This window comes from Streptomyces sp. NPDC056361 (genome assembly GCF_042262805.1).
Classification (GTDB): Bacteria; Actinomycetota; Actinomycetes; order Streptomycetales; family Streptomycetaceae; genus Streptomyces.
This window is the reverse complement of the sequence record NZ_JBHJQI010000008.1, coordinates 1-57,671: the sequence shown is the minus strand read 5'-3', so window position 1 is coordinate 57,671 and position 57,671 is coordinate 1. Positions and strand designations below refer to the sequence as shown.

General features: G+C 72.0%; 46 protein-coding genes (1 of these 46 running past the window's edge). 13 read left to right on the top strand and 33 right to left on the bottom strand.

The window, feature by feature from the left end; all coding sequences use genetic code 11:
- Positions 1-589: the 3' portion of an alpha/beta fold hydrolase gene (locus ACFCY7_RS04400; RefSeq protein ID WP_376481208.1), read on the top strand. 272 nt of this gene lie to the left of the window's left edge; the window shows 589 of its 861 coding nt (coding positions 273-861); its start codon lies off the left edge, out of view; it ends in the stop codon at positions 587-589.
- A 6-nt stretch (positions 590-595) separates the two neighbouring features.
- On the opposite strand, the gene ACFCY7_RS04395 is transcribed toward ACFCY7_RS04400, so the two are convergent.
- The 4 genes from ACFCY7_RS04395 to ACFCY7_RS04380 all read right to left on the bottom strand — a co-directional run bounded on the left by ACFCY7_RS04395 (position 596) and on the right by ACFCY7_RS04380 (position 4,244).
- Positions 596-1,738, bottom strand: a complete 1,143-nt coding sequence (locus tag ACFCY7_RS04395) for an aminopeptidase P family protein (protein WP_376481206.1) — start codon at positions 1,736-1,738, stop codon at positions 596-598.
- Positions 1,739-1,815: 77 nt separating this feature from the next.
- Complete coding sequence (locus ACFCY7_RS04390; RefSeq protein ID WP_376481205.1) at positions 1,816-2,775, bottom strand: hypothetical protein; 960 nt, start codon at positions 2,773-2,775, stop codon at positions 1,816-1,818.
- 49 nt (positions 2,776-2,824) lie between these two features.
- The gene (locus ACFCY7_RS04385) at positions 2,825-3,706 is read right to left on the bottom strand and encodes a LysR family transcriptional regulator (RefSeq protein ID WP_376481203.1); all 882 of its coding nucleotides are present in this window, start codon (positions 3,704-3,706) and stop codon (positions 2,825-2,827) included.
- A 13-nt stretch (positions 3,707-3,719) separates the two neighbouring features.
- Positions 3,720-4,244 (bottom strand): tetratricopeptide repeat protein, encoded by a 525-nt coding sequence (locus ACFCY7_RS04380; RefSeq protein ID WP_376481201.1) that lies wholly within the window; start codon positions 4,242-4,244, stop codon positions 3,720-3,722.
- Positions 4,245-4,340: 96 nt separating this feature from the next.
- On the opposite strand from ACFCY7_RS04380, the gene ACFCY7_RS04375 reads away from it, so the two are divergent.
- The gene (locus ACFCY7_RS04375) at positions 4,341-5,078 is read left to right on the top strand and encodes a hypothetical protein (RefSeq protein WP_376481200.1); all 738 of its coding nucleotides are present in this window, start codon (positions 4,341-4,343) and stop codon (positions 5,076-5,078) included.
- A gap of 20 nt (positions 5,079-5,098) precedes the next feature.
- Here ACFCY7_RS04375 and ACFCY7_RS04370 read toward each other — a convergent pair whose 3' ends face one another.
- Complete coding sequence (locus ACFCY7_RS04370) at positions 5,099-5,464, bottom strand: peptidoglycan-binding protein (protein ID WP_376481199.1); 366 nt, start codon at positions 5,462-5,464, stop codon at positions 5,099-5,101.
- A gap of 167 nt (positions 5,465-5,631) precedes the next feature.
- Positions 5,632-6,258, bottom strand: coding sequence for a nucleoside/nucleotide kinase family protein (locus ACFCY7_RS04365; RefSeq protein ID WP_376481198.1), 627 nt, complete (start codon positions 6,256-6,258; stop codon positions 5,632-5,634).
- A 422-nt stretch (positions 6,259-6,680) separates the two neighbouring features.
- On the opposite strand from ACFCY7_RS04365, the gene ACFCY7_RS04360 reads away from it, so the two are divergent.
- Positions 6,681-7,088, top strand: coding sequence for a VOC family protein (locus tag ACFCY7_RS04360; protein ID WP_376481196.1), 408 nt, complete (start codon positions 6,681-6,683; stop codon positions 7,086-7,088).
- Positions 7,089-7,379: 291 nt separating this feature from the next.
- Complete coding sequence (gene fusA, locus ACFCY7_RS04355) at positions 7,380-9,386, top strand: elongation factor G (RefSeq protein ID WP_376481194.1); 2,007 nt, start codon at positions 7,380-7,382, stop codon at positions 9,384-9,386.
- 72 nt (positions 9,387-9,458) lie between these two features.
- On the opposite strand, the gene ACFCY7_RS04350 is transcribed toward fusA, so the two are convergent.
- Entirely contained in the window at positions 9,459-16,484 is a 7,026-nt protein-coding gene (locus ACFCY7_RS04350) for a ricin-type beta-trefoil lectin domain protein (RefSeq protein WP_376481192.1), read from the bottom strand.
- 315 nt (positions 16,485-16,799) lie between these two features.
- Here ACFCY7_RS04350 and ACFCY7_RS04345 point away from each other — a divergent pair, with 315 nt between their 5' ends.
- Complete coding sequence (locus ACFCY7_RS04345) at positions 16,800-21,143, top strand: ricin-type beta-trefoil lectin domain protein (protein WP_376481190.1); 4,344 nt, start codon at positions 16,800-16,802, stop codon at positions 21,141-21,143.
- Here the strand turns inward: ACFCY7_RS04345 and ACFCY7_RS04340 are convergent.
- Positions 21,133-21,639, bottom strand: a complete 507-nt coding sequence (locus tag ACFCY7_RS04340) for an ATP-binding protein (protein WP_376481188.1) — start codon at positions 21,637-21,639, stop codon at positions 21,133-21,135. The genes ACFCY7_RS04345 and ACFCY7_RS04340 overlap by 11 nt on opposite strands.
- A gap of 149 nt (positions 21,640-21,788) precedes the next feature.
- Here ACFCY7_RS04340 and ACFCY7_RS04335 point away from each other — a divergent pair, with 149 nt between their 5' ends.
- Both ACFCY7_RS04335 and ACFCY7_RS04330 read left to right on the top strand, forming a co-directional pair.
- A complete protein-coding gene (locus tag ACFCY7_RS04335; RefSeq protein ID WP_376481186.1) occupies positions 21,789-22,622 on the top strand; it encodes a helix-turn-helix domain-containing protein in 834 nt (277 codons plus the stop codon).
- Positions 22,619-22,858 carry a DUF397 domain-containing protein gene (locus ACFCY7_RS04330; RefSeq protein ID WP_376481184.1) on the top strand — a complete coding sequence of 80 codons (240 nt, stop codon included), beginning with the start codon at positions 22,619-22,621 and terminating at the stop codon, positions 22,856-22,858. The genes ACFCY7_RS04335 and ACFCY7_RS04330 overlap by 4 nt, the downstream gene beginning before the upstream one ends.
- Before the next feature lie 9 nt (positions 22,859-22,867).
- Here the strand turns inward: ACFCY7_RS04330 and ACFCY7_RS04325 are convergent, their stop codons facing one another.
- Complete coding sequence (locus ACFCY7_RS04325) at positions 22,868-23,821, bottom strand: cupin domain-containing protein (RefSeq protein ID WP_376481182.1); 954 nt, start codon at positions 23,819-23,821, stop codon at positions 22,868-22,870.
- Positions 23,822-23,918: 97 nt separating this feature from the next.
- Here ACFCY7_RS04325 and ACFCY7_RS04320 point away from each other — a divergent pair, with 97 nt between their 5' ends.
- The 3 genes from ACFCY7_RS04320 to ACFCY7_RS04310 all read left to right on the top strand — a co-directional run bounded on the left by ACFCY7_RS04320 (position 23,919) and on the right by ACFCY7_RS04310 (position 26,922).
- Positions 23,919-24,764: an NmrA family NAD(P)-binding protein gene (locus ACFCY7_RS04320; protein WP_376481180.1), complete on the top strand. Its 846-nt coding sequence runs from the start codon at positions 23,919-23,921 to the stop codon at positions 24,762-24,764.
- Between the two features lie 58 nt (positions 24,765-24,822).
- Positions 24,823-25,668 carry a MerR family transcriptional regulator gene (locus ACFCY7_RS04315; RefSeq protein ID WP_376481178.1) on the top strand — a complete coding sequence of 282 codons (846 nt, stop codon included), beginning with the start codon at positions 24,823-24,825 and terminating at the stop codon, positions 25,666-25,668.
- A 150-nt stretch (positions 25,669-25,818) separates the two neighbouring features.
- A complete protein-coding gene (locus tag ACFCY7_RS04310) occupies positions 25,819-26,922 on the top strand; it encodes an SGNH/GDSL hydrolase family protein (RefSeq protein WP_376481176.1) in 1,104 nt (367 codons plus the stop codon).
- A gap of 144 nt (positions 26,923-27,066) precedes the next feature.
- Here the strand turns inward: ACFCY7_RS04310 and ACFCY7_RS04305 are convergent, their stop codons facing one another.
- The 20 genes from ACFCY7_RS04305 to ACFCY7_RS04210 all read right to left on the bottom strand — a co-directional run bounded on the left by ACFCY7_RS04305 (position 27,067) and on the right by ACFCY7_RS04210 (position 50,376).
- Complete coding sequence (locus tag ACFCY7_RS04305; RefSeq protein WP_376481174.1) at positions 27,067-27,537, bottom strand: hypothetical protein; 471 nt, start codon at positions 27,535-27,537, stop codon at positions 27,067-27,069.
- A 140-nt stretch (positions 27,538-27,677) separates the two neighbouring features.
- Positions 27,678-29,063 (bottom strand): hypothetical protein, encoded by a 1,386-nt coding sequence (locus ACFCY7_RS04300; protein WP_376481172.1) that lies wholly within the window; start codon positions 29,061-29,063, stop codon positions 27,678-27,680.
- 175 nt (positions 29,064-29,238) lie between these two features.
- The gene (locus ACFCY7_RS04295; protein WP_376481170.1) at positions 29,239-30,465 is read right to left on the bottom strand and encodes an ATP-grasp domain-containing protein; all 1,227 of its coding nucleotides are present in this window, start codon (positions 30,463-30,465) and stop codon (positions 29,239-29,241) included.
- 131 nt (positions 30,466-30,596) lie between these two features.
- Positions 30,597-31,856 (bottom strand): MFS transporter, encoded by a 1,260-nt coding sequence (locus ACFCY7_RS04290; RefSeq protein ID WP_376481168.1) that lies wholly within the window; start codon positions 31,854-31,856, stop codon positions 30,597-30,599.
- Complete coding sequence (locus ACFCY7_RS04285; RefSeq protein WP_376481165.1) at positions 31,853-33,058, bottom strand: ATP-grasp domain-containing protein; 1,206 nt, start codon at positions 33,056-33,058, stop codon at positions 31,853-31,855. The genes ACFCY7_RS04290 and ACFCY7_RS04285 overlap by 4 nt, the downstream gene beginning before the upstream one ends.
- A gap of 50 nt (positions 33,059-33,108) precedes the next feature.
- Positions 33,109-34,065: a cupin-like domain-containing protein gene (locus ACFCY7_RS04280; RefSeq protein WP_376481163.1), complete on the bottom strand. Its 957-nt coding sequence runs from the start codon at positions 34,063-34,065 to the stop codon at positions 33,109-33,111.
- A 5-nt stretch (positions 34,066-34,070) separates the two neighbouring features.
- Positions 34,071-34,829, bottom strand: a complete 759-nt coding sequence (locus ACFCY7_RS04275; RefSeq protein WP_376481161.1) for an alpha/beta hydrolase — start codon at positions 34,827-34,829, stop codon at positions 34,071-34,073.
- Positions 34,830-34,882: 53 nt separating this feature from the next.
- Positions 34,883-35,482, bottom strand: a complete 600-nt coding sequence (locus ACFCY7_RS04270; RefSeq protein WP_376481159.1) for a GNAT family N-acetyltransferase — start codon at positions 35,480-35,482, stop codon at positions 34,883-34,885.
- Complete coding sequence (locus ACFCY7_RS04265; protein ID WP_376481157.1) at positions 35,479-37,125, bottom strand: AMP-binding protein; 1,647 nt, start codon at positions 37,123-37,125, stop codon at positions 35,479-35,481. The genes ACFCY7_RS04270 and ACFCY7_RS04265 overlap by 4 nt, the downstream gene beginning before the upstream one ends.
- Positions 37,126-37,173: 48 nt before the next feature.
- Positions 37,174-38,940 (bottom strand): hypothetical protein, encoded by a 1,767-nt coding sequence (locus tag ACFCY7_RS04260; RefSeq protein WP_376481155.1) that lies wholly within the window; start codon positions 38,938-38,940, stop codon positions 37,174-37,176.
- 81 nt (positions 38,941-39,021) lie between these two features.
- A complete protein-coding gene (locus ACFCY7_RS04255; protein WP_376481153.1) occupies positions 39,022-39,762 on the bottom strand; it encodes a hypothetical protein in 741 nt (246 codons plus the stop codon).
- Between the two features lie 43 nt (positions 39,763-39,805).
- Positions 39,806-41,119 carry a cation:proton antiporter gene (locus ACFCY7_RS04250; RefSeq protein WP_376481151.1) on the bottom strand — a complete coding sequence of 438 codons (1,314 nt, stop codon included), beginning with the start codon at positions 41,117-41,119 and terminating at the stop codon, positions 39,806-39,808.
- Positions 41,119-42,375: a hypothetical protein gene (locus tag ACFCY7_RS04245; protein ID WP_376481149.1), complete on the bottom strand. Its 1,257-nt coding sequence runs from the start codon at positions 42,373-42,375 to the stop codon at positions 41,119-41,121. Before ACFCY7_RS04245 ends, ACFCY7_RS04250 begins: the two co-directional genes overlap by 1 nt.
- The gene (locus ACFCY7_RS04240) at positions 42,372-43,814 is read right to left on the bottom strand and encodes a hypothetical protein (RefSeq protein WP_376481148.1); all 1,443 of its coding nucleotides are present in this window, start codon (positions 43,812-43,814) and stop codon (positions 42,372-42,374) included. The genes ACFCY7_RS04245 and ACFCY7_RS04240 overlap by 4 nt, the downstream gene beginning before the upstream one ends.
- Before the next feature lie 64 nt (positions 43,815-43,878).
- Positions 43,879-45,078, bottom strand: a complete 1,200-nt coding sequence (gene argE / locus ACFCY7_RS04235) for an acetylornithine deacetylase (RefSeq protein ID WP_376481146.1) — start codon at positions 45,076-45,078, stop codon at positions 43,879-43,881.
- A gap of 91 nt (positions 45,079-45,169) precedes the next feature.
- Complete coding sequence (locus ACFCY7_RS04230) at positions 45,170-46,099, bottom strand: TauD/TfdA dioxygenase family protein (RefSeq protein ID WP_376481145.1); 930 nt, start codon at positions 46,097-46,099, stop codon at positions 45,170-45,172.
- A gap of 17 nt (positions 46,100-46,116) precedes the next feature.
- Positions 46,117-46,602, bottom strand: a complete 486-nt coding sequence (locus ACFCY7_RS04225) for a GNAT family N-acetyltransferase (RefSeq protein ID WP_376481144.1) — start codon at positions 46,600-46,602, stop codon at positions 46,117-46,119.
- A gap of 134 nt (positions 46,603-46,736) precedes the next feature.
- Positions 46,737-47,645 (bottom strand): phytanoyl-CoA dioxygenase family protein, encoded by a 909-nt coding sequence (locus ACFCY7_RS04220; protein WP_376481143.1) that lies wholly within the window; start codon positions 47,643-47,645, stop codon positions 46,737-46,739.
- Between the two features lie 78 nt (positions 47,646-47,723).
- On the bottom strand, positions 47,724-48,863 hold the full coding sequence (locus ACFCY7_RS04215; RefSeq protein WP_376481141.1) for a ParB N-terminal domain-containing protein: 1,140 nt from the start codon (positions 48,861-48,863) through the stop codon (positions 47,724-47,726).
- 349 nt (positions 48,864-49,212) lie between these two features.
- Entirely contained in the window at positions 49,213-50,376 is a 1,164-nt protein-coding gene (locus ACFCY7_RS04210; RefSeq protein WP_376481140.1) for an ATP-grasp domain-containing protein, read from the bottom strand.
- Positions 50,377-50,791: 415 nt separating this feature from the next.
- Here ACFCY7_RS04210 and ACFCY7_RS04205 point away from each other — a divergent pair, with 415 nt between their 5' ends.
- The 3 genes from ACFCY7_RS04205 to ACFCY7_RS04195 all read left to right on the top strand — a co-directional run bounded on the left by ACFCY7_RS04205 (position 50,792) and on the right by ACFCY7_RS04195 (position 54,379).
- Positions 50,792-52,156: an ATP-grasp domain-containing protein gene (locus ACFCY7_RS04205; protein WP_376481139.1), complete on the top strand. Its 1,365-nt coding sequence runs from the start codon at positions 50,792-50,794 to the stop codon at positions 52,154-52,156.
- Positions 52,153-53,415 carry an MFS transporter gene (locus tag ACFCY7_RS04200; RefSeq protein ID WP_376481138.1) on the top strand — a complete coding sequence of 421 codons (1,263 nt, stop codon included), beginning with the start codon at positions 52,153-52,155 and terminating at the stop codon, positions 53,413-53,415. The genes ACFCY7_RS04205 and ACFCY7_RS04200 overlap by 4 nt, the downstream gene beginning before the upstream one ends.
- Before the next feature lie 178 nt (positions 53,416-53,593).
- Positions 53,594-54,379 (top strand): SDR family NAD(P)-dependent oxidoreductase, encoded by a 786-nt coding sequence (locus ACFCY7_RS04195; RefSeq protein WP_376481136.1) that lies wholly within the window; start codon positions 53,594-53,596, stop codon positions 54,377-54,379.
- Positions 54,380-54,405: 26 nt separating this feature from the next.
- Here the strand turns inward: ACFCY7_RS04195 and ACFCY7_RS04190 are convergent, their stop codons facing one another.
- From ACFCY7_RS04190 to murC, 4 genes are all read right to left on the bottom strand, one after another.
- Positions 54,406-55,053: a class I SAM-dependent methyltransferase gene (locus ACFCY7_RS04190; RefSeq protein WP_376481135.1), complete on the bottom strand. Its 648-nt coding sequence runs from the start codon at positions 55,051-55,053 to the stop codon at positions 54,406-54,408.
- A gap of 78 nt (positions 55,054-55,131) precedes the next feature.
- Complete coding sequence (locus ACFCY7_RS04185; protein WP_376481133.1) at positions 55,132-55,596, bottom strand: SUKH-3 domain-containing protein; 465 nt, start codon at positions 55,594-55,596, stop codon at positions 55,132-55,134.
- 107 nt (positions 55,597-55,703) lie between these two features.
- The gene (gene msrB / locus ACFCY7_RS04180; protein ID WP_376481132.1) at positions 55,704-56,108 is read right to left on the bottom strand and encodes a peptide-methionine (R)-S-oxide reductase MsrB; all 405 of its coding nucleotides are present in this window, start codon (positions 56,106-56,108) and stop codon (positions 55,704-55,706) included.
- 15 nt (positions 56,109-56,123) lie between these two features.
- Positions 56,124-57,515, bottom strand: a complete 1,392-nt coding sequence (gene murC, locus ACFCY7_RS04175; protein WP_376481130.1) for a UDP-N-acetylmuramate--L-alanine ligase — start codon at positions 57,513-57,515, stop codon at positions 56,124-56,126.
- Between the last annotated feature and the right edge of the window lie 156 nt (positions 57,516-57,671).

Sequence of the window (57,671 nt, the reverse complement as noted above, 5' to 3'; positions counted from 1 at the left end):
GCCGGGCCTGAGCTCCGACGAACGCTCCCTGGCCAACGGCAAGTTGAGCTGGTACGGCACCTGGCTCGACGAGGTCGTGAACCAGGTCGGGGACGGTCGGCCCGTCACGGTCCTCGGCCACTCCTTCGGCGCCGCCGTAGCCCTGTCCGCCTCCTCGGCGCACATCGAGCGGCTGGTCCTCGTCTCCCCCGGCGGCCTGTCCTCGCTGCGCCTGCCGCCCGCGCTGCTCGCCGCCTCCGCCGCCTGGTACCTGCGTCCCACGCCCGCGCGCAGCGCCCGGCTGCTGCGTGCGCTGCACGCGCCCGGCCGCGAGCCCCGGGCGGAGCTGGTGGAGTGGATGACGCTCGTCGCCCGGCACGCACGCTCCAGCGGGGCTCCCGGGCTCGCGGAGTCGCGTGCCCGGAAGGTGCCGATGACGGTCGTGACCGGGGAGCACGACGTGTTCCTGCCCCCGGAGCGGCTGCGGCCTGCCGTCCGCCGCCGGCTGGCCGGGGTGGAGCTCGGGGTCGTGCCGGGCGCGGGGCATCTGGTGGTGGAGGAGTTCCCGGAGCGGGTGGCCGCGCTGGTCGCCCCGGCCCCGGCCCGGTAGGCGGGGCTATTCGACGAGGGCCATCTCGTGCGGGGTGTTGTTGAAGCGGTGGCCGGCGCCGTCGTCGGTCGCGGTGACGATGTCCTCGATGCGGACGCCGAAGCGGCCGGGGAGGTAGACGCCGGGTTCGATGGAGAAGCACATGCCGGGGACGATGGGGAGTTCCTCGCCCTCGATCATGTACGGGGGTTCGTGGGTGGTGACGCCGATGCCGTGGCCGGTGCGGTGGATGAAGTACTCGCCGTAGCCGGCGTCGGTGATGACCTTGCGGGCGGCGCGGTCGACGTCCTGGCAGGCGACGCCGGGGCGGACCGCCTCGAAGCCGGCCTGCTGGGCCTCGCGGACGAGGTCGTGGACGCGCTGTTCCTCGTCGGTGGGCTCGCCGACGTGGACGGTGCGGGTGGTGTCGGAGCCGTAGCCGTGCTTGAGGCCGCCGAAGTCGAGGACGACCATGTCGCCGCGCTCGATGACGCGGTCGCCGGCCTCGTGGTGCGGGTTGGCGCCGTTGGGGCCCGAGCCGACGACGGTGAAGTCGACCTGGGAGTGGCCGAAGCGCATGAGGAGCGCGGCGAGGTCGGCGGCGACGTCGGTCTCCTTGCGGCCGGCGAAGCGCACCTTGAGGATCTCGCCGTACGCCTGGTCGGCGGCGGCCCCTGCGGCGGCGATCCGGGCCAGCTCGTGCGCGTCCTTGACGCCGCGGAGCATCGGAAGGGCCTCGGTGAGGGAGACGTACGACGTGCCGGGCAGGGCCTGCTGGAGGCCGAGGAGGTGCATGGCCCAGGCGTTGTCGCTGACGCCGAAGCGGCCGTCGACGTCGAGGAGCGGGGCGGTGACGGCGTAGGGGTCCTTGCCGTCGGTCCAGTCGCGCAGGGTGAGCGCGGCGGCCCCGGTGGCCCGCTCCGCGTCGGGCGCCTCCAGGGTGGGGACGACGAGGACCGGCTCCTGTCCGGCGGCGAGGACGAGGACGGTGAGCCGTTCGGTGATCGCGGTGGGCTGGTAGCCGGTGAGGTAGACCAGGTCGGGGCCGGGGGCGACGAGCACCCCGGCGAGCCCGGCGTCGGCCGCGGACTCGGCGGCGCGGGCCATCCGCGCCCGGTAGTCGTCCGCGGTGAAGGGCACGACCTCTTCGGTGGCGTGGCTGCTCGGCATGGGTGCTTCTCCTCGGCGTCCTCGTCCGATGCGTCGTACAGCATCCTGCCGGGCGTCGGCGCGGCCCGCGACCGGGATCAGCGGCGGTCCGGGCCCTGGGCGATGAGCCGCTCCAGGAGGTCGTGGAAGTCGTCGCCGACGACGATCCGCAGGTCGCCCTGCTCCTCGTCGTGCTCGCTGAGCTGGGTGAGGGTGCCGTCGCGCCACCAGAAGACGTACGGGCTGATGGCGCCGGGCACGTCCTCGTACCCGGAGGCGGCGAAGGAGGCCATCGCGCCGAGGGCCGGGATGATCGAGGTGTCGCGGATGGGGTGGAAGGCCAGCTGGTGGCGGAAGGGGAAGGCGACGAGGGCGCCGTGCTCGCCGAGCGGGACGCCGGTCACGCGGCGGACCACGCCGTCGAGGTCGAGGACGCGGCTCGCGGTGTAGAAGGAGTCGCCGAGGATGATCTCGAAGCACATACCGTCGGCGTCGCGGACGGTCTCGTGCTCCTCGACGGGCAGCCCGCGCAGGTTCCGCAGGGCCCGGTCGCGGAGCTGGGCGTGGTCGCCGAGCCGTTCGAGCGCCTCGTCGGTGAGCATCATGACGCTCTCCGGGAGGTCGAGCGCGAGGATCTCGTACAGCCCGGGGGCGACGGTCCTGGCGTAGCCGAAGGCGGCGGCGTCGATGCCGTCGCCGCTGACGACGCGGGGGTAGAGCTGGGCGCGGATCTGCTCGGGCGGCAGGGTGTCGAGGGCGGAGGGGCCGTCCATGGCGCGCACGACGAGGCCGATGTGCCGGTGGATCATGCCGGGCCAGACGCGGGGGCCGCGGCGGTCCTGGTGGCAGACGGCGGCGAGGTTCCCGAGCCCGAACCGCCGGCCCTTGTCGTCGACGACGTGGTCGGCGAAGACGGTGACCTCGAGGCCGAGTTCGGCGAAGGTCTCGCGGACCCGGCCGCGGAAGACCGCGGCCTCGCGCTGGGAGAAGTAGGCGAACTCGGGGTCCCTCGGTGCGTCGTCGCCGTCCCGCCTGGGTCCTCGTCGCAGCCACCCCACGCCTGCCCGCCTTCCGTCGCCGTTGCGCACAGGGTAGCGACTGCGGGTGTCAGCTCTTGAGTCGTCGGGTGAACTCGGCCACGGGTCCGACCGCTTCGCGCCGTTCGCCGGCCGGGAGCAGGAGTTCGGTGCGGTGCACGAGCCGGGGTGCGACGAGCGGGACGGCCGCGGCGCCGGGGACCCCGCCGGCGACGGGGAGGGGCAGCAGCGCGAGGCCGTGGCCGGCCGCGGCCAGGGCGGCGAGGGTGCGGGTGTCGGTGCCCTCGTAGCGCAGGGCGGTACGGAAGCCCCGCCCGGCGGGCCCGCCGTGGACGGCCCGCAGCCGGTCGAGGGGCAGGCCTGCGGCGGGGGCGTCGAGCCAGCGGGCGTCGACGAGGTCGTCGAGGCGGAGGCCGGTGCGTCCGGCGAGCGGATGGCTGGCGGGCAGGACGACGGCGAGGGGTTCCTCGGCGACGCCGGTCGCGGCGAGCGGGGCGACGTCGGGGAGCCGCAGGGGGTCGCTGGGCGCGGCGATGCCGTCGACGAGCCCGGCGTCGGCCTCGCCGGTGGCGACGGCGGCGGGCACCCGGTCGCGCGGCAGTCCGCGCAGGGTGACGCCGGTGGCGGGGAGCGCGGCGAGGACGCGGGGGTGCAGGGCGAGCGGGGAGGCGGCGACGTGCAGGGTCGCGCGGGGCGCGGCCGCGAACCGGTCGAGGTCGGCGCGGGCCGCGTCGAGGCGGAGCAGCAGCGCCGTGGCGTGTTCGAGGAGCCGTTCGCCGGCCGGGGTGGGCGCGACGGGCCGCCGGGTGAGCAGCGGCAGTCCGAGGTCGTGCTCCAGGGCGGCGACGTGCTGGGAGACGGCGGACTGGGTGTAGCCGAGTGCGCGGGCCGCCTCGGAGAAGGAGGCGAGCCGGGCGACGGTGACGTAGGTGCGGAGCAGGTGCGGGTCCATGGGCGTGCGGCGCTCAGGACCCGTCGGGGGCGGTGAGGAGGGCGCGGGCGTAGTGGGCGAGGGAGCGGTTGTAGCGGGGCAGCAGCGGGGCGAGGGCGCCGAGGGCGAGGGCGGCGGCCTCGCGGTCGCGGCCGGTGTCGGCGAGGGCGAGCGCGAGGAACGCGTCGACGGCTCCGCCGAGGGCGGCTTCGTCGGCGTCGAGCCGGTCGGCGGGGATGGCCCGTTCGGCGGTGAGCAGTTCGACGCTGCGGTCGGGCCGGCCGAGGTTGCGCAGGCTGCTGGCGAGCTGGATGACGGCCCGGCGCCGGCGCGGTCCGGTGAGGCCGTGGTCGAGGGCGCGCCGGTAGAGCGCGACCGCTTCCTCGGGCAGGCCGGTGGAGTCGTGGGCCGCGCCCCGCTCGAAGAGGGCGGCGGCGTCGTCCTCGGGCCGCTCGTCGGCGAGTTCGGCGACGCGGGCGCGGAACGCGGCGGGTTCGTGGTCGTCGAGCCGCTCCCAGAGCGCGGTGACGCGGTTCTCCCAGTCCTGATCGTTCGTCATGCGGCCAGCCTATCCAGCCGGGCATAAGCAACCGTGATGCGCAGTGCAGGAATCATCGTTGGACGTGAACCGCGGGTGCCGCCCAGCATGGTCGCCATGACCACCGACACGCTTCCCCACGCCCCCCGCACGCCCCGCATCGCCCTGGTCGGCGACCGTTCCCCGCACGTCAGGTCGCACGTCCGCGTCCCCGTCCTCCTCGACGCCCTCGCGGAGCGGGACGGCCTCGCCCTCGACGCGTACTGGATCCCGACCGGGGACGCGGAGGCGCCCGGCGCCGTGAAGGGCTTCGACGCGGTGTGGGTGCTGCCGGGGAGCCCGTACGCCAGTGAGGCGGGGGCGCTCGCGGCGATCCGCACCGCCCGTGAGGACGGCATCCCCTTCCTCGGCACCTGCGCCGGCTTCCAGCACGTCCTCCTGGAGTTCGCCCGGGACGTCTGCGGCCTGGAGCGGGCGGCGCACGCCGAGAACGACCCGGCGGCCGACCCGGACGACCTCCTCGTCGCCCCGCTCGCCTGCTCCCTGGTCGGCCACGAGGGTCCCGTACGGGTCACCCCCGGCTCCCTCGCCGAGCGGGCCCTCGGCGCCGAGCGCACGACCGAGCGCTACCACTGCGAGTACGGCCCCGACACCCGCCACCTCGACACCCTCACCGCCCACGGCCTGCGCTTCACCGGCACCGACGGGGAAGGCGCCGTCCGCATCGCCGAACTCCCCTCCCACCCCTTCTTCCTCGCCACCCTCTTCCAGCCGGAACTCGCGGGCGACGGCACCCGCCCCCACCCGCTGGTCCGGGCGCTGGCGGTGGCGGCGGCGACGCACGCGGCGGGTTAGCCGCCACCGGGAAGCGTGGATCAGCAGGCGTATCCGCCGCCGTAGTTGCTCCAGAAGTCCAGCGCGGCCCAGGTCTTGGGGCCGACGATGCCGTCGACACCGGTGTTGGCGCAGCCGCTGCCCTGGAACTTGATCACGGCGTTGTAGGTCTGCTGCCCGAAGACGCCGTCCACGGCGATGTTCGTGTTGGTCATGGCGGTGTTCAGCTCGCACTGCAGGGCCTTGACCGACGGACCGGTGTCGCCGTACTCCAGCATCGGCTCCGAGGTGGAGTACATCCCGCAGTTCATGGGGCTGGTCGCCGCGGCGGCGGACGTGGCGGTCGACAGGCCCATGCCGGCGAGCAGGGCGGTACCGGCGGCGGCGAGGGCGAGCTTCTTGATCACGAGGATCCTTTCCTGACGGGATGTCGCCAGGAGCGTTCCACGGCCCGGAGCCGCCGCACGGCGCTGCGCCGTCCCGGATGCGGAACCGGGACGTCCCTGGGACGCGCGGGACGACGCGGGGCACCGTCCACCGGCCGTCCACCAGCCGGTCGCAGGCCGACCGCAGGCTACGCCATCGTCACGACCAGGTGCGCCCGGCCCCGACCGCGCGCCACCAGGCGGGCGTTGGCCTCGTCGGAGTCGTGGACCCAGCGCTCGGCGCGGGCCCGGTCCTTGCCGAAGCGCACATGGCGCTCGACGAGCCGGGGGACGCGGCGGGCCGCGTCCAGTTCCAGGTACCAGGCCTCGTCCAGGAGCGGCAGGACGGCGGCCCAGGGGCCCTCGTCGTGCAGCAGGTAGTTACCCTCGGTGACGACGAGCGGCACGTCGGCGGGCACCGCTATCGACCCCGCGACGGGCTCCTCGATCGTCCGGTCGAAGGCGGGGGCGTAGACCGTCGTGCCGGGGACGGGCGTCCGCAGCCGGGCGAGGAGCGCGGTGTACCCGTCGGCGTCGAACGTGTCCGGCGCGCCCTTCCGGTCCGCCCTGCCCAGCCGTTCCAGCTCGGCCTGCACCAGGTGGAACCCGTCCATCGGCACGAGCACGGCGAGCCCTCCCAGCCGGCCGACGAGCCGCGCGGCCAGCGTGGACTTCCCCGCACCGGGGGCCCCGGCCAGCCCCAGCACACGACGGCCGCCGAGCTCGGCGAGATCCCGCGCGCGGCCCACGAGCCGGTCGAACCCCTGTGCGTCCATGCGGGGGATTGTCCCACCGTGACCGCCCGAACGGCAGTGCCCCGGGCCCCTCCCCTGCTCGCTCCCCCGGCCGCCGGGAAGGCAGTACCCCGGGGCCGGCTCCTCCCCGGCCCCGGCCCCGGCCCTCGGCCGTCCGGCCGACAGGACCCCCGGGGCCGCTCCGCCGACCCCTCGGCCGCCCGGGCGGCAGCACCCCGGGCCGCCCCCTCCCCCGGCCCTCGGCCGTGCGCCCGCAGGACCCCCAAGCCGCTCCGCCGCCCCCTCGGCCCTTCCCTCCGTCCCTCCCGCCACACCTTTCCCGACCCTTCCCTTCGCCCCTCCCCCGACCCTCGCTCCGACCCTCGATAGGGAGAGGGTCCGGCCGGGGGTGACGCGGGTCGACGCGGATGGTTCCCACCGGTTCCGCGTATTACGTTGGGTTAATGCCGTCCATCGCACTTGTGACCCTCGTCGTCCGTGAATACGACGAGGCCATCGCCTTCTACACCGACGCAGTCGGCTTCGAGCTGGTCGAGGACACCGACCGGGGTGACGGGAGCCGCTGGGTCGTCGTCCGCCCCCGCAGCGCCTCCGGGTTCGGCGGTCTGGGCAACGCGGGCCTGCTCCTGGCCCGGGCCAAGAACGACGCCGAGGCGGCCTCCGTCGGCAGCCAGACGGGCGGCCGGGTCGGCTTCTTCCTGCACACCGAGGACTTCGCCGGCGACCACGACCGGATGACGGCCGCCGGAGTGAAGTTCCTGGAGGAGCCGCGCCACGAGCCGTACGGCTCGGTCGCCGTCTTCGAGGACCTGTACGGCAACCGCTGGGACCTGCTCCAGCCCGCCGCGTAGCACCCCGCCTTAATTCGGTGTCGCCCGCGCGGCGGCGCTCCCTACACTCGCGGCACGGCGCACCGACCGGTGGGCCGTGCCGTCACGTCAACCGAGGGGAGCCGACCGTGCGTTGCCGCCTGTCCGTTCCCCGTGCCCGCCGCTTCGACGTGATCCTCGCCTCTCGTGCCGGCCGGTGGCGGCTGCGCGCCCGCCATCGCCGACCCGTGACGTACTGACCCCGATCCTTCGGGGATCCGTCCGGGAATCGCGCTGCCCCGTTCTCCACGCAGCAGCGAAAGGCACGACACCGTGCGTACCACCACCCTCGGCATCCGCAACCTCGGCATCCTGGCCCACGTCGACGCCGGCAAGACCACCGTCACCGAGCGGATCCTCTTCCTCACCGGTGCCACCCACAAGCGCGGCGAGGTCCACGACGGCACGACCGTCACCGACTTCGACCCGCAGGAGCGGGACCGCGGCATCACGATCTTCGCCGCGGCCGTCAGCTGCGACTGGGCGGGCCACCGGATCAACCTGATCGACACGCCCGGCCACGTCGACTTCTCCGACGAGGTCGAGCGCTCGCTGCGCGTCCTCGACGGCGCCGTCGCCGTCTTCGACGCCGTCGCGGGCGTCGAGCCGCAGAGCGAGACGGTGTGGCGGCAGGCCGACCGGCACGGCGTGCCCCGCCTCGCGTTCGTCAACAAGCTCGACCGCGCGGGCGCGGAGCTCGACGGCGCCGTCGAGTCGATCCGTACCCGCCTCGGCGCCGTCCCGCTCGCCGTCCAGCTCCCCATCGGGCGCGAGGACGCGTTCACGGGCGTCGTGGACCTGGTCAGGATGCGGGCGTACGTGTGGGCCGACGGCGCCGACACGTACACGGACGAGCCGGTCCCGGACGACCTCCGGGACGAGGCCCGCCACCGCAGGCGACACCTGGAGGAGACGGTCGCCGAGCTCCATCCGGGCGCTCTGGAGGAGTTCTGCGAGCGCGGCGCGCTCACCGAGGAGACCCTCACGGGCTCGCTCCGGGACCTCACGCTCTCCGGCGAGGCCGTGGTCGTCCTGTGCGGCTCGGCGTACCGCAACCGGGGTGTCGAGCCCCTGCTCGACGCCGTCGTCGCGTACCTCCCCGCCCCGTCGGACATGCCGCCGGTCCGCGGCGAGGTCCCGGCGGACCCGGAGGCCCCGTTCACCGCGCTCGCCTTCAAGGTGAGCGCGACCGCCACCGGCCGCATGACCTACCTCCGCGTCTACGCGGGCACGATCGGAAAGGGGGACACCGTGCTCGACACGACCGCCGGACGCACGGAGCGGATCGCCCGCATCCTGCGCGTCCAGGCCGACCGGGCGACCGAGGTCGACGCGGCGCGCGCCGGTGACATCGTCGCCGTCGTCGGACCGAAGACCGTCCGCGCCGGAGCGACGCTCTGCGCCCCGGACGCGCCGATCGTCCTCGAACCGCCCTCCACCGCCGACCCCGTCGTCTCGGTGGCCGTCGAGGCGCGTCGCGGCACGGACACCGGCCGCCTCGCGACGGCCCTCGCCCGCATGACGGAGGAGGACCCCTCGCTCGTCGTCCGGTCCGACCCGGAGACGGGCCAGACGGTCCTGTCCGGCCTCGGCGAACTCCACCTGGAGGTCGCGGTGGAGAAGCTCCGGCGCGACCGGGGCCTTGAGGTGACCGTCGGGCGTCCGCAGGTCGCGTACCGGGAGGCGGTGACGAAGGGCGTCACCGGTCTGCTGTACCGGCACGTCAAGCAGGACGGCGGCGCGGGCCAGTTCGCCCACGTCGTCATCGACGTCCAACCCGTCCAGGAGGGAGAGGAGTTCGTGTTCACGTCCACCGTCACGGGCGGCCGCGTCCCGCAGGAGTACGTCCGCGCGGTCGAGGCCGGCTGCCGCGACGCCCTCGTCGAGGGCCCCCTCGGCGGCCACCCGGTCACGGGTGTCCGCGTCACGCTCACGGACGGCGCCACCCACCCGAAGGACTCCTCGGAGATGGCGTTCCGCACGGCGGGCCGCTTCGCCCTGCGCGAGGCGCTCCGCGCGAGCGTCATGGCCCTCCTGGAGCCGGTGGCCGACGTCACGGTCACCGTCCCCGCGGACTCCGTCGGCTCCGTCCTCGGCGACCTCGCGGCCCGCCGCGGCCGGGTGACGGACTCGACGACCCGCTCCGGTACGGCCGTGGTGACGGCCACCGTCCCGCTGGCCGAACTGTTCGGCTACGCGTCCCGCCTCCGCGGCCGCACCCAGGGCCGGGGCACGTTCACCACCCGGCCGGCGGGGTACGCCCCCGCCCCGACCCCGTAAAGGGAAAAGCGGGGTGCGCTCGCAGTGAGCGCACCCCGCCTTACGGGTCGGAACCCGGGTCGGAACCCGCGGTTACGGGCCGACCGCCGGCCTCACCTGAGTCGTCCCGCGCATGGCGGCGACGGTGTCGAGCATGCCCTGGTGGAACTGCTCCTGGGTCATGCCCGTGCCGTACTTCTTGAACATCTCGATGCCCTGGCGGACGCTGACGATGTCACCGGCGTCGGTGCCACCGTTGAAGAAGCTGGCACCGGGAAAGGCCGAGGAGGCACCGCCCTCCAGGTCGCCCTCTCCGAATCCCGCCGCCATGCCCACGAAGCCGTAGTGCACGTTGGACCAGACGTCGTAGAACGCCTCTTCGCCCGTGCCGGGCACGATGAAGTAGTAGTCGGGATTGGTGCGCAGATGCATCATCTTCTCGATCTTGGGCTTGTGGTCCCACTCGGCTCCCGCGCGGACCAGGCCGATCCATTCGATGGTCGCCATGCCCATGCTCATCGGCATCCAGCTGGTGTTCAGGTCGCGCATGTTCCCGACGGCGTCGGACTGCAGGTTCCGCGTGATCTCGGCGTACATGTACGCCTCGGCGGTCTGCCAGCGCTGGGCGCCCAGCGCGCGTGCGGCGGCCCGCTCCTTGGCCTGGCGCACGATCTTGCGGGCGGCGTTCCAGTCCTTCTTGGCCTGGGACATGTGCGTGGGGCCTTCGCCGCGGTGGTGCGGGTCGCGGTTCCAGGTGCCGTTCTTGTCGGCCTCCTCCTCCATGGCCTGGGCGTGTCCGGCGCAGTAGTCCCAGACGCAGTTGTTGGAGCCGTCACCGATGACGCCGTCGTGGTCGCCGCCGCCGCCCTCGTAGTACGGCTTGGGCGGTACTCCCGCGCAGACCCCGTCGGGGCCGCCGCCCGGTGAACCGTGCAGGCACATCCGACCGTCCGGGTCGGAGTTGGTGACGGGGTTGTTGTCGGCGTAGGCGTAGCCGTTCCAGCTCTGCGGGTCGGCGTTGTCCAGCAGCGGGTCGGCGCTGAGGAACCGGCCGGTGGCGGGCTGGTACTGGCGGGCGCCGAGGTTGGTCAGGCCGGTCGTGGTGTCCTTGCTGCCGCCGACGAATCCCTTGCCGCCGGCCCAGGTCGCGGGCTGGACGCCGCGCGGGTTGCCGAAGGGGTCGGTGTGGCGCCGGGTGGCGGTGAGCGTCGACAGGTCGACGGCGAGGCCGTCGGTGCCGTGGTGGTCGGCGACCTGGGCGACGAACGCTCCGGCGGCCGTGCCCGCGCCCGTGCGGACGATGCTCATGCCGCCGGGGATCGGGTAGGTGCGGATGCCGGTCTGCGGCTTGGGCGTGGCCGTGCTCGCGGTGTCCACGACCAGCTCGTCGGTGCCGAGGGTGAGCGTGGTCTTCCCGGGGTTGCGGCGCACCAGCTGGTTGCCGTCCGCGTCGTGGACGAAGGTCGTGGTGGTGTCCGGGACGGTCCATTTCTGTCCGGCGGGCGCCGAGGTGGCGCAGTCACCGAGGACGAGGTCGGTGCCGTTGGTGGTGACGTCGCCGGGGACGGCGAGGCAGCGGCCGGAGACGGGGTTGTGGAGGGAGGTGTCGGGGCGGGCGGTCCAGGTCTGGGCGGGGCTGCCGTCACAGGTGCGGAGCTGGACCGGCGAGCCCGCCGCGGCGCCCATGGCCTGCAGGCACTTGTCGGCGTTCGAGAGGCGGTTTCCCGCGGTGGCGAAGTTCTGCGCCGCGCCGGAGTTGCAGGTGTAGATCTGCGCCGGTGTTCCGTCGGTGGTGCCGCCGCCCTGGATGTCCAGGCACTTGCCGCCGATGCCCTTGACGGGGGTGGCCGTGGTCAGCGAGGCGATCTTGCCCTCGCTGTCCCAGGTCAGGGTGCTGGTGCCCGCCTTGCCGGCGCGGTACGACGTGGTGTTGCCGATCGCGTCGTACTGGGAGGTGTCGCTGTTGGTGGTGGTCGACGTCCTGGCGGTCGAGGTGAGCAGTGCGTGCGGGCCGCCGGTGCCGCCGCCCGTGGCGGGAGCGGTGGTCGGGGTGTTGACGACGCCGGGGGCGCCGAACGTCTGGGTGGTCGTCACGTCCTTCGTGGTGTCACCGGCCGGGTCGTGGCCGACCAGCCTGGTGCGGTTGCCGGTCAGGTCGTAGCCGTAGTCCTGCCAGTACGGCGCCGGGCCGCCGGTGGTCGCGGTGGACGGGGTGGTGTTGGCGCAGCCGCCCTGGTCCTGGGTCTGGCCCTGCTGCGGTGCGGCGAGTGCTCCCTTGTCGGTCCAGGCCGTGGTGAGCCTGCCGAGCGTGTCGTAGGCGAAGCACTGGCGGTCGGTCTGGGCGGGGGTGTTGTCGGCGATGCCGGTGATCGAGGTGACCTGGCCGGCGTCGTTGTAGGTGTAGCCGGTCTGCTGGACGGCGCCCGTCTGGGACGTCTGCTTGTCGACGAACTGCTGCCGGATCCGGCCGGTGGACTGGTCGTAGTCGGTGGTGGTGACGACCTGGGTGGCCCAGGGGTTGACGGTCGAGCGGACCGGGCGTCCGAAGGCGTCGTACTGCGTCTGCACGTCGTACGTGGTGGCGCCCGCGTACTTGTACATCAGTCCGTAGTCGTTGTACGAGTAGAGGATGTCGTCGAGCGGGACGCCGCCGAGCGCCGGGAGGATCGTCTCCTTGGGGTGGCCGGTGATCTTGTCGTAGACCGCGCTGGTCGTGTACGAGAACGTGCCCGAGGCGAGTCCGGCGTCCGTGCCGGGGAGGGTGATCGTCGTCCCCGTGACGCGGTAGCCGTCGTCGTATCCCTTGACCTTCGTCGTGTACGCCTGGCCGGCCGCGCCGCCGACGTACCGGGTCGACGTGGCGGGCTTGCCCTTGCCGGCCGTCGCGGTGTCGAAGGTCCAGGCCGTGAGCTGCTTGTCGGCCGTGGCGGAGGCCCCGTCGTACATGCCGGTCTTCCGGCCGATCAGGTCGTAGGTGTACGTGAGGGTCTGGTTCTTGGCGTTGGTGGTGCTCGCCAGGTGTCCGGCGCCGTCCCAGGTCTGGGTGGTCGTGCCGGTGTCGGGGTCGGTGGCGGTGATCTGGCGGCCACGCTGGTCGTAGCCGTACGTCCAGGTGTTGCCGACCGCGTCCTTACGGGTGAGGGGGTTGCCGTCCGCCGCGTAGGTGGTGCGGGTGATCACGGCGTCGGAGGCGTTGCCCGTGATGGTGGGGGTGGTGTACTGCCACGCCTCCGTGGTCCGGCCGCGGCCGTCGGTGAGCGTCGTCGTGGGCGCGATGCCCTGCGGGGACAGCACGTCGGTCCGGTCGACGCCCTTGTGGTCGGTGGTGGTGCGGGACTGCTCCACGCCCAGCGACCAGGCGGCGAGGACGACGGCGCGTCCCCGGCCGTCGTAGGTCGTGCGGGTCTGTGACGGGATGGTGTTCTCGCCGGCGACGAGGAGGGTTCCCGTCGGGCCCGACGCGTCGTTGTACCAGGGGGCGTTGACCGTGCGCGCCCTGCCCTGCGAGTCGAGGATCGTCTCGGAGACGAGCCGGCCGGTGTAGGCGGGGTTGGAGGGGGACGCCTGCGTCTGCCGCGTGCGGGCGAAGCCGTCCATGATGTCGATGCTCTTGACGTAGACCGGCGTCTCGCTGTCGCGCATCAGTTTGTTGGTGGTGACCGCCGACGGGACGCCGGCCTGGTCGGAGATCGCGTACGTGAACGTCACGTTGGCGTTCGGGTTGGCGGCCTGGGTACGGCCGGGCAGCCAGACGGCGGTGAGACGGCCGAGCGCGTCGTAGCTGCGCGTGCTCGTCTTGAGGTTGGGGTCCTTGAGCGTCAGCGGGAGGTTCCGGCGGACGTCGAAGGTGGTGACGGTGGGCCAGGTGGTCGTCTCCGGCTGGCCGGGCACGGGCGCGGAGACCGTGAGCGTGGACGGCAGTTCGCCGGTGGCGGCCGGCGCGTACGTGGTCGTGGTGACCGCGCCGTCCGGGTGCTGGGCGTCCTTGCTCTGGGGGTCCTTGGCCGAGAGGGTCCGGCCGTAGACGTCGTAGGTCGACTCGGCGGTGGACTGGAAGACGGGTGTTCCGTCCGTCGCGTAGCGGTCGAGCACTTCCTGCTTCGTCGCGTCCGCGGTGGCGGCGGCCTGCCCGGCGGGCAGGTTGTCGTAGAAGCTGCGGGTGCGGGCGACGGTGTTGGCTGCCGTCGGGGCGGCGGTGCAGGCGTCCGCGCCGGAGACGACGAGCTTCTCGGCGACCAGGCCGGTGACCTGGGCGTCGGCCCCCGTGGCGTAGGTCAGCCGGGTGCACAGGTCGGGCAGGCCCTCGGCCTGCTCCAGGGAGGTGACGACTCGGTTGTTGCGGGTGGCGTCGGTCGTCGTCGTGGTGACGGTGGACCGCCAGCCGCCGTCGGCCTTCCTGCCCTGGTCCGTGACGGTGGCCGTGGTGGCGGAGTAGCGGGCGACGAGGTCCGGCATGCCGGCGCCGCGCGGCTGCGTGGCGGTCGTGGCCTCGCCCGAGGAGCCGTTGACGCTGCGCGCGGCGACGGTGCCGCCGGCCTGGTCGTACGTCTCGGTCTGGAGCACCCGGCCGCTGAGCCAGTCGTGGTCGGTGACCGAGTGGCCCAGGGCGTCGGTGCGCTGGACGGTGCGGGTGCTGCTGTCCTTGCGGACGTCACCGTTCATGCCCTGGAGGTACGTGGTGACGACCTGCGACTTGGGCCCGTCGCCGCCGCTGCCGGTGACCGCGGTGACCGTGGCGAAGCCCCGGAAGTCGCCCCAGGTGCGGGACTTGGGGTCGGTGAACTCGCTGTCGTCCCGGTGCCAGGCCGCGGGGCCGTAGGCGTACTTGGTGATCTTCTGGGGGGCGTCGGTCGTGGTGTCGTTCTCGGTGAGCGAGTCGACGGTGTAGCGGTTGAACCAGTCGAGGACGGGGTCGGCGCCGAGGACGGAGCCGTCCGGTGTCCAGCGGACCGGGTAGCAGGACGTGGTGTTGTCGTCCTCGGCCGTCGGCATCACGTGGTTGACGCGCGAGCAGGACGGCAGGTCGTAGTCGACGTTGAGGACGCCGCCGGTCTCGTTCTTGATCTGCTGGATGCGCGCGCGGTTCATGAGCGGCGGCGCGGGGACGAGGTCGGTGCCGTCGACCCGGTTCGGGAGCATGACGGGGACGAAGGTCACCGGGGGAAGCGAGAGCGGCGGGGTGCTCGTCCGGCCGGTGCGCACGATCGAGTCCAGCCACAGGACCTTCTGGCTGGTGGCGTCCTTCGGGTCGGGGAAGGAGTGCTTGAGGGTGTAGAGGTCGACGTCCTGCCAGGCGCCGTTCACCCGCACCTGCGTCAGGACGGAGGCCAGCCGCCGGGTGGTGAAGAAGGTCGGCGTGACCGTGGTGCAGGTGCCGGTGGCCTTGCACTCCTGGTCGACCGGCACGTCGGGCCAGTTGTTCTTGTTGGCGACGGTCCGCTGCGCGGGGTCGCAGAGGGCCGTGTCGAGGCAGCGCTCCTCGGTGGTGAGGGTGAGGCGGACGGCGGGCTGGAGCCCTCCGCGGGCCGCGATCTGCTCCGGGAGCCGCTGCCCGTACGCGACCGAGGCCAGGGTGGTGGCGCGGGTGTAGTCGGTGGAGGTCCCGCTGCCGGGGTTCTGGCCGCCGCCGCGCGCGTAGTGGTTGGTCTCGCGCGACCAGGTGTACGTGGTGAGGTTGCCGTGCGGGTCGACGACGTGGTCGAGCTGGAGGCGCTGCCACATCCGGCACCAGGAGGCGTTGCCCTTGGCCGTGTCGTGGCAGGGGTCGCCGGCCTTCGGGGAGTAGACCGGCACCTCGGAGGCGGAGCCCGTCGCCGGGTCGCTGTTGTCGCCGCCGGGCAGGTGGTTGACGCCGAAGTAGTAGACGGTTCCGGTGGTGTCGGTGACCTTGGCGTAGGCGCCGTCCTGGACACCGTTGGCCGCGCCGGAGCCGAACTCGATCCGCGTGCCGTCGTCGTTCTTCAGCCGCCACACGCCGGTCGCCGCGTCCGTCGCGGCCGCACCGGTGCCGACCCGGACGAGCGGTCCGGAGTGGCCGCCCAGCGACAGGGTCGCGTTGTAGCCGCCCCAGCAGAGGTCACCGGAGTGGGTGATGCCGGCCTTGTCGCAGGGCTTGTAGGTGCGCTCGATGAATCCGGGGTTGAGGTCCCAGCCGTCGCCGATCCACGATGCCTGCGCGTTGGTGGCGGACGTGCGGCCGTCCACCGACGAGGAGTCGTAGGACAGGGCCAGTTGGGGTGCCGCGCCGCCGATGGCGGCGGGTGCGAGGAGCGGATAGCTGTATGTCAGGGCGCCGGAGGAACCGCCCCCGGCCCATGCCGAGGAGGGGTTCAGGGCGGAGGCCGTGTAGTCGCCGCCGCCGCCCGAGGCGCCGGTCTCGGCGGCCAGGAGCATCGGCGCGACGAAGGCGCCCGCCGACCGCAGGGGCGACTGCGTCGTACCGGTGGCGACCTTGGCCGGGGCCGCGTCTCCGGCCGGTACGGCGATGTCGGCCGTCACGCGGCCGGTGGCCTTGTCGATGCGGGTGGCCAGCGGCTTGCGGACCTGGCACGCGGGAAGCGCGGGCGTGGTCGCGGCGCAGGCGGGCAGCGTGACCAGACGGCCGCGGGAGGCGAACTGCCCGCCCGTGGCCTGCTGGAGGGCCGCCATGTCGAGGCCGATGTTCACCGGCACCGTGGCGCCCGGCGCCTGGCCGGTCGCGGCGACCGAGAACAGCAGGCCCTGCACTCCGGCGGCGCGGGCCGTCTTCGCGTCGTTGCGCACGACGGCGACCGCGGGCAGCGGTGCTTTGCGGTGCTTCGCCGTCGGGGCCACCCACACGGGGAGCGTGCCGGCGCGCACGGCGGACGTCGCGGGCCGGGCCGTTCCGGCCAAGTACGTCGTCTCGTAGGACTGTTGGGATGCGGCCTTGGTTCGCGGCGGCACCGCGTGGGGAGGTTTCACCGGGCCGCGCTTCTTCGCCTCGCGCGCGGCCACGGGGACGGTTTTCGGCAGCGGCGTCTTCGCCGGCTGCCAGATCCTGTCGAAGTCCGGTCCGGCCGGGGCGGCTTGGGCCGCCGGCACTGCCAGAAGGGACGCCGTCAGGGCGAGGACGAGCGGGCTGGTAGTCCGTATCCGCATATGTCGCCTGGAACGGCGCATGCCAAAGCGTGGCATCGCACTTCCCCCGTTGAATGCAGTAGCGGCCGTCGACCCCAGTGATCGACGGCACAATCGCACGGGAACTTAACAGCCGCGCCAGCTACTTGACGTATTGCGACAGTTGAAAGACAGACGTGTCTTACATCACAGCATGCGTAATGTGTGAAGACTGCACACAAGGCGGACACATCCCGCGTGGCGTGTTTTGGTCCCTCCGCCGCGCCACTGTCACAGTGCCCCGGATCTCTGCGCGCACGCGCCGGGAACACGCACATGCATGGGGGAGCAACAAGCATGTCCACTGGACAAAGACCAGGAGCCGGAGGGCCGTTGTCGGCCGCCGTCGTCCTGGCGACATCGGCCGCGCTGCTGGTCGCCGCGCCGTACGCGGCACAGGCCGCGCCGTCGCCGCGGCCCGACGTCTCGGCCGCCCCGGCCGCCGCACCGGCACCGGCGCGGGTCGGGACCGAGCGTCCGGAACAGCAGGTCCGCACCGCGGCCGAGAAGGCTCGGGAGAAGGCCCGGACGTCCGGAAAGGACGCCCTGGTGCCCGAGTTGACGGACGAGTACAGCACCACGGTCGTGACGCCCCAGGGGAAGCTCCGCACGGAGCGACACCTCGTGTCCCAGCGGAAGAAGGGCGGGGCCGACGGCTGGACCACGCTCGACGACACCCTGGTGACGCGCCCGGACGGCACCGTCGCCCCGAAGGCCTCCGACGCCGACCTCGCCATCTCGGGCGGCGGCACCGGCCCCCTCGCCACGATGACCGCCGAGGACGGACAGCGCCTCTCGGTGTCCTCGCCGTTCCCCGGCGCACTGCCCAAGCCGGTCCTCAGCGGCAACGACGCCCTCTTCGAGAACGTCGCACCGGACACGGACCTCCAGGTCACCGCCACCAAGTGGGGCGGCTACACCACCGTGGTGATCCTCCGCAGCCCGACCGCCGCAGCCAACCCGGTCGTGCGGAACCTGTCGTTCCCCACCGTGACGAAGGGCCTCACCCTCGCCAAGGACAAGGACGGCAACCTCACGGCGAACAGCGGCGACGACACCGTCTTCCGCGCCCCCGCCCCCTTGATGTGGACGGCGAAGGAGGCCCGGAAGCCGGCCGTACGGGGCGCGAAGTACGCCGACATGGACGCCGCCGAGCCCAGCGCCAAGACCAACGGCAACGTCGACGGCCTGAGCAGCGCCGAAGGACCGGGTTCCCGGGCCACCGTCGCCAGGATCCCCGTCACCTCCGCGAAGGTGACCGGCTCCGCGCAGCGGGCGACCGGCGCGATCGCGCTCGCCCCCAGCACCGCGCTGCTCGACGACCCGGACACCAGCTACCCGGTCTACATCGACCCGTCCTGGTCGGAGGACACCCGGAACAAGCAGCACCACGCCTGGGTGATGCAGGCCTGGCCGAACACGTCCAACTTCGACCGCACCGGCGGCGCCGACCGGGACCACCCCGGCTCGGGCTACCAGGGCTGGGAGAGCCCGTACGGCATCGAGCGCGCCCTGTTCGAGTTCGACATCAACGGGTACTGGGGCTCGACGATCGCCTCCGCCACCCTGCGGGTCAACCAGTACATCTCCTCCGACTGGTCCTGCACCACGAAGTACCCGGTGGGCCTGTACCGGGCCCGCGAGTTCGACTCCTCGGTGTCGTGGAACAACCACGAGGTCCGGGAGTGGCTGGACGGCAAGGACGTCCCCGGCAACGGCACGAACTCCGCCTGCTACAACGACATCCCCATCGACTTCAACGTCACGGGCGCCATGCGCGACGCCATCCGCGACACCAGCAAGCCGATCGCCTTCGTCCTGCGCGGACTCGAGGGCACCGGCAACAAGATGGGCTTCAAGCGCTACAACTACAACGCGGTGCTCACCGCCTCTTACGACTTCCCGCCGAACACCCCGGAGAACCCGCACGCCTATCCGACGCCCCGCCGCGTCGTCGCCGGCGACACCCAGGCCTGCGCCTCGGTCCCCCAGTCCCAGTACGGATGGGTGACCGGCACCACCACCACGCTGATCTCCAAGGTCAACAGCCCCAACCAGGGGCAGCTCACCGAGTGGGTGAACGTCTGGGACGAGACCTCCCAGGCAACCGCGCACCAGAACTGGTCTGGCTTCGTCGCGCGGGGCACGGAAGCCTCGTACACCCTGCCGCAGGGCACCCTGCAGAACGGCCACGCCTACGCCTGGGCGACCCACGGCGACGACGGCCTGCTCCGCGGCCCGTCCAGCACGACCTGCCACTTCGCCGTCGACACCACCCCGCCGGTCATGGCCTTCGGCGACTTCACCGACCCGAACACCCAGTACCCGCCGGCCGGCAACGGCCAGATCACCAACCTGCGGCTGGGCGACAACGGCACCATCCCGCTCTCGGCGTCCGACCCGAGCCCCGGCGCCGGACTGGTCTCCTCGGGCCTGGCCTGCGTCCAGTGGGGCTTCGACCCCCAGCTCTCCGGCGCCCAGCAGAACTGCGGCAGCCCGCTGAACACGAGCGGCATCAGCGTCCAGCCCACCCACTGGGGCACCAACGTGCTCTACGCGCGCGTGCTGGACGAGGCGGGCAACGCCTCCCAGACGCTCTCGTACGCCTTCTACGTGCCGTGGAAGGACGGCCCGGTGGCCTTCGGCGACACCACCGGTGACGCCCGCCCCGACATCCTGCTCCCGGACGACGCCGGAAACCTCGTCACCCACGGCCGCGCCACCGACGGAACCGCCGTCAGCATGCAGCCGAGCGGCACCGCCGCGACCGCCGTCCAGGCACCCGAGGTCCCGGCCGGCCGCACCTGGAAGAACTACCGGGTCGCGCACCGCGGCTCGCTCGACCCCGGACGCAACGTCGACGACCTGTTCGTCCACCGCGAGCCCACCACGGTCGGCGGCCTCGCCGGACAGGACCTGTTCGTCTACGACAACAGCCTGGACGATCCGGGGCGGTTCACGCTCGGCACCAAGGACAACATCGCCAAGCCGGCGTGCGACCCCGCCTACACCACCTGCACGGGGTACAACAGCGACGTCGAGACCTGGCAGCACTCCACCCAGATCACGCCGACCGGATCGACGCGCACCTCGCGCACCCCGAGCCGGAAGGTCGTCGACGCGACCGGCCTGCTCGCGGTGGAGGCCGGGAAGCTCTGGTACTACCCGGCCAAGGCCCGTCTGGCGCTCGCCTCACCGACCCTGGTGTCGGGCACCATGGACTGGGACAACAAGGACCTGATCGTCCCGGGCAACACGCTCGACCTGGCCACCAGCACCACGGCGGACACCGCCCCGGCACTGTGGGTCCGCGACCGCACCAGCGGCGACGTCTTCCAGTACCGGCTCAGCACGTCCACCCGCACCGAGGAATCGGGCCTGACCTACACCGTGTTCGACGGTGTCACGGCCCAGCCCGCGAGCAGGATCCTCAACGGCATCACCGGCGACGACTATCCGCGGGTCGGCTCCGACGGCGACCTCACGGACGACGGCATCCCCGACTTCTGGGCCCTCGACGGCGCCGGAACGCTGCACGCCTGGGCGGGCGCGCCCGAGCAGGGCATGGTGAAGAACCTCACCGGTAAGCACGCACGCGGCAACACCCAGGCCCCGACGGCGCAGTGGCGCCTGGAGGGCGACGCCACGGCGGTTCCCGCCACCGCCAACGGCACCGCGGCGAACATCGCCTACGCCGACGCCACCGTCGACGGCCGCACCACCAAGGTCGCCGTCTTCCGCGACACCCTGAAGTCGTCCATCACCGCACCCGACAAGGTCGTCGACACCCGACAGAGCTTCACCGTCAGCACCTGGGCGAAGCTCGACAAGCCGGACGGCGTGATCGTCAGTCAGGACACCGCCCACGGCAGCGCGTTCATGCTGTGGGGCGATTCCGGCAACTGGCGCTTCGCCCTCGCTCGCGGGGACGACGACGGCTGGCCGTACGACTACAACCACATCGTCAACCCCGCCAACGCGTTCAAGCCCGGCGTCTGGACGCAGCTGACGGCGACGTACAACGCCACCACGGGTGCCATGAGCCTGTACGTCAACGGCCGGCTCGGCTCCAGCGGCCAGCACGCGGCGAGCACCAGCCCCGCCCCGAGCGGCAAGCTGGTGATGGGCCGGTACAAGTACGTGAGCCAGCCCAGCAACTGGCTGGACGGCAGCGTCAGCAACCTCGGCGTCTACCAGGGCTACACCCCGCCGGCCACCACGGTCGACAGCCCCGTCCGCTTCGCCGCCTCCCCGGACATCTGCGTGGACGCCCCGGGCGGCAACAGCGGCAACGGCAACCACCCGCAGCTGTGGGGCTGCAACGGCACCGACGCCCAGCGGTTCAGCGTCAACGCCAACGGCACGCTCACGCAGAAGAACCAGTGCGTGGCGGCCACCGGCAACGGCACGGACTCCGGCACGGGCGTGATCTTCTGGCAGTGCCTCGGTGAGGGCGGCCAGCAGTGGCTGCCGCGAGCCGACGGCTCGATCTACAACCCGCAGTCGAACCGCTGCCTGGACGTCCCCTGGGGCAACCGCAACTGGGGCACCGTGTTCCAGCTCTACGACTGCAACGACACCTTCGCGCAGAAGTGGAGCGTCCCGACCCTCCACACCCCGGCCCTCCCGGTCAACCCGTAACCGCACACGACACCGCATCCGACGAACGCCCCGTCCCACCAGGACGGGGCGTTCGCCTTTCCGTGAGGTCCAGCTCGGCCCGTACGGTCTTCCCCGCCGGTACGCGGTCCAGCACCGCCCACCGCGACGCCAGCGCCTCCACGAGGAGGAGGCCGCGCCCGCCCTCGTCGAGGGGGCCGGGCGCGGCCGTCGCGGCCGGGCGGCGCTCGCCCCGCGTGTCGGAGACGTCGACCCGAAGCAACAGCCCGGGCGTGTACGAGAGCGTCAGCTCGAAGTCCCGCCCGGGCACCCGGCCGTGGGTGACGGCGTTCGCGGTCAGCTCGGCCACCAGAAGGCCTGCGGTGTCCGAGTCCTCGGAGCCGTACGGGACGCTCCAGCGGTCGAGCTGATGGACGGCGAGGCGGCGGGCGAGGCGGGCGCCGCGCGGGGTCGAACTGAAGCGCTGGGTGAACACACGTACGGTGACGGTGGGTTCGCGAGTCGCGGGGGAGGTCATGGGGCCAATGTGGCGGCGCCCTCGGGGAGTTACCAGCTCAGAAACTCGTACGCTGCACAGCGTACGGGTTCACGCTCTGGACCGTACCGGTGACTATCGGTGAACCTGGACTCGTTCTGCGCGAGCACACGGGTACGGGAGGTGGCGGGGTGACGGACGAGGTTCCGAAGGGGAGCGAACCGGAGACGTCGGAGAGCCTGAAGGCTTTCGGGGAGGTGGTCAAGGTCTTCCGCAAACGGGCGGGCCTGACACAGGAACAGTTCGCCCCGCTGGTGGGCTACTCGGTCCCCATGGTCGCCTCGATCGAGCAGGGGAGACGCCTGCCGTCGAAGGAGTTCGTGGACCGGGCGGAGGAGGCGCTGGACGCGTTCGGGGTGATCCTGGCGGCGGCCAAGCACTTGACCCGCAAGGCGGGGCTTGCGAAGTGGTTCGAGGGGTGGGCGGAGCTGGAGCCGCTGGCGGTGACGCTGTACACGTTCGAGAACCGGCTCGTACCGGGGCTACTCCAGACGACTGCATACGCCCGGACGCTCTTCGAGAAGCAGCTCCCGGCGATGAGTGACGACAAGATCGAATCGAACCTCGTCGCTCGCATGGAGCGGACGGACATCCTCGCGGAGCACCCGGAGACGATCTTCAGCTTCATCATCGAGGAGCACGCGCTTCGCCGCCAGGTAGCCGACCAGGAGTTCATGCGCGAGCAGTTCGACCACATCATCGAACTCAGCGAATGGCGCAACATCGACATCCAGATCATGCCGCAGTCACGGGGGCACCACGCAGGTCTCGACGGCCCCTTGTGCCTCCTGGAGAACGAGGAGAACACCTGGTACGCCTACAGCGAGGGCCAGGGCAGCGGCCAGCTCATCTCCGACCCCAAAGTGGTCAGCATCCTTCAGCAGCGATATGCCAGGATGCGGACACAGGCTCTGTCCGTAGAGGCGACCGTGGGCCTGTTGCGGGAGATCCGAGGAGCACTATGAGCACCACTGAACTGTCTTGGTTCAAGAGCAGCTACAGCACCGGTGACGGCGGGAACTGCGTAGAAGTCGCCCTCTCCTGGCACAAGTCCAGCTACAGCAGCGGCAGTGGCGACGACTGCGTCGAGGTCGCCTCCTGCCCCTCCACCGTCCACGTCCGCGACTCCAAGAACCCCACCGGCCCCCAGCTCGCCCTCTCCCCCGCCACCTGGACGGAGTTCGTCGCCCGGCTGGGCTGACGGCGGAGCTCAGCCGACCGGCGCGGTCGTCGCCCTGTGCTCGCTGGGCCGGATTCCGTACACGCGCTTGAAGGCCACGCTCAGCCCGAACGCACTCTGGTAGCCGACCTGTCGGGCGATCGACTCCACGGTGGCGTCGGTACGCGCGAGCAGGTCGGCGGCGAGCGCGAGCCGCCAGCCGGTGAGGTACGTCATCGGCGGCTCGCCGACGAGGTCGCCGAAGCGGCGGGCGAGGGTGGCCCGGGAGACGCCCGCTTCCTCCGCGAGGGTCGTCACGGTCCAGGGGCGGGCGGGCCGGTCGTGGATGAGGCGGAGGACGCGGCCGGCTACGGGGTCGCCGAGCGCGCGGTACCAGGCGGGCGGGTCGGCCTCGGGGCGGGCGAACCACTCCCGAAGCGTGGACAGGAGCAAGAGGTCCAAGAGGCGGTCGAGGACGGCCTGTTGGCCGGGGTCGTCGCGGCTGATCTCGTTGTCGGTGAGTTCGAGGATGGGCCCGGTCTTGCCGTCGTCCTGGTGGACGACGAGGACGCGGGGCAGGCCGCCGATGAGGCGTTCGGAGACGCGGCCGTCGACCTGGTAGCTGCCGGTGAGCAGCAGGGTCGTACCGCCGGGGGCGTTGGCGCAGGTGCGGAGGCCGAGGATGACGTCGTCGCTGATGTCCTCGCCGTCGGCGGTGGTGCAGTGGCCGGGGTGGACGACGTAGAAGGGCGGTGTCCCGGCGTGGGCGTCGTCGGTGACGGAGAAGGGTTCCGCGCCGGTCACGAGGGCGACGTCGCCGGGGCCGAGGGCGACGGGTGCGGCGTCGCCGCCGGGGACGACCCAGCCCGAGCCGCGCAGCATGGTGACGACGGCGAGCGGGGTGCCGCCGGCGAAGCGGATCGACCACGGCGGGGCGAGGATGTTGCGGCTGAACAGGGCGCCGTCGGAGCGGACTTCGTAGAGGAGGCTGGCGAGCGGATCCACGGACCGAGTCTAGTGACCGAGCGGCTGAGCGGCTGAGACATCGATGTGAGCGCGTGGACCATTCTGTGATGCATGGCGCCGCCGTTTGACTGATCGCATGACGACGATGAGGAAAGACAAGCCGATCCTGGTCCTCGGCGGGACGGGCAAGACGGGCCGCCGTGTGCTCTCCCGCCTCCGGCAGCGGGGTTACGAGGTCCGCGCGGCCTCCCGGAAGGGGGCGGCCCGCTTCGACTGGAACGACGAGAACACCTGGGAGCCGGTGCTCGACGGGGTGGGAGCGGCCTATCTGGTCGATTCGATGCAGAGCGACGCGGGGACGTCGATGAGCGCCTTCGGGAAGCTGGCCGCGGCGCGCGGTGTCGAGCGGCTCGTGCTGCTCTCGCACCGCGACTGGGTGGTTCCCGAGGGCGAGGAGAAGTTGCCGTGCGAGCGGGCGGTGCGGGAGTCCGGGGCGGAATGGACGCTGCTGAAGCCGGCGTGGTTCGCACAGAACTTCAGCGAGGACCCTTTCTTCCGGGGGCAGTTGGTCGACGGCGAGGTGGTGTGGTCGGCCGGGGCGGGCACCGAGCCGTTCGTGGACGTCGAGGACATCGCGGACGTCGCCGTGGCCGCCCTCACGGAGGACGGCCACGGCGGCCAGGCCTACGAGCTGTCCGGTCCGCGCCTGCTGAGCCTGGATGAGGTGGCGGACGAGATCGCCCGGGCGACGGGGCGGGTCATCGCGTACCGCCCCGTCCCTCCGGACGACTTCACGGCCTATGCGGCACGGCAGGGCCTGCCGGAGGACTTCACCGCCCTCCTGAACACGCTCTTCGGGTGGATCGGCGAGAACCGTTTCGCCACCCTCGGCGACGGCGTGCAGCGGGCATTGGGCCGTGAGCCGCGCGACTTCGCGGACTACGTGCGGGTCACGGCCGCGACCGGGATCTGGCACGGCTGATCAGAAACCTGGGGACGGGCTTGACTCTCGGGTAACGCGAGACGGCACAGTCAGTGCCGTGGACAGGAGAAACCTGCTGCCGATCGGGCAGTTCTCGCAGGCCAGCGGCCTCTCGGTCACCGCGCTTCGGCACTACGACGCCAGTGGCGTGCTGGTGCCGGCGTTTGTCGATCCGGTGAGCGGCTACCGGTACTTCCGGCGTGACCAGGTGCGTACGGCGCAGTCGATCAGGGCGCTGCGGCAGCTGGACATCCCGGTCGAGGAGGTGCGCCGGCTGCTCGGCGGCGGCGAGGAGGAGATCGCCGCCGCCCTGCAGGCGCATCTACGGGCGGCCGAGCGGCGGCTGGAGGTGCAGCGCTCCCTGGTCCACAGCCTGCTGAGCCGAATGACCGAAGGAGCAGAGATGACCCACCGCGTCACCGTCCGCCAGGGCGCCGCCGAACGGATCCTCGTCCGTGGGGCGACCCTGGACAACTCCGGGCTCGACGCCTTCCTCCGCGTCGCCTACCAGGAGATCTACGAGGTCGCCGGGCGCGGCCCCCTCACTTTCACCGGGCCCGCCTTCGTCCGGTTCCACGGGGTGTGCGACGACGAGAACGAAACGCTCGTCGAGGCGTGCCTGCCGTTCTGGGAAGGCGGCGCGCAGCCCACGGACCTGCCCGAGGGCATGACCGTGCGCGAGCTGCCCGAGAGCGCCCTCGCCTGCACGGAGGTCGAGGGCGCGGCCGCCGCGTTCCCCCAAATCCTCGGCGCGTACGACGCCGTCGCCGACTGGATCACCACGCACGGCTTCGCCTTCGCAGGCCCGGTCCGGATGGTCTACCGCCGGTGGACCGGGACACCGGACCACCCGGACAACCGCATGGAGATCGCCTGGCCGATCGACGAGCCCGCCGACGACTAGGCAGTAGGGACGAAATCGGCTGAGGACGGGCCCGGCCTCGGACACGGTGGAGTGAATGATCATCAGGACCGTGGACCACCGCGAAGCGCGACTGGTTGAGTACGGAGCGTTATAGACCGCTTGGTTTGTTTCCTGCTTTCAGGAGGCTACGTGTTCCACCTCCAGACATCCTTCGCGCGCAGGGTCGCGCTGGGCGCGCTCACCGCACTGGCCCTCGCGGCCGCCGTCCCGGGCGGCTCGGCTTCGGCGGCACCGGAGCCGGCGCAGTGGGCGGCGCTCGGCGACTCGTACACGGCCGGCGTGTTCGTCGGCTACCCCCGCCCGGAGCTCGGCAGCGCGGACCGTGACGGCTGCGACCGCACGACGGGCGCGTACCCGAACCTCGTCGAACGCAGGCTTACGGCGGAACCGCCCGCGGGCCGGCTGGTACAGCTGACCGACTTCAGCTGCGGCGGCGCCACCATCGCCGAGATCGCCTCGGCCCGGCAGACCCCCATCAGCCCGGTGCAGGCCCCAGCGGACGGCTGGCCCAGTGTGGTCTCACAGGTGGACCGGGCGGGACTGAGCGCGAGCACCGACGTGGTCACGATCGGCGTCGGCGGCAACAGCCTGCCCTTCGGCAAGATCCTCACGTCCTGCCTGATCGCCGGCATCGGCCAGCCGGACGAAGCCACCCCCTGCCGGGACGCCTACGAGGCCGGCGGCCCGTTCCTCGACCCCGAGTCGATCTACGACAAGTACGACCGGGTCACCCGGGAGTACGCCGGCATGCTGCGCGCCGTGCACGAGAAGGCGCCCCATGCCAAGGTCATCACGGTCGGCTACCCCACGATCGCCCCGGAGGACCCCACCACCTGTGACCGCCAGGACACCACCGAACTGGCGGCCGACATCAAGGACATCGGCCGGATCTCGGCCACCCACGGGGACATCGCCTGGCTGGGCGAGGTGAACACCCACCTCAACGCGATCATCGAAGCGATCACGGAGCTGAGCGACGACACCTACGTCGACACCGCCGCCTCCAGCGTCGGCCACGACGCCTGCCAGCCCCGGGCCGCGAAGTGGGTCGAGGGAGTCTGCGGCGAGGCCGGCCCGTACTGGCCGAACGAACTCGCCGTCGGCCCGCTCACCCTGACCTGCTCGGGCGGCAACCGGGCCACGCTCGTGCACCCCAACGCCGCCGGCCACGCCAACACCGCGACCCTGGTCGAAGCCGCCGTCCGCAAGGCCTTGGCACCTGACCTGACCTGACCTGTTCGCACCGCCCCACCGCCCCTGGCCCCAGCGGCCCGGGGCGGCCCGGCCGCGGGTGGCAGGCCGGGCCGGGCACGTTTTCAGGTGCAGTCGACGGCCCGGTTCCGCAGCCGGTTGCGGACGCCCATGACCGCCGCCGCCTCAGCGCATGACGGACGAGAAGTTGTCGAGCTGGATCCAGGTGACCTTGGTCGCCGCCTGGGGGCCGTAGGCCCAGAGCTCGCCTGCCGTGTTGACCTCGATGCGGACGGAGTTGACGCCCTGACTGTTGTTGCGGGGGCAGACGCCGCGGGTCACCTTGGCCGGACGGATGTCGGAGTCGAGCGTGCCGAGGAGGGCGTCGGCGGTGAGCGTGCCGGTGATCAGGCCGCGCAGCTGGAGGAACTCGGTGCCCGCGAGGCGGATCACGCGGGCTTCGGCCGGGGCGACGAGGTCGTTCTTCACGACCGTCTCCAGGGTGATCGGCTTCCAGTCGACGAGGATCTGGCAGCCGTCCGCGGGGTCGACGGCGGCGGCGGGGGCCGCGGTGAGCAGGGGGGCTCCGACGGCGACGGCGGGGGCGGCGAGGGCGGCGGTGAGCAGGGCGCGGCGGCTGGTCGTGTGCTCGGTCATGGTCGATCCTCCGGATCGGGTGGGGTGGACGGACGGCTGCGCGGGCGTGGCGGCTGAGCGACGGGGGCTCGGCGGGCTCACCGGGCCCGTCGGGCTCATCGGGCCCGTCGGGCTCATCGGGCCCGTCGGGCTCACCGGGCTCATCGCCAGACGACGGAGACGCCGTCGAGGTCGATCCAGGTGATGGCGTTGTCGCTGTAGGCGCCGTACACCCGGAGCGCCCCGCTGACGTCCGTCTCGACGCGGCAGACGCAGCGCCCGGCGTTGTTGTTGCGGGGCACGCTCGCGCGCGTCGGGTGGGTCGGGCGCAGCCGGTGCGGCAGGGTCGCGATCTTGCTGTCCTCGGTCAGGCCGGGCGTGGCGGTGAGGGTGCCGCGCAGCTGGAGGTAGGTGGTGCCGGCGTAGGAGATCAGGCGCCCGCGCGGGCGCTGCGCGCCGGGCTTGACGACGGTTTCGAGCGCGAGGTCCTCCCAGTCCGCGAGGACCCGGACGCCGCCGACCGCGGGCCTCGTCGGGTACCAGCTGATCGTGACGTCACGCGAATCGGTCTTGCCGGGGACGGTGTTGCTGAAGCCGATCAGCAGCCGGGTCTCCCCGGTCTCTCGGTCGACCTCGATGGCGGCGCCCTCGGGCTCGCGCCGGGTGAGGCCGCCGGCGGTGGTGACCACCTGCCGGTCGAACCGCTTGCCGGTCGCCCAGTCGTAGGAGGTGAGGAAGGCGACGCCCGGGAACCCGTCGGCGGGAAGCGTGTTCGGGTCCTTGTCGACGAGGTAGGGCGCCCACTGGTACCAGTAGAGGACGTCGCCGAGGACGGCGTAGCCCTGGGACGTGAGCTCCGGCTCCAGCGGGTAGCGCGACGGAACGGCGGGGGTGACGTCCTCGTCGACGCAGTCCGGCGGCGGGGGGACGAGGTCCTTGCATTCCTTCACGACGAAGGTGGTGCCCACCGGGACCCAGGTGCCGGCGGCGGCCGCGGCGAGGTCGTAACGGGTGAAGTGACGGCGGCCGTTCTTGTGGTACATCACGCACAGCAGGTTGTTCACCGGGTCGATCGACGGCCCGGTGCCCGCCGTGCTGCCGGGCGGCGTGAACTTCCGCAGCACCGGATCGTCCGCGTCGAGGATCGTGCCCGGGTCGAACACGAACCGCGTGACGGCCTTGCCGAAGGCGGCCTTGATCGTGCCGTCGTCCCGCCTGCTGTAGTGCAGCGAGCGGCCGACCTCGGTCCAGAGGTACGTCGTGCCGTCCTCCTGCGGCTCCGCGCCCATCGAGATCCCGTGCCCGAATCCCCGCAGCTGCATCGAGCCGTCGACCTCGCCGGTCAGCCGGTTGATGCGGTTGAGCCGCATGTTGCCCTTCTCGATGTCGTCCTGGTCGCCGCTCTCCATCTGGAGGACGAAGACCCATCCGTGGCGGGTGTCGGTCGCGATCGCCTGCGGCGCCGGGCCCTTCACCAGGTCGACGGTCTGGATGAGCCTGCCGGTCGCGCCGGACAGGTCGACGCCGTTGGCGTCCGTCTTTCCCATGGTTCCCTCCCCCGGGATCCCTGCTGGATCCGTATGCCGAGGCAAGATCATCACACGAGCCGTGATCCCGGCCCCGCGCCAAGGGGCGTGCACCCGCGAGGGGTTCAAGGCCGGGGCGGAGGCCGCCGCTGCCGTCTTCGGCGAGCCGGACGTCCTCGTCGACTCCGCCGGAGGGTCAGTCGTTCGCCTCGGGCATCCAGGTGTAGCGGAAGCGGAGGGCGGCGACCGCGTCCCGCGCGTGGTGCAGGGCTTCGGCCGCGGTGGCGCCGACGGCGAGGACGGCGGCGGAGCGGTCGGAACTCTGCCGGACGGTGGTCTGCGGGCTGCCGGGTTGCTTGAGCAGGTCGACCCGGTGGACGTGCGGCAGGCCGCGGACCTCCTCCACTCCCTGGATCTCGGTGAGGACGTTGCTCGGCGGTCCGGACGGGTCGGCGAACCAGACGGCGGCCGCACTCGCTTCGGTGCCGGCGGCGGCCAGCAGCGGGGACACGTCCTCGCCGATGGCCTGACGGGCCACCAGCTCGTGCACGTCGACGCCGGTGGCGAGCTCGACCAGGTCCATGATCGAGTCACCGCCGATCCGGTTGTGGGTCTCGATGAGCCGCGGGCCGTCGGCGGTGAGGACGAGCTCGGTATGGGAGGGACAGTCGTGGAAGCCGAGGGTGTCCAGCACCCGCTCCACGTACGCGGTGATCGCAGCCTCGGCGGCCGGGGCGAGCGGGGCGGGGACGAGGTGGCCGCGCTCGACGAAGGTCCGGGCGTCCTTGTACTTCTTGGTGATCGCGAGGATGTGGTGACGGGTCCCGGTCGAGAGGGCCTCGACGCTGAACTCCTCGCCGACCAGGAACTCCTCGACGATGACTCCGCGCTCCAGCTGCTGCTCGCCGAGGCGCTGCAGGGCGGCGTCCAGGTCGTCGGCGGTGTCGATCCGGGCCACGCCGGCGCTCGCCTCGCCGTCGACCGGCTTGACGATGCAGGGAAGGCCGACCGCGGTGACCGCGCTGCGGACCGACTCGCGGTCGCGGGCGAGCCGGTGGCGGCAGCCGGGGACGCCGTGCCGGTCGAGGATCTCCCGGGTGCGGGCCTTGTCGAGGACCCGCTCGAAGAGTTCGACGTCGACCACGGTCGGGATGCCGAGCCGGTCGGCGACGGCCTCGACGATCCGGTAGGTGTGCTCGTTGAAGGCGACCACGGCATCGAACGGGGCGGCGGCGTGCAGTACTTCGGCAACGGCGACCCACAGTTCGGGGGCGGCGGCGTCGAGGATGACGGTGTGCCGGTACGCGCCGGTGGCGTCGTCGGGGCGGGCCCGGCCACGGGGCATCAGCAGGACCAGTTCGTGTCCCAGGTCGTGCAGTCGGTCGTGGCACATCCGGTTGGTGCCCACCACCAGTACTCGCATCTCGCGTCCTTCGCCTTGTGGAACTGTTCGGTGCCGCAGGAGCGGGACCGGATGGAACTTCAGCCGGCCGTTCACCCCGGACGGCTCGCCCAAGGCCGCTCGCCCAGGGCGGCTCGCCCCGGACGGGGTCGTCAGTCGACGGCCGCCGCGGGCTCCACGCGGCCGGCGAGCGCGCGCAGGCCGGGGCTGCTCACCCGCAGCCGCTGGGTGAGCAGCGCGGAGACCAGGGCGATCCCGGCGGCGAACAGCCAGAAGTCGGCGCCGTTCCCGCCGTCGCCGAGCCAGCGGTAGACCGCCACGCCGAGGCCGCCGCCGACGGCTTCGCCGAGGGCGTTGCCGATCGAGAAGACGCCGTAGCCGAGGGCGCGGCTCCGGTCGCCGAGCAGCCGGAGCAGCAGCACGTCCATGGTGGGTACGAACATCATCTCGCCGATGGTGAACAGCACCACGCCGACCACCGCGCCGGAGTAGCCGGGGATCAGGTAGACGGTGGTGAAGGCCAGCGCGAAGGTGGTGTAGGCGGCGACGGTGGTGACGGTCTGTCGGCCCTTGGAGAGCTTCTCGGTCAGCCGGGTGACGCCGAGTTGGGCGACCACGATGAGCAGCGCGTTCAGCGTGTACAGCCAGCCGAGGCGGTCGGTGGCCCCGGTGTCGGAGGAGACGTGCAGGGCCAGCGCGTTGAAGAGCTGGCCGTAGCAGCACCAGCCGAGCAGGTTGATCAGCATGAACGAGCGCATGCCGGGCAGCGCGAGGATGTCGAGGTAGCCGCGCAGCGAGGAGTCGGGGGCACGGACCCGGCTGTCCATCCGCAGGCGGCGGTAGTTGAGGAAGGTGGTCAGGCCGGCCAGGCAGTAGACCGCCGAGACTCCGCCGAGCACCAAGCCGTGCTGATGGCGCTGGACGAAGAACAGGGCCACCGGGGCGGCCAGTGCGGAGGCGACGTTGACCGCGATGTTGATCAGCGAGAACAGCCGGGCGCGGTCCCCGCTGCGGTCGCTGGCCTCGGCGGCCAGCTGCTTGCTGGCGAGGGCGTTGACCGAGACGCCCAGGCCCGCCAGCGCGAGGGTGGCGGCGGTGGCGGGCAGTCCGCCGGCGACCCGCAGTCCGGTGAAGCCGACCGCCGCGGTGAGGCAGCCGAGCAGCACCGACAGGGACGCCGATATCCGGTCCAGCCAACGCGCCAGCGGCACCTTGGAGACCTTGTTGGCGATGGTGAAGACCAGGATCAGGAAGCCGGTCTGCCCGCCGCTGAAGCCGGCCGCCGTCAGCGACACCGCAAGCGTGGAGAGCAGGCCGAACAGGCCCATGTTGGTCATGAAGTAGTGCAGCGTGATGGAACGGGTGCCGCTGCGGGCGGCAGAGGCAGCGTCGGCCGCGGTCGGCTCGCTCATACGGCCTGCTGCGCGGCGGGTTCGAGCCGGACCAGGTCGCGGGCGGCCTCGGCCTTGGCGACCGCGTCGGCGGTGGACTCGCCCTGGCAGATCACGTAGCCCTGCCGACCGTCCGAGGAGGCCAGGTCGGTGAGCACCCGGCCGGGCGTCAGGGTGGAGACCATGCGTACCAGGCCGGGTGCCCGCCGGGCGTCCTCGAGTCCGTGGACCTCGCCGACGGTGGTGTGCTCGAAGGCGAGGAAGCGGATCGCGGCACCCTGGGCGCGCGGGGTACGGGCGGGCGCGGGCAGGTCGAGCAGACCGGCGAAGGTCTCGCTGATCACGTCCACGCCGGTGACCAGTTCGGTCAGCTCCCAGATCTGGTCGCCGCCGGCCCGGGTCTGCGCCTCGATCAGCCGGGGGCCTGCCGCGGTCACCCGCAGTTCGGTGTGGACCGGGCCGGTGCGCTGCCCGATCAGGTCGAGGAAGCGCAGCACCAGCGCGTCGATCGCCTCGCGCACCTCCGGGGCGAGCCGGGCGGGCTGCTGGTGGCCGAGCTCCACGAAGCCGGGGGCGCCGGTGGTGAGCTTTTCGGTCACCATGACGATCTCGTGCTTGCCGTCCCGGGAGAGGGACTCGACGCTGTACTCGGGCCCGTCGAGGTACTCCTCGGCGAGGACCGGCCCGTCCGTCCAGCGGGTGGTCCAGGTCCAGCGCTCGGCGATCTGGCTGTCCTCGGTGACCAGGTACACGCCCTCGCTGAGGCCGCCGGCGGTGGGCTTGAGCACGATTGGTCCGCCGCCGAGGGCGGCCATGAACGCGCCGGCCTCGGCCGGGTCGGCGCACACCCGGTGGCGGACCGGGCTGAGGCCGTGGCGGTCGAGCAGTTCCCGGGTGCGGGTCTTGTCCCGGGTCGCCAGGACCGCCTGGAGGTTGTCGCCGGCCACGCCGAGTTCGTGCGCGCAGCGGGAGGCCGGCTCCAGGCCGTACTCGGTGAAGGAGAGCACCGCGTCGAAGGGGTCGGCGGCGTGCCACTCCCGGACCACCGGCAGGATCTCCTCCGACTTCCGGTAGTCGAGCACGGCGTAGTTCTCCGCGCCCGCCCGGTGGTCGGCGTTGTCCCGCTCGGGGATCTGGATCATCGAGTAACGCAGACCCAGCCGACGGGCCTTGGGCACCTCGTGCCCAGGCCCGCCGACGAACAGTACGTGTCGTCCCGTCACGGGAACTGCCTTTCCAGAACTCGACTACTCGGACCTCGGGCTCTCGGGTCCTACTGGCGCAGGCGGGAGAGGTCGATGTCCATCTGGTGCGCCAGCGCCCGGCCGCGCGCCATCACCACGTCGAACAGCTCCGAGTGGGTCACCTTCAGCTCCTCGGGGTTGAGGGCGAGGGCGAGCAGCTCGCCGATCCGCTGGCGGACGTGCAGCCGCAGGTTGGCCTCGTCCAGGGCCTTGCGGCCGAGCCCGATCGAGTCGCTCAGCAGCACGATCCGGTGGAACCACCAGGCCGGCAGGTAGAGCACGTCGCCCGGCTTGAGCACGAAGCGGGTGAGCTGGGTGGCCGGCGAGTCGAGCAGGGCCTGGACGTCGAGTCGGCCGTCCGGACCGGGGAGCAGCTCGGCGTCGGGGCCCATGACGTACCAGAGCTTCTCGCCGACGATCTGGGCGTGCAGCACGTCGACCGAGTACGAGTCCTGGTGCAGCCGGGTGATGCCGCCCTGCTGACCGAGCCACAGCTGGTGGTTGGTGGAGGCCGCGTCGCCGTAGAGGCTGCGCCGGAAGTCGTACTGGGCGATGTCCAGTTCGGGCATGTCCTCGGCCAGCTCCGGGGTGGCGGTCTTGTAGTACCACTCCTGGAGGTAGAGCGGGGCCGCACCGGTGCCGGCGCTCTCCTTGAGCATGGTGACGAACTCGGCGAAGGTGGTCTTCCTCGCCGCCGCACTGCTGTAGCTGTCGACCACGACGGGGACGTCCCCGCAGCGCTCGGCAAGGTTGTCGAAGGTCCAGCCGCGCACCGACGGCCAGTTCGCGGCGTAGCCCTCGAGGACGACCGGGCGGCCCTTGGCGCGGTACTCCGCGTCGAACTCCTCGCGGGTGAGTCCGGTGCGGCGCTCGATGTCGGGCGCGGTCTCCAGTGCGTCGGCGAGCGGTCCGGACGTGAACGCCGCCTCCACCGCCCGAAGGCTTTCCAGGTCCCGCCGCTTCAGGTAGTTGGGTTCGATCGCCATCGTGTTCAGCCCCTCTGCGGGTCGATTGCCGGGTCGGTCGCCTGCCTGGGCGACGGGATCGAGATCGAGGCCGACAGCACGCGCCGGATCGTCCGCACCACGCGCTCCCGGTCGGCGGGCTCGTCGGGCAGCCGGCGGTGGACGAAGTGGTCGTAGCCCTCCAGCCAGAGGACCTCGGTCGAGCGGGCCCGCTCGGCGCTGTCCAGGTAGCCCTCGACGACGGTCCGGGCGACCACCTGGTCCTCGGCGGCGCCGATGATCAGCAGGTCGCCGTCGAACTCGGCCAGGCCCGCGTAGGCCGGCGAGTCGGGGTAGTTGCCGGGCCGGGCGAGGCTGCTGCCGTCGAAGGGCGAGTCGGCGGCGGACGCCGGGTAGGCCGCGGGGCAGAAGAACACCAGGGCGCGCGGACGCAGTTGCGGCGTCAGGGCGGCGGCCAGGTGCGCGCCCATGCTGGTGCCGATCAGCACGGGCGCACGGTCCCGGTCCAGGTGGGCGGCGGCGGCCCGGGTCTCCGCCAGCCGCCCGCGCAGGGTGGACTCACGCAGCAGTCCGGTGCTGTCCCCGTTGCCGGAGAAGTCGAAGCTGAGCCAGCCGAGGCCGGTCGGCTCCAGCTCTTCCAGCAGGTAGCGGATCCGGTGGCGGCTCGACGTCTCGCCGAGGCCGTGCAGGGCCAGCAGGGCTGGTCGCGAGCCGTCGGCCGGAGCCGTCCGGGTCGCGGTCATCTTCTGGCCGTTGCCCTCGAAGACGAAGTCCTCGGTGTCCACGGTGTGCTCGTCCCCCTCGGTGAACTGCGGTGAGATGCCTGGCAGGAGCCGGGTCAGCCCCGGGTGAGGCCGCTGAAGCGCTCGCTGCGCACGGTGGGCCACTCGTCGCGAAGGATGCTGTAGTAGATGACGTCGCGGCGCCGGCCGCCGGGCATGTAGTTGAAGCTGCGCAGCACGCCCTCCTCGGTCGCGCCGATCCCGGCCAGCCCGCGGCGGGCCCCGGTGTTCAGCACGTCCGTCTTGAACTCCACGCGCTCGCACTCGAGCTCGCCGAAGGCGTGGTCGAGCAGGGCGAGCTTGGCGGACCGGTTGATCCCGGTGCGCCGGGCGGCCGAGCAGACCCAGGACCAGCCGATCTCGACCCGTCGGTCCGCCTTGGCCAGGTTGCCGTACGCGCTGGAGCCGACGATCCGGCCGGTGGCGTTGTCGACGATGGCGTAGACGATCCGGGTGCCGTTCAGGCTGTCCTTGACCGCGGCCTCCACGAAGCCGTCGAGGTCCTCCGGGGTGGCGATCCGGGTGACGAAGTACTCCCAGGTCTCGGGCTCGTAGACGATCCGCGAGAACTCCTCGACGTCACCGATCCGGACCCGCCGCAGCGTCACCCGGTCGTTGGACAGCACCGTGTCCGCCAGCTTCTCCCAGCCCATCATTCCTCCGACTTCTCGGTGCGCGGTCGGCCGACCGCGGCGGTCACCAGGACGGGCAGTCCGTCCTTGGTGCCGTCGTTGTACACGGTGTGCTTCTGGTACACCAGGTCGAGATCGTCGCCGTACACTCGGCTGATCTCCTTGCGCACCAGTTTGAACTGCGCGTTCAGCAGGCCGTTGTCGACGGAGAACCGCTCTCCCGCGACCACCATGCCGTAGATCCGCTGCTCGTAGCGCAGTTCGTCGTTCAGACGGCCGACCGCGGCGGCCAGGGCCTCCGGGTCGGTGTCGGCGGCGGCCGGCGAGACCACCGCGGTCAGGTACGGCTTGCCGTCGCCGAAGACCGCGCAGTCGTGCACCTCGGGCAGCTCGCGCAGCCGCTCCTCGACCGCCGGGACGAGGATGTTCAGCGCCCCGCTGAGGGTGACGATGTCGTCCACTCGGCCGTCGATGTAGAGGAAGCCGTCCTCGTCGACGTGGCCGATGTCGAAGGTCTTGACCTCGCCGGTGGGCAGGTAGGTCTTCTCGTTCACGCCCGGCCCGCACCAGGTGTAGCGGGTGTTCACCGGGTCGAGGCCGCCGACGATCAGGATGCCGTCCTGGTCGAAGCGGATCCGCTTGTGCGGCAGCACCTTGCCCACGCTGCCGACCCGGTACGCGCCGGGGTGGTTCTTGGACACGATGCAGGTCTCGTTGAGGCCGTAGCCCTCGTAGAGCGGGACGCCGCAGTCGTTGAAGAAGTCCAGCATGGCCCGGCCGGCCGGGGCCGAGCCGGTCCACAGGTAGCGGATGCGGCCGCCGAGTTCGGCCTGCACCGCGGCCCGTCGGCCGTCCGGGTCGGCGGGCGCGCCGGCTGCCTCGAGCCGGGCCTTGACCTGCTCGTAGAAGCCCGGAACGCCCATGATCACGGTCGGTCCTGTGGCCTGCGCCACCTCGATCACGTTGGCCCGGTCGGCCAGGGTCAGGTCGTGGCCGTTGGCCAGCGCCGAGTAGATCCAGTAGCGCTGCTGGAGGAAGCGCACCGGCAGGAAGACCAGCACGTTGTCGCCGTCGCGGTGATCGAACATCTCCTGGACGGCGGCGATCGACCGGTTGACGCTGGCGACCGTCACCTCGATGCCCTTGGGCACGCCGGTGGAGCCCGAGGTCTGCTTGATCGCGAAGACGTCCGCCGGATCGTACGGCCGGCGGGCCGGCAGCGACGCCGGGTCGGCCTCGGCGTCCTCGGCCCAGGCCGCCACGGTGGCGATGTCCCGGACGCCGCCCTCCTCCGGCCCCTCCTCGGCGAACAGCAGGGTGAGGCCGAAGTCGGCGATCACCTGCTCCGGCCGGTAGCGGCCGGGCTCAAGGCCGGCCACCACCGCGCCGAGCTTGACCGCGGCCAGGTCGAGCAGCACCCACTCGATCCGGTTGCGGGACATGATCCCGATCCGGTCGCGGGCCTTCACGCCGGCGGCGTGCAGGTGGCAGGCCACCCGGGCCGCACCGCGGTCCAGTTCGGCAAGGGTCAGCGAACGGATCTCGTCGCCGACCCGGAACCTGATCCGGTGCACACCGTCCTGGCACCCCGTCATGGCGACGGTGTTGAGCGTGTCGGGTACGGGCGCGGTGAGGTCGAGAGTGGAGCCCGCGCTCTGATCGGCCACGGTGCTGGTCCTCCTGGAGGGTGGGGAGAGGATGGGACGGTGCTGCGGTCAGGCGGCCTGGACTCCGGCCAGGTCGCCGGCGGCCAGAGCATACGGGCGCAGCCGCTCCCAGGCCTGCGACGCGTACCAGGCCTTGTCGAAGCCGCCGACCGGGCCGACCGGCAGGGTGCCGTCCTGCAGGCCCTGGGCGAGGGTGCGCCACATCTCGTCGACCAGCGAGCAGTGCCGGACGGCGTCGACGAGCTCGGTCATGGTGAACGGCGGGCCCTCCATCCGGACCAGCCGGATGTCGTAGCAGCCCCGGTAGCCGCGGCCGAACACGCTGAACGGCGGGTGCCAGACCTGCGCGCCGGGCGCGCGGAGCGTGTAGCGCACCCGGGAGGCGACATGGCCCCCGTGGTGGAACTCGGAGTGCTCCGCGATGTCCGGGATCTGCGGCGGGAAGAAGTAGTGCCGCTTCTCCGGGATCTCGGCCCGGTCGTACTCGCCGGGCGCGAAGTGCCAGCGGTTGTACATCATCCGCTGGGCCGCCCGCCAGATGATCGGGGTGGTCTCCTCGCCGACGTGCGCCATCCGGATGGGGTTCGGCAGGCAGCAGCAGAAGAAATCGCCCTTCTTCAGCGCCAACACGCCGTCCGGCCCGCCCGGCTGCGCGCCGCGCAGCCCGTTCAGGTCGCGCACCGAGCTGCTCATGCCGTAGTCGGAGTCGGTGGTCATGATCGCCGACAGCACGATCGCGCCGAGCAGTTCGCCGACCGCGCTGTGCTCCCGGCCGACCTCCTCGGACGCTGCCGCGGCGTCGAGGGCGACGGCGGCCACCGTCATCGCCCGCAGGTCCTCGCGGACGTTGCCGCTCGGGGTGATGCCGAGATTCGACTGCCCGTGCCGGGCGATCAGATCGGGCATCTCCTGGGGGTCGCGCGGGAGCGGGAACTCCAGCATGTGCTCGTTCTTGACGAAGGTCAGGCCGTTGATCCGCCGGTAGCGCATCAGCTGCGAGCGGTCGACTTCGTACATCAACTCACGTATCAGCTCCGCGAGTTCCAGCAGCGGCAGAGCCGCGGGGTTGCCGGGATCGCGCTCCAGGGCGGCGCAGTACTGGGCGTTGCGGTTCAGCAGGAATTCCCGCACTCCGGTGGCGGAGAGCTGGCGTCCGTTGAACTCCTCGAACCGCACCGACCGGCCGCTGAGGAACAACGCGTAGGCCAGGACGACGAACAGCCGGTCGGCCGGCCGCCAGGTGTCGACCGGACATTCCCGGAGGTTCGCCAGCAGGGCTTCCCGAGTGAGGGTGTTCGTTCCCGCGTCGGACTTCGAGAAGACCTCGCGGCCGATCAGGATGTACACCGTCTCGACCCGCTCGACCCAGTCGGCGAGCCGGGCCAGCCGCCCGTCGAGTTCGCCGTTCTTCTCCCACTCGCGCAGCAGCGCCTCGACCTCGGCACGGTCGGCGGCTTCCCGGGCTTCGACCACCCGGGTCTCTTCGGCCACCATGTCGAGGAGCTCCTGCGGCACCCGCAGGCCGCCGAGGCGTTCGGCGCCCGCTTCGGGCAGCTCGCCGGGCCCCCAGAGGTTCAGTCCGGCCAGCGGTGACCGGGTGACCGGCACCAGGCCCGGTGCGGGCGGCTCGGCGGTGGCGACGAACTCGACGTCCGACCGGCCCAGCACGTGCTGCACCAGGATCGACTCCCAGGCGGTCAACCGGGACGAGGCGAGCCGGAGGGATATCCGTCCGTTCCTGGTGAGTTCGGCAAGCAGCATGCCGGTTGCTTCCGGGACGGCGGTGCGAGCGTCGCCGGAGTTCGTCGGAATCACGACCCTCCTCCCAGCGCGTGCGGCCCAACGGGAGTATCAGAAGAAGGGCCGGTCGCGATGCGATCGGCCGCGACGGCGAGGCTACACGAGCGCGTGACGCTCGAACAGGTAACTCCAGAGGTCATCATTTTCCTTACCTTCCAGTGGAGTTGAAAGATCGGAAGGTGCACTCCTGAAGGCGATCCGGTGGACTCCGGGCTCGCTCCAGTCCGCTGCGCCGAGGACGAGGCTCGCCCGGCCGGAGCCGCCGGTGAGTACGGTGGAACCGGTGGCGTCCCGCTCCGCCGGGGCGCTCCGGGCGAGGCCCAACACCCCTTCGCAGAAGGCCGCGTAGCTTTCGAGACGATCGACCGGGCAGCGGATCGCCAGGTGGTCGATCCCGTGGACCGGGCCGGTCGGGTGGGTGGGTGCGCCCGGGGTGGCGGCCCAACGACGCCCGGCGGGCAGCGTGAGACCGCCGTCCGGGCTCGCCGGGAGCAGGGTGTGGGAGAAGACGGCGGGTCCGGCCACGACCGGGTTGCCGTGTGCCGAGCGGCGCACGCTCGCGCCGGCCACCAGCGCGGCGCGCTGGACGGCGGCGACGGAGCGGCAGTTCAGGGCGATGTCGGCGACGCCCTCCCCGTGGTCGGACAGGAACCGCCAGGTGCCCCGACCGGAGGTGACGACCAGTTGGACCGCGCCCTGCCGGAGCAGGACCGAACTGCGGTCCACCTCGACGCAGTCGGCGACCCGGGTGAACCCCAGCACCGACACCAGGTGCCGGAGCGCCCGGACCTTGTCCTTGGTGTACAGCTCTACGTACGCGATGTCCTCGACCGTCACGGGGTCACGGCTCCTTGCAGGCGGGGATGGGGCCGACGGGTGTTCAGGCGGGCTGGGCGGTGAACTCCCGCTCCCGCTCGATCTCGGCGGTGGTCTTGGCCATCCGTCCGGTGGTGCGGCGCAGGATCGGCGGCGCCATCACGGAGGTGACCACCGCGACCAGCACCACGATGCTGTAGGAGGCCGGGGTGAGCACGCCGATCCGCAGGCCCACCGAGGCGAGCACGATCTCCACCACGCCGCGCGCGTTCAGCCCGGCGCCGACGGCCAGCGACTCGCTGCGGTCGAGCCGTCCGGCCCGGCCGCCGAGGTAGCCGCCGGCGAACTTCGCGCCGATGGCCACCGCCAGGGTGACCGCGCCGGCCAGCAGCACCTGCGGGTCCCGCAGCGCCGAGAGGTCGACCTGGAGGCCGGCGGTGGCGAGGAAGAGCGGGGCGAGGACGGCCATCACGAAGGTGCGCATGGAGTCCAGCGAGCGGCGGCTCTCGTTGCCGAGCGAGCCGACCACGATGCCGCACAGGAACGCGCCGAGAATCGGCTCCATGCCCAGCGCGTGGGTGCCCGCGGCGGACAGCACGATCAGCACCACGATGACAGCGATGCTGAGCTCCCGCCCGGCCGAGCGCTCCACCGACTGCAGGATCCACCGGATCAGCGGGCGGGCGACGAAGGCGGCGACGGCCAGCACCAGCAGCAGGTAGCCGACCGACTCGGCGACCACGGTCATCCGCAGCCCGAAGGTGGCCATCGCCGCGACCACGGACAGCAGCAGCCATCCGACGATGTCGCTGACCGCGGCCGAACCGATGATGATCTGGCCGACGTTGCGGTGCAGCAGCCCCATGTCCAGCAGGGTCTTGGCGATCACCGGAAGGGCGCTGACCGCGATGGCCACGCCCATGAACAGCGCGAAGGTCGGCCGGTCCCCCTCGTTCCCCATCATCGCCGCGGGGAGCACGAAACCGAGGCCGAAGCCGAGCGCCAGCGGCAGCAGCACGCTGCCGGCGCTCACCCAGGCGATCGCCCGCCGACGGCGGACCAGCAGTCCCAGGTCGATGTGCGCGCCGGTGATCCCCACCAGCAGCAGCACGCCGAACTGGGCGACCGCGCCGAGCAGGTGCATCTGGCCGGGGTCGCGGGGCAGCAGCCAGTCGGAGAGGCCGGGGGCCAGGTTGCCGAGCAGCGAGGGGCCGAGCAGCACGCCGGCGGTGAGTTCGCCCACCACGGCGGGCAGGCCGAACCGGACGGCGAGCCGGCCGAGGCAGGTCGCCACCCCGAGCAGCAGGCCGATCTGCAGCAGCAGCACCAGCATCTGGTGGTTGTCGATGCCGGGGACCGGCGCGATGGCGAGCACCATCACATTCCTCTCTGCACCGGCGCGCCGAGGTACAGGCCGCCCTGCTCCAGGGCTCTCAGCGCGCGGTAGTCGCGGTCCACGTCCGCCGGGTCCTCGGCGGCGAGGTAGACGTATCCGGGCGAGTTGATCAGGTCGGTGGTGGCCTCGAGGAGCGCACCGGGCCGGACTCCGTGGGTGAGGCCGACCAGCGTGGGCAGCGCCTCGAGCTCCGCCGTCCAGTCCAGTGAACGCACGTTCCCCGCCTCGTGGTTGATCAAGGCGACGTTCCGCACCGCGCGGGACCAGGTGACGGCGGTGTCGTCGAAGGCGGCAAGCCGGTCCGGGTCGATCAGCGAGTCGGCGAAGAGCGCGGTCTGCGAGATCCCGGAGAACTTCTCCACCAGGGCGGGCGAGGTGCCGCCGCCCAGCCGGGCGCCGGTCTCGATCAGCACCGGCCCGCGGGCGGTCATCATCACCTCGGTGTGGGCGGCCCCGGAGACCACGCCCAGCGCGTCCAGTGCCGCGCCGACGAAGGCGCGCAGCGGCGCGGCCTCGGCCGAGCCGACCGGCACCGGCTCCTCGTAGTCGTAGATCGGGAAGCCGGAGCCGCCGGTCCGCTTGGTGTAGCGCCACAGCTCGGCCACACGGTGCACGCCCTCGTGCGAGACGGTGTTGGCGTAGTACTCGACGCCGTGCACCCGCTCCTGGACCAGCACCACGGCGTTGCGCTGCCCGTACAGGTTGGCGGCGGCGAGCACCACCCGGCAGGCCTCGCGCACCTCGGCCGGGGTGCGGCAGAAGCGGACGTTGTCGGTGCCGGCGCTGCTCGGCGGCTTCACCACGGCCTCGCTCAGGCCGCGCTCCAGGTACCAGGCCTCGGCTTCGGCGGCGTCGTCGAAGGCCTCGCCGAGCGGGGTGGCCACCCCGGCGGCGGCCGCGACCCGGCCCATCAGCACCTTGTCGCGGCGGGCCGCGATGGTCTCGTGGCGGTTGCCCGGCAAGCCCATCAGGTGGGCCAGGGTGTCCGCGAGGATCACTCCGGACTCGGTGCCCGCCACCACCCGTCGGACGCCCAACCGGGTCAGTTCGGCGGCGATTTCGGACGGCTCGCCGCCGCCGGCCAGGGTGGTCTCGTAGTCCCCGGGCTCGAAGCCCCGGGTGAAGTACTCCGACATCTCCGGCGAGCTCTGTACGTGGATGCAGGCGCTCCCCCGGTTGCGCAGCGCGGACACCAGCGCGCGTCCGGTCGAGTAGCCGTCGACGACCGCGATCCTCATGACGTCGTCCCGCCCGGCTCCGAGGACTCGTCCTCGTCGCCCTTCTGGTACAGGGAGCAGGCGACCCGGGCCCCGCCGTTCATGCTGACCACGCCGACCTCCGGGTTGGTGCTGCCGCGCACCAGGCAGCCGTTGTAGCCGTCACCGCCGGTGACCTGGGGGTCGGTGGCGAAGACGCCCCAGTTGAGGTAGAGCTCCTGCGAGCCGCTGCCCTCGTTGGCGGGGAACAGTTCGGGCACCGGGCGGATCCGCCGCTGCACCACGTACGGGCCGTCCATGGCGGACGCCAGCTGGGCCCGCCACTCCTCGGCGGAGACCGTCCAGCCGGGCACCACGCCGGTGCCGCCGTGCAGCAGGGTCGGCTTGAGGATCAGGTCGTGCTGCTCGGCCGCCGCGTGCGCCACCAGGTCGATCTCCTGGCCGGCCTGGTCGGTGGCGGTGCGCCGCACGTGCCGGGTCCAGGGCAGGAAGCGGTCGACGACCTCCCGCTCCTGGGCCGAGAAGGCGTGGCGGTTCTCGTCGTCGGAGAGCATCGCCAGCGCGCCCTTGTTGCCGTACAGCTCGGCGTCGAGGCGGCTGAACAGGCCGATCCGGCCCTCCTCGAAGGCCCGGAGGACCGGCGCGACCAGCTCCTCGTCGGCGGGGGTGGCGATCTCCTCGACCAGGAAGAAGCGGTAGACCACGTCGATGGTCCGGCCGTGCACCTCCAAGCGCCCGCCGCGCTCGCTGATCTGGCCGACGTGGCACGGGACGGCGTCGATGCCGAAGCCGTCGAAGAGCGCCGCCATCACCTTCAGCCGCGGCTCGTAGCTCTTGAAGCTCTCCGGCCAGTCGACCAGCGCGACGACCGGCCGGCGGCTGCCGTCGCCCATGTGCTCGGCGCACTCGGCGAACAGGGTCTGCACGATGCCGTGCAGGGTGTCGACGTAGTCCAGCCGGTGCTCGGCGGCGAACTCGGCCAGCGCCGGGTGGGTCAGCATCGCCCGGCAGATGCCGGCGTTCTCGAAGCCGCCGAGCGCGCTGGTGATGTTGAGCTCCAGCAGCTTGAAGCCGTCCGCGTCGCGGTAGCAGTCGGAGCGGGCCAACGGGAGCAGCGGCTGCCCGGCCTTGGTGGCCCGCTCGACCACCGACGCCTGGGTCTCGGTCATCCCGACGGCGCGGGCCAGGGCGCCGGCGTCGCCGCCGAACAGCCGCTCCGGGAGCTGGGTCAGCAGGGTGTGCACGGTGCCCAGGTCGGCGGCCAGCCGGGCCCGTTCGGCGGCCGAGACGAAGACCGGGCCGGGGAGGTAGCGGCCCCGGTAGGCGACCGCGACCAGCTCGTCGGCGACGACCTGCCGCATCAGCTCCTCGGGGGCGGCGCCGCGCCGGGCGAGGTGCGCCAGGTAGTCCGCACCCAGCCCGGAGCGGGGTACGAGCGGGGCGTGCGAAGGCTGCGTCATGGGGAGGCTCTCTTCTCGATCGGCTTGGCGGTTCGGGGCACCGGGGACGGCGCGGGGGCTCCGCTCAGGGCGTCGCCGCAATCGCCTGCAGGTGCGCCAGACAGTGCCGCAGCTGATCCAGCGCGACGAACTCGTCGGCGGTGTGGGCCTCGCTGATGAAGCCCGGGCCGCACACCACGGTCGGCAGCCCTGCGATGCCCCGGATCAGCCCGGCCTCGGTCCCGAACGGCACGTACTCCGGCGCGTCGTCCTGCCCGGTCGCCGCCGTGGCGCGGGCGATGAAGGCGTGGTCCGGCTCCATCGCGAAGGAGGGGGTGTCGGAGAGCTGCTCCAGCACGGCCTCGGCCGGCGCGTAGCGCTTGCGCATCGCGGCCAGCAACTCGCCCTCGGTGTAACCGCGCAGCTCTTCGGCGATGTCCGCGCAGGGGTGGTCGGGCACGTTGCGGATCTCCAGCTCCACCGTGCAGTCGCCCGGCACGATGTTGGCCTTGAGGCCGCCGTCGATCCGGCCGACGTTGATCCAGGAGTGGCCGATGGAGAACCGCTCGTCGTACGGACCGGAATCGCGGAAGCGCTCGTTGAGCGACTCGGCGAAGCCGATGAACTCGGCGGCCGAAACGATCGGGTTGGCGGTCTGGGAGGCGAGCGCGGCGTGCTTGGGCTCGCCGGTCAGCCGCAGCCGGTAGTTCTGCTTGCCCTTGTGGCCGACCACCACCCGCATGCCGGTGGGCTCGCCCACCACGCAGCCGGTCACCTCGCCGGTCCAGGTCCGCATCTCCTCGACGAGGCTGCGGGCGCCGACGCAGCCCACCTCCTCGTCGTAGGTGAGGACCAGGGTGACCGGAATGGGCAGCGCCTGCTGGTCGACGGTGGACAGCAGCGCCAGGCAGCAGGCCAGGAAGCCCTTCATGTCCGCGGTGCCGCGGCCGATCGCCCGGTCCTCGGTCACCCGCAGCGTGAACGGGTCGGCCGTCCAGGCCTGCCCGGTCACCGGGACGGTGTCGGTGTGGCCGGACCAGACGATGCCGCGCCGCCCGTCACCGGTCGGCCCGGCCGTGGCCACCAGGTTGGCCTTGGACCGGTCCTCGTTGAAGTGCAGGCGGCTGTCGATGCCGTTGGCCGACAGCAGGTCCTGGACGTAGCCGATCAGTTCCAGGTTGGAGTTGTGGCTCGTGGTGTCGAATCCGACCAACCGCTCGAGGATGCCCAGCATGTGGGCGTACAACTCGCTGCCGGTGCACTTGACCGGGAATCCCGAAGACATGATGACTCGCTGACGCGTCGAGGACGAACTGGGGACGGGAGCGGGGACGCCCGCACGAACCGGGCGCCCCGCACAGGTGACCGACGGACCGTCAGTCGGAGGAGTTCGGCGAGCGCCGGCTGTGGCCCACCTCGGGGAGCGAGGGGGTGACCGCGGAGCCGGACGTGGTCAGGCGCAGCAGCCGCCGGACGTGCTTCTCGTCGAGGTCCTTCGTGGTGGCCGAGTGCAGCACGCAGCGGTTGTCCCAGACCACCACGTCGAGGGGGCTCCACTTGTGGCGGTAGACGAAGTCGTCGCTGGTGATGTGCGCGATCAGCTCGTCGATCAGCGCGGCGCTCTCGTCCTCCGGCAGGCCGTCGATGCCGATCACGCTGCCGATGATGCGCGGCTGGATGAACAGCGTCTCGCGCCCGGTGTCCGGGTGACGGCGCACCAGCGGGTGGGTGATCTCCGGGGTCTGCTTGCGCTCCTCGGGGCCGATGTACTTCCAGCGGGCCCACGGGTCCTCGCGGTCCGGCGACCAGCGGTACTGGTGGCGCACCCGGAGCGTCCGCAGGTACGCCTTGCGCTCCTCCGGCAGCGCCGCGAAGGCGGCCTCGGCGTCGGCGAACAGGGTGTCGCCGCCGGCGGTGTCGGGGATCTCCAGGCCGTGCAGCATGGTCGCGCTGCCGGGCACCAGCTTGTACGAGTAGTCCGAGTGCCAGCCCTGGCCGGAGGTCTTCATCTCCTTGTTCCGGCCCGGCTCGTTCTGGTTGGACAGCCAGGTGAGGGTCGGCTCCTCGGGGTGGCGGAGCTTGAGCACGTGGTGCTCCTCCGGGCGCCCGAAGATGGTGCCGAATTCGGCGAAAGTGCGGGCCGTTATGTCCTGGGCACGGAACACCAGGACCTTGTGCTCCAGGTACGTCTCGTAGATCACCCGGCCCGATTCGCGGATGGTCTCCGAGGTGAGGTCCGGAGACTTCACCTCCGCGGCGAAGGTCGCGGCGAGGCGGTTCACTATGGGCGTGGATTCGAGGGCCACTACTGTGCACTCCCGTTTCAGTCGGCAGCCGGGTTCAGGTCTTTTGTGAAGAAGACGCGACGCGCATTCGCGGTCTCCTCGGAATGCGTGTACACGTAGTCGAGCCCTTTGTAAAAGGCTATGTTGTCGCTCATTTCTGCGCGGGTCCACAGGCGGACCCCGCGCAGGTTTTCGTCCCGCGCCATTTCCTCGACCAGGGAAACCAGGCGCTGGCCTATTCCGCGACCTTGATGGGTCGGCCGGACGGCGAGATTGCGCAGGATCAGATGCGGCTCGCTGGGCTCGACGGTCACCATTCCGAGCACCTCGTCCGCCTCCACCGCGAGATAGGTGCGGCCCGCGGCGGCGACCTTCTCGTAGTCGAGCAGTATCGGCGCCGGCGGCTCGTCCAGCTCGGGCAGGTATTTCCCGTACGCCTCGCGCGCCACCTCGGCCAGTTGCACGCCGTCGGCGGGCAGGGCCGGTCGCAGCGTGATCCGGGTGCCGTTCCCGACGCTTGCCATGGGTCTTCCCGTCCTTGTCTCTGTGGGCGGTCCGCGGTGTTCGGCGACGTTCCGCGGCACTCTCCGGGCAGCGCGACGGCCCGCCGGGCACCGGGGTCCGAAGGGGATCCCGATGCCCGTACGGGAGGTGCGGCTCAGCCCAGGCTGCGGGCCTCGCGGGTGCCGTCGAAGTGCGGGCTGTCGTAGACCAGGTCGCCGTCCGCCTTGCCGACGACCTCGTTGAAGTCGCTGCCCACGTTGTAGTTGAAGGTCGTCCGCGGGAAGGCGAGCGCCTCGACCCGGGACTGGTCCCAGCGGGCGTCGATCGAGGAGAAGCGCAGCGCGTAGGCGAGTCGGGACGGGATGGGGCCCTCGCCCAGCGGGACGCTGCGGTGCAGCACGTACTTGTCGAAGATCAGCGCGTCACCGGGCTCGAAGTCGTCCTCGACCGCGAAGAAGTCGAGGAGCGGCTTGATCTCCGGCGAGTTGAGGAGGTTGTTCTTCAGCGTGTGGAAGTCGTCGTAGCCGATCTCCTTGCCGGCCGCGATCTCGTTGCGCATGAAGTCCGGCAGCATGTTGATGTGCTGGTAGACGAACTCGCCCGAGAACACGTTCTTGGAGACGTACTTCATGCCGCCGGCCTGCTCCTCGGCCCGGATCTCGGTGAGCGGGGTCCAGATGGTGAAGCCGAGGTCCTCGCGGCGCTGGAAGCCGAAGCTCTGGGTCCCGACGTGCCAGGGGAACCCGGTGCTCTTGCTCTTCTCCAGCTCGAAACCGAGGCCCTGGGTGAAGAACAGCTGCGCACCGGTGAGCTGCTTCATCGCGGCGGAGAAGGCCGGGTCACCCATGAGCGAAAGGATCGTCGGGTCGTCGTTCCCGATGTCGTACTTCAGCTTGCTGAAGCCGGCGCCATAGTTGTCGGTGGGCGACGTCACCTGAGAACCACTGAGGCTCCGCATGTGCTCGACGAGTTCCTGGGAGAAGATTCCCTTGAGCTTCAGGAAGCCGTGCTCCCTGAAGCTTTCCACATCCTCGTCGCTGATCGCGAAGTCTGGGTTGATCATTGCAGCTCCCCGTCCAATTCTTTTCCGGCGCTTCCGCGACATTATCAGCGGACCCAACAGGAGCCAAAGGTTCCGTGTTTAATCTCGGAACGTCCCCGGACGCTGCATTTTTCGGATATCGACGACCGGGCGTGCGGGAGCCAACTCCTGCGCGAACTCCACCCAACTGGCGGCGTACTGCCAGGCCAGATCGGCCACCAGCGTGGCGCGGTGCGGCGGGACGGCGGAGCTCAGTCCGGACCACTCGGCGGCGGCGTTCTGCTGGAGCAGGCGCAGCAGGTGCCGCCCCTCCTCCTTCAGTCGCAGCGAGGGGTCGCGCAGCAGCTTCTCCAGCAGTTGGGTGGGAGTGGGCGGAGACAGCGCGGGCGCGGCCGGGGCGAGCGCCACCGGCTCCGGGGCCGCCCGGAGCACCCAGGCGTCCTTCGGCCGCAGCACGGTCGGCGCGGGGCCGTCCGACGCCTCGCCCGGCGGTCCGCCGCCGTGCGACGCGGTGCCCGTCTCGCCGTCGCCGGCCGGCAGTCGGCCGGCCTGGAGGCGTTTGCGCACGTCGCTCGCGGTGGCCGGGGAGATCCCGGCGATCAGGGCGATCTCCCGCAGGGAGGCGTTCGGGTTCTCGGCGATGACCTCGGCGGCCCGCCGCCTGCCCTCGGCGCTGCTGAGCGGGCGGACCCGCCCGTCACGTCCGACCCGGGTGTTCAACTGCGGATCTGCGTCAGTTGAACGCAACCGGATGCCGGCCACCGTCTTCGCGCCGAGACCGGACACCCGGGCGATCGCCCGGTCGGACATCCGGGGGTGCGAGGCGATGATCCGCTCGGCCGCCGCCCTCCGGTCCGCCAGCGAAAGCGGCAGGCCGTGCGCGGTGTTCGCCTCCACGGCACGCAGGAAGGCGTCCTCGGCCGACCCTTCGAAGAACTCGACGTCGATGGTCTCCTGCCCCCGGACGCGGGCGGCCAGCAGGCGGTGCATGCCGTCGATGACGCGCATGTCGGAGCGGCGCACCAGGATCGGCGGCAGCGGCCCGTCCACTTCGGCGAGCCGACCCGCGTGCTCCCGGTCGAGCCCGTCCGAGCGCGGCGACTCACCGGGCAGCAGGGCGGTCACCGGGACGGCGGTCACCCTCGGAGCCGGCACCTCGGCCAGGGTGCCGACGGCGGCCTGGCGGCCCGTCGGGGCGGGAGAGGCCGGGACGAGCGCCCCGGCGTGCGACTGCGACATTTCACGCACCCCGCGAGTCGGTACGGGCTGGCTGCCACGAGAGTTCGGGGCACGGCATTGCTGTCGCCTTTCTTCCGCCGATTGCGGGGTTGCGCCCGTCGGGCCTTGTGAGCCCGACGGGTCGTGGGGGGGGTCGAAGATCTGGCCGGTACGCCCGGTCACGTAGCGCTGCTCTGCTACCGATGGGCCCGCACCGCAGGGTCACGTGACGAACACGAAGCCTGCACATGTTCGTATCCCGTGGGGGTGTTGTCGAGATCTACGCAGACATCCTGCACACCGACACCCGCACAGGACCGGGTTCGCGATGGCGTCAAGTCAGCTTTCGGCCTGATCTGTTACCGGCGGGTCACTCCATCGGCCGGGTGACGACCACCTGAACGGCGGTCAACTCGGCCACCGCGGCAGCGCACTCGGCCGTCCCGTCGGCCGCCAGGGTGGCCACCCCGAGCCGGTCCGCCGAGGAGCGCAGCGGCTGCACCAGGTCCCCCACCGACACCGAGACCTCCCAGTCCACCACCCGGCCGCGGCCCAGCTCGGGCTGCTCGGCGACCCGCTCCACCAGGCCCGGCGCCGCGGTGAAGAACACCTTGGCCGCGGCGGCCGCGGCGGCCGCGGCGGCCTCCTCGCGGCGCAGGCCTTCGCCGATCGGCCAGCCGAGCGCGGCCCGCCGCCAGTGGAACCCGGTGGTCAGCCGCACCAGCTCGGCGATGCCGTCGCCGCCGGGCCGGTTGTGCGTCTCGATCACCACGACCCGCTCACCGTCGAGTTTCACCTCGGTGTGGCTCGGGCCGTCCGTCAGGCCCACCGCGTCCAGCAGCTCGGCCACCGCGCGCTCCACCGACTGCCGCCCGGCGGCGTCCAGTGAGGGCGCCGGCATCAGGTGGCTGACCTCGACGAAGCCGTCCGTCGTGCCCTTCTCGGCGATCCCGACCACGGTGTGCCGACCGCCCTCGGAGAAGGCCTCGACGCTGAACTCAAGCCCGCCGACGAACTGTTCCAGCAGGGTCCCGTCGGTGCGGCACTCCGGTGCGAGCTGCTCGGGGCGCTCCAACAACCGGATCGCCATCGAACCCGCGCCGTCCACCGGCTTGGCCACCACCAGCGGATGCCCGGCGAACAGCCGAGCCACCGCTTCGGCGTCGTCGCCGGCGGCGAAGGCCGGGTTCAGGTGCGGCGCCCTGCGCTCGAGGATGCGCCGCATCTCCAGTTTGTCCCTGGTGGCACGCACCACGGCCGACGAGACGCCGCGGCAGCCGAGCAGCTCGGTCGCGGTCGCGGCCGGTTCCAGACCCAGCTCGGTCAGCGAGACCACGGCGGTCGGAGCCAGCGGTCGGAGCGTCGAATCCACGAACTCGCGAAAGTCCGAATCCCGTCGGAAGTCGACGGTGAGGAACGGCACGCTCCCCTCCATCGCGGGAGTACCGGGCAGCTGAACGTGAACAACATCACCCGGCAGCGTCTCGGCTGCCCGGGCGACCTCCGGGTTGGCCCCGATGACGATCAGGGTCACGGCGACACCCTCCGGGTTCGGGCACTGCGGAACATCCCCCACACACGCTTTCTCGAGATCCGTCCGGCAGAGCGATCGCTCGAAGCCGTTGACGCGGCGTCATGAGAGCAGCGGCGCGCGACGGGTGTCAACGACCGCCGGCTTGTGCGCGGAAGCCCGGGAGTTCACGGAATCCACGCCCTCGACAGAGAGTTGACAGAGATGGGGCGCACGCTTGCGGAACTTGACCGAACCGGTTAAAGATCAGGCCGTTTCAGGTACCGTCCTGAACGATCGCGGGGGGCGCATCCGGCGTACCGTCATGCCCGAGATGCAGCATTCCCTTCGCCGCAGTGTTCGCGCCCTGCTCCGTTCCACTGCTGTTCGTCTCGGCGTGGTTCCGGCCGCTCTTCACCGATCTCCGCCCTTCCTCCCGATGACCGAGGCACTTCTGATGTCCCTGAGCGACACCGTCACCCATGTCCTGGTCGGCTACGGCGCCTGGATCCTGCCCGAGCTCGAGGAACGCCTCCCGGAGCGGTCGGTGCTGATCCTGGAGGAGCCGAGCGTCATCGCCGCCCGCGGCGCACACGAACTGGCCGCCCGATTCCGTTGCGTGGCCGCCCTGATCGAGGCCCCGACGCAGGACGAGGAACACCCGGAACGGCTCGTCGCCGCCCTTCCCCGGCCGCAGAACGTGCAGGCCGTCATCCCCGCCGTCGAGTACGCCGTGGTCACCGCCGCCGCGCTCGCCGACTCCTGGGGCCTGCCCGGGGCCGGGCTCCCCGCCGCCCGGGTCTTCCGCGACAAGGCCCGGCTGCGCACCGTCGCCGACGAGGCCGGCATCCCCCAGCCCCGGTGGGCCTCCGTCCACGGCCCGGACGCGGTCGAGCGCTTCCGCGCCGAGCACGGCGCCGCCTGCGTGATCAAGCCGGCCAACCGCCAAGCCAGCCTCGGCGTTCAGCTGCTCGAACCCGAGGACGACGCCCACGCCCTCTGGGAGCACACCGCCGGGGCCAGCGAATCCCGCCAGCGCGCCCAGTACGAGGGCGCCGACCGCTACCTGGTCGAGCAGCGCGTCTACGGGCCCGAGGTCAGCGTCGAGGCCCTCGTCCACCAGGGCGTGGTCGGCTTCCGCAACATCACCGCCAAGACCGTCCAGGGCTCCCGTTACCCCGTCGAACTGGCCCACGCCGTCCCCGCCGGACTGCCCGCCGCCACCGAGGCCGCGCTGCACGACGCCGTCCAGCAGCTCGTCACCGCTGCCGACTTCCAAAACGGCGTGCTGCACGCCGAGTGGATTCTCGGTGACGGCGGCCCCTACCTGGTGGAGTGCGCGGGCCGGCTGCCCGGGGACGGCATCTCCGTCCTCATCTCGCTCGCCTACGGCGGCAACTTCGTCGGCGACCTGCTCGGACTGCTCGAAGGCCGCGGGCCGGTCCCGTCGCGGGATCCGGTGGCCGGAGCGGCGGTGCGCTTCCTCAGCGCCGCCCCCGGCCTCGTCGAAGCCGTCCAGGGCGAGGAGGAGGCGCGGCAGGCCAAGGGCGTGCACCAGGTCCAGCTCGCCGTCGCCGCCGGCGACACCGTCAGGCCCACCACCAGCTCCTGGGAGCGGGCCGGACAGATCATCGCCATCGGCGCGGACGGGCCCGAGGCCGCCGCCAACGCGCTGGCCGCGGCCGACTGCATCACCGTCCGCTCGGTGGAGGCCCCCGCTCCTGCCTCCGGCTCCGCTCCCGCGGCCTCCGAGGGCGACCGCTCCGGCGCCGCCCCCGCTCCTGCGGAGGGCGACCGGTCGTGAAGCTGCCCTCCGCCGCCGACTACATCCCGGCCACCGCCGCCGGGCGGACCTTCGCCCTCACTGCGCTGATCAGCTCGGTCGGCACCGGCCTCTTCCTGGCCGGCTCCACCGTCTTCTTCATCCGCTACGTCGGCCTCAGCAACGCCCAGATCGGCCTCGGCCTCGCCATCGCCGCCGGTTTCGGCTTCCTCGCCACCGTCCCGGTCGGCGTCATCGGCGACCGCTTCGGGCCGCACCGCACGCTCATCGGCGCCCAACTCTGGCGAGCGGGCTGCTTCGTCGGCCTGGTCTTCGTCAACGGACCGCTCGCCTTCATCGTCGTCGCCTCCTGCATGGCCGCCGCCGAAGGCTCCACCCCGCCCCTCACCCAGGCCGTGGTCGCCGAGACCACCGGCCCCGAGGACCGGGTCCGCACCATGGCGATCATCCGCACCGTCCGCAACGTCGGCTTCTCGGTCGGCGCGCTGCTCGCCGCTCCCCTGCTCTCCGCCTCCAGCACCACCGCGTACCAGGGCATCGTGCTCGGCAACGCGCTCGCCTTCACCATCTCCGCCGGGCTGCTGCTGCGGCTGCGCCTGCCGAAGAGCACCGTCGCCCGCACCTCGCGCAGCGCACTGAGCGCGATCCGCGGCTTCCGCGACTGGCGCTACGTCACCCTCGCCGGGCTCAACGGCGTGCTCTCCCTGCACATGACCATCCTCTCGGTCGGCATCCCGCTGTGGACCGTCCAGGCCACCAAGGCGCCCGCCGCGATCGTCCCGATCCTGGTGTTCACCAACACCGTCCTCGCCGTCCTGCTCCAAGTCCCCTTCTCCAACGGGGCCGACGACTCCACCGGGGCGGGGCGGGCACTGCGGCGCGGCGGGCTGGCGCTGGCCGGCTGCTGCACCGCCTTCGCACTGGCCCAGGGGACGAGCGCCGTCGTGGCGGTCGGGGTGCTGGCCATCGGCTGCGTACTGCTCACCTTCGGCGAGCTCTGGCAGGCCGTCGGCGGCTGGCAGCTCTCCTACCTCTACGCCCCCGAGGAGCAGAAGGCCACCTACCTCTCGGTCTTCAACCTCGGCTCGACCGGCCAGGGCATCATCGGCCCCAGCATCGTCACCACCGTCGTCATCGGCACCGGCCGGATCGGCTGGATCGGCCTCGCCGTCTTCTTCGTCCTCGCCGCCGCCCTGGTCCGCCCCGTCATCGCCCTCCTCGACCGCGCCCCGCGGCCCACTCCCGTCGACGAGCCCGCTCCCGAACCCCTCTCCCCCTGACGTCCGTTCAGCCCCGCCGACCGTTCGGAGGACGTCCCGCTCGGGTGACAGGTGATCCGCGGCTCCGGCCGTACGGACCGGGCAGGTCCGCGGTCCGTGGGGCCCTGTGTCAAGATGCGGGACCGGCCGTCCACCGCACGCGGACGGGCCGGCGACGTACGACACGAGGAGCGACACGATGACCGCGACCCCCGCCCTCTACCTCTCCGAGCTGTTCTCGCTCGACGGGCGCACCGCCCTCGTCACCGGTGGCAGTTCCGGCATCGGCCGGGCCATCGCCGGGGCGCTGGCCCGGGCCGGGGCCGATGTGGTCGTCCTGGCGCGCAAGGAGGGCGAGCTCGTCGCGACGGTCGACGAGTTGACGGCCGACGGCTGCCGGGCGGCCTGGGTGAGCGCCGACCTGAGCACCCGCGAGGGGATCAAGGCCGGGGCGGAGGCCGCCGCCGCCGTCTTCGGCGAGCCGGACATCCTCGTCAACTCCGCCGGCATCAACCTCCGCCCGCCCTTCGGCGAGCTGGGCGAGGAGGTCTGGGACACCACGATGACCGTGAACCTGGAGGCCCCCTTCCTCCTCGGTCAGCGCTTCGGCCCCGGCATGGCCGAGCGCGGCTTCGGCCGGATCATCCACATCACCTCCCAGCAGGCGCACCGCGCCTTCGTCCAGAGCGGCGCGTACGGAGTCTCCAAGGGCGCCCTCGAATCCCTCGCCCGCTCCCAGGCCGAGGCCTGGTCCCGCTACGGCGTCACCGCCAACACCCTGGTCCCCGGCTTCGTGATGACCGCCCTCAACCGCCGCCTCTCCTCCGACCCCGACAAGGTCTCCGCCCTCGCCGCCCGCACCATGGTCGGCCGCAACGGCCGCGCCGACGACTTCGCCGGCGCCGCCGTCTTCCTGGCGAGCCCCTCCTCCGCCTACGTCACCGGCCAGTCCCTCTTCGTCGACGGCGGCTTCTCCGTCCACTAGGGCCTGTCGGCAGGCCCTAGGGCCTCTCAGCGCTTGCGGGCCAGCAGCTGCACCGCCCGGCAGCGGTTGCCGTTCATCGTGGGGACGTCGATCCGGCGCTCCTCCACCAGGTCGAGGTCCGACAGGAGAGCGTGCAGGTGTCCGATGTCGTGGTGCCTGCACACGGCTCCGTCGCCGGTCGCGAACACCCCGTAGGGGCCGCCGGACTCCTGGGCGTGCGCGGCGTACCGCTCCCGGTTCCGCTCGTCGTCCTGCAGCAGCACGTCGCTGACGTAGAGCAGCCCGCCGGGCGCGAGGATCCTCGTCAGCTCCGCGACCAGGTTCCGCTGGGCCTCGTCGTCGGGTACGCAGGTGAGCACGGCGAACACCACGATCACGTCGAAGCTCGCCGCCGGGCGGGCCGACGCCGGCGGAGATTCCAGCACGGCGAAGCCGAGGTCCGGCCGCAGCGCGCGGCCCCGCTCGACGAGGGCGGCCGACACGTCCACGCCGGAGACGTCGGAGAAGCCGCGGTCGCTCAGCTCGCCCATGACCCGCCCGTACCCGCAGCCGTAGTCCAGGACCCTCGCGTCGCGCCTCACCTCCGCCAGCCAGTCGAACTCCACGGGGTGCGTGAAGTTCTTTCCGGCGCCGACGGTGTCCCAGTACGCGACCTGACCACCAAGATCCTTCATACGGGCGGAGCATACGCCGATCGTGCCGGGGCGCCGGCCCGGCCGGCGAAGCGGGGGCGCGGTCGTGCCGGGGACCGGTCAGGCGAAGAAGTCCTCCGCGTCCCGCATGGGCGCGTGGGCGAGGGCGAGCATGGCCTCGTGCTTGTCGGCGCCCATGTAGTAGGCGCCGGTGTGGTGGAGGTGGAAGAAGCGGCCGCGCTCGTCGAGGAGCACGGGCGAGCCCTCCGAGCCGTCGAGGCCGACCGGGAAGAGCCGCACGCCGAGGTCGCGGGCCAGGGCGGCGACGTCGGCCGGGGCGGAGCCGTAGCCGAGGTACGGGGTGAAGTACAGGTGGTCCTGGCGTGCGGCGTCGAGGGTGAGGCGCAGCCCGCCGTGCTCGGCGAGGAAGGCGGTCGCGGTGCCGAGGGGCGCCACGGGGAACCCCGCCTCCCGGTACCGCCCGGCGATCTCGTCGACCATGGCCGGCACGGCGTCGGAGACGTCCCGTCCCGGGAACCAGCCGTGCGCCCGGAACCAGGCGTCGACGTCCTCCGGAGTGTTCATGTGCGGCACCTTCCTCGTGCTCCGCTCCCCGGCGCGACCACGAGGGGCCCGGTCCGGAACCGGGTCCGGGCCGAGCCCCTCGTGCCTGCCGTCGCTTGTCCGCTCCGCTACTCCGTGGGCTCCAGGCGCAGCGAGACGGAGTTGATGCAGTAGCGCTGGTCGGTCGGCGTGGGGTAGCCCTCGCCCTCGAAGACGTGGCCCAGGTGGGAGCCGCAGCGGGAGCAGCGGACCTCGGTGCGGACCATGCCGTGGGAGGTGTCGGCGATCAGCTCGACGGCCTCGCTGTCCTTCGGGTCGAAGAAGGACGGCCAGCCGCAGTGCGACTCGAACTTCTCGTTCGAGGTGAAGAGCTCCGCGCCGCACGCGCGGCAGGAGTAGACGCCCTGCGTCTTGGTGTCCGTGTACTCACCGCGGAAGGCGGGCTCCGTGCCGGCCAGCCGGAGCACCTGGTACTCCGACGGGGTCAGCTGCGCCTGCCATTCCTCGTCGGTCTTCTCGACCTCGTACGCCATCGTTCGTCCACTCCCTCAGTTCGACAGGCGGGCGAGGATCTGCGGACCCAGGTCCGTGACGTCGCCCGCGCCCATGGTGAGAACGAGGTCGCCGGGGCCGGCCATTCCCGCGACGACGTCGGGCACGGTGGCCTTGTCGTGGACGGGCGTCACGTCGGCGCCGGCGCGCTGCGCGGCGGCGATGATCAGCTCGCTGGTGATGCCCGGGATCGGGTCCTCGCGGGCCGGGTAGATGTCGAGGACGACGGAGGCGTCGGCGAGGGCCAGCGCGTCGCCCATCTCCTTGCCCAGCTCCTGGGTGCGGGAGAACAGGTGGGGCTGGAAGACGACCAGGAGGCGGGAGGCTCCGGCGGCGCCGCGCATGGCCTCCAGGTCGGCGGTCATCTCGGTGGGGTGGTGCGCGTACGAGTCGATGACCTGGACGCCGCGCGCCTCGCCCTTGAGCTGGAGGCGGCGGCCGACACCGGTGTAGGCGGTGAGGGCCTGGGCCAGCTCGGCCGGGTCGATGCCGACGCGGGCGCCGGCGGCGAGGGCCGCGGCGGCGTTGTGGGCGTAGTGGCGGCCGGGGACGGAGACGGTGAAGGTGTGCTCGGTGCCGTCGAGGAGGACGGTCACCTCGCTCTTCATCCCGTTCGGGACGATCTTGAGGATGCGGGCGTCCGAGTCGGCGGACTCGCCGACCGTGACGATGTTCAGGTGGTCGCGGTCCGCGACCCTGCGGGCGAGTTCGCGGGCGCCCGCGTGCTCGCCGACGACCAGGGTGCCGCCGGGGCGGATCTTGGCGGTGAAGGCCTCGAAGGACTCGTAGATCTCGTCCATGGAGGCGTAGTTCGCGTGGTGGTCCAGCTCGACGTTGAGGACGATCGCGACCTCGGGGTCGTACTTCTGGAAGCTGCGGTCGCTCTCGTCGGCCTCGGCGACGAAGACCTCGCCGTCGCCGTGCAGGGCGTTGGTGCCGGGGCCCGCGAGGTCGCCTCCGATGGCGTACGACGGGTCGAGGCCGAGCTCGGTGAGCGCGACGGCCAGCATCGACGTGGTCGTGGTCTTGCCGTGCGTACCGGCGACGGCGACGGCGCGCAGACCCTCCATGAGGGAGGCGAGCGCGTCGGAGCGGTGGACGACCGGGATGCCGAGTTCGGCGGCGCGGGCCAGCTCCGGGTTGTCGGCGCGGATGGCGCTGGAGACGACGACGGCGGAGGCGTCGTCGGCGAGGTGCTCGGCGGCGTGCCCGATGTGCACGGTCGCGCCGAGGGCGCGCAGCGACTCGGCGGTCGGGGACTCCTTGGCGTCACTGCCCGCGACCTTGGCACCGCGCTGGGCGAGGATCTTCGCGATGCCCGACATTCCGGCACCGCCGATGCCGATGAAGTGCGGCCGTTCCATGGCGGCGGGAATGGCGGGTGCCATGCGGATCTCTCCCCGGGGTGGTGGTTCTGGAGCTCCCAGCCTAGTGGTTCCGGCCGGGCGCCCCGGGCGGCCGGCGGCCGTGTCCGCGCGGGGAGGGGCGAGCCGGGGCCCGGGACGGCAGGGGCCGTGTCCGCGCCCCCTGCACGGGGCGCGGAC

Bases quoted from the DNA above. Each gene is read 5' to 3' on its own strand.
- ACFCY7_RS04240 (WP_376481148.1), bottom strand. From the start codon at position 43,814: ATGACGCAGCCTTCGCACGCCCCGCTCGTACCCCGCTCCGGGCTGGGT.
- ACFCY7_RS04250 (WP_376481151.1), bottom strand. From the start codon at position 41,119: ATGGTGCTCGCCATCGCGCCGGTCCCCGGCATCGACAACCACCAGATG.
- ACFCY7_RS04365 (WP_376481198.1), bottom strand. From the start codon at position 6,258: ATGGACGCACAGGGGTTCGACCGGCTCGTGGGCCGCGCGCGGGATCTC.
- ACFCY7_RS04345 (WP_376481190.1), top strand. From the start codon at position 16,800: ATGTCCACTGGACAAAGACCAGGAGCCGGAGGGCCGTTGTCGGCCGCC.
- ACFCY7_RS04185 (WP_376481133.1), bottom strand. From the start codon at position 55,596: ATGAACACTCCGGAGGACGTCGACGCCTGGTTCCGGGCGCACGGCTGG.
- ACFCY7_RS04340 (WP_376481188.1), bottom strand. From the start codon at position 21,639: ATGACCTCCCCCGCGACTCGCGAACCCACCGTCACCGTACGTGTGTTC.
- ACFCY7_RS04360 (WP_376481196.1), top strand. From the start codon at position 6,681: ATGCCGTCCATCGCACTTGTGACCCTCGTCGTCCGTGAATACGACGAG.
- ACFCY7_RS04245 (WP_376481149.1), bottom strand. From the start codon at position 42,375: ATGAGGATCGCGGTCGTCGACGGCTACTCGACCGGACGCGCGCTGGTG.
- ACFCY7_RS04205 (WP_376481139.1), top strand. From the start codon at position 50,792: ATGACCGAGGCACTTCTGATGTCCCTGAGCGACACCGTCACCCATGTC.
- ACFCY7_RS04375 (WP_376481200.1), top strand. From the start codon at position 4,341: ATGACCACCGACACGCTTCCCCACGCCCCCCGCACGCCCCGCATCGCC.
- ACFCY7_RS04380 (WP_376481201.1), bottom strand. From the start codon at position 4,244: ATGACGAACGATCAGGACTGGGAGAACCGCGTCACCGCGCTCTGGGAG.
- ACFCY7_RS04220 (WP_376481143.1), bottom strand. From the start codon at position 47,645: ATGATCAACCCAGACTTCGCGATCAGCGACGAGGATGTGGAAAGCTTC.
- ACFCY7_RS04190 (WP_376481135.1), bottom strand. From the start codon at position 55,053: ATGAAGGATCTTGGTGGTCAGGTCGCGTACTGGGACACCGTCGGCGCC.
- ACFCY7_RS04280 (WP_376481163.1), bottom strand. From the start codon at position 34,065: ATGGCGATCGAACCCAACTACCTGAAGCGGCGGGACCTGGAAAGCCTT.
- ACFCY7_RS04270 (WP_376481159.1), bottom strand. From the start codon at position 35,482: ATGATGGGCTGGGAGAAGCTGGCGGACACGGTGCTGTCCAACGACCGG.
- ACFCY7_RS04225 (WP_376481144.1), bottom strand. From the start codon at position 46,602: ATGGCAAGCGTCGGGAACGGCACCCGGATCACGCTGCGACCGGCCCTG.
- ACFCY7_RS04300 (WP_376481172.1), bottom strand. From the start codon at position 29,063: ATGGGAAAGACGGACGCCAACGGCGTCGACCTGTCCGGCGCGACCGGC.
- ACFCY7_RS04290 (WP_376481168.1), bottom strand. From the start codon at position 31,856: ATGAGCGAGCCGACCGCGGCCGACGCTGCCTCTGCCGCCCGCAGCGGC.
- ACFCY7_RS04350 (WP_376481192.1), bottom strand. From the start codon at position 16,484: ATGCGGATACGGACTACCAGCCCGCTCGTCCTCGCCCTGACGGCGTCC.
- ACFCY7_RS04295 (WP_376481170.1), bottom strand. From the start codon at position 30,465: ATGCGAGTACTGGTGGTGGGCACCAACCGGATGTGCCACGACCGACTG.
- ACFCY7_RS04195 (WP_376481136.1), top strand. From the start codon at position 53,594: ATGACCGCGACCCCCGCCCTCTACCTCTCCGAGCTGTTCTCGCTCGAC.
- ACFCY7_RS04330 (WP_376481184.1), top strand. From the start codon at position 22,619: ATGAGCACCACTGAACTGTCTTGGTTCAAGAGCAGCTACAGCACCGGT.
- ACFCY7_RS04395 (WP_376481206.1), bottom strand. From the start codon at position 1,738: ATGCCGAGCAGCCACGCCACCGAAGAGGTCGTGCCCTTCACCGCGGAC.
- ACFCY7_RS04305 (WP_376481174.1), bottom strand. From the start codon at position 27,537: ATGACCGAGCACACGACCAGCCGCCGCGCCCTGCTCACCGCCGCCCTC.
- murC (WP_376481130.1), bottom strand. From the start codon at position 57,515: ATGGCACCCGCCATTCCCGCCGCCATGGAACGGCCGCACTTCATCGGC.
- msrB (WP_376481132.1), bottom strand. From the start codon at position 56,108: ATGGCGTACGAGGTCGAGAAGACCGACGAGGAATGGCAGGCGCAGCTG.
- ACFCY7_RS04385 (WP_376481203.1), bottom strand. From the start codon at position 3,706: ATGGACCCGCACCTGCTCCGCACCTACGTCACCGTCGCCCGGCTCGCC.
- ACFCY7_RS04215 (WP_376481141.1), bottom strand. From the start codon at position 48,863: ATGTCGCAGTCGCACGCCGGGGCGCTCGTCCCGGCCTCTCCCGCCCCG.
- ACFCY7_RS04320 (WP_376481180.1), top strand. From the start codon at position 23,919: ATGACGACGATGAGGAAAGACAAGCCGATCCTGGTCCTCGGCGGGACG.
- argE (WP_376481146.1), bottom strand. From the start codon at position 45,078: ATGTCTTCGGGATTCCCGGTCAAGTGCACCGGCAGCGAGTTGTACGCC.